The following is a 55,547-nucleotide window of genomic DNA, read 5'->3' on the forward strand; positions in this document are numbered from 1 at the left end:
ATGCTGGCGATACCCATGGCGAGCGCGCAGGCGTACAACCCGACGGGCGGGATCCTCTACCAGCTCGGCAGCGACCCGTGCCTCAAGGGGCGGGGCAACTGCGCGATCTACCCGAAGTCGGCGCAACTGCCGAGCGGGCGCATGGTCGCCTCGTTCGAGAAGTCCACCGTCGTGACCGCGACGGGCAGTGCCGACAGACAGACGCTCCCGGTGTACAAGAGCGACGACGACGGAACGTCGTGGCAGTCGCTGTCCGAGGTCAAGGCGCCCGCGTACATCTCCAGCGACCCGCAGTACGCGAAGTACACGAGCAACTGGACGAACCCGTACCTCTACGCGCTTCCCCAGGACGTCGGGAATCTGAAGCAGGGCACGCTGCTCCTCGCGAGTGTCGTGTCGGGCGACGACTACTACTACAAGGAGCACAAGGCCGCCGACCCGAACTGGACGCCCTCCAACGACGGTGACCGCAAGGACCTGGCGATCGCCCTGTACTCCAGCACCGACGACGGCGCGACCTGGAAGATCCTCAACGTCGTCGCGACCGGTGGCTGGCAGGGCGGCAGCGCGGGTGCGCTCGGCCAGAACATCGCCGCCGCGAACACGAACAGGCAGGTGGACCCCGTCTGGGAGCCGTACCTGATGGTCCACAAGGGTCAGCTCGTCTGCTACTACTCCGACGAGAACGACTACACCGGCTTCAACGCGACCACCGGCGTCCCGACCCTGGACCCCGCCAACGACACCGCCACGGACTCCCAGGGGCAGATCCTCGCCCACAAGACCTGGGACGGTCGCAGTGCGCAGTGGAGTGCCCCCGTCGTCGACGTCGCGGGACTGACCCAGAACATGGGTGGCGGCAAGACGGAGATCGGCGGCGGGCGGCCGGGCATGGCGAACGTCGTGCGGACGACGGACGGCAAGTGGATGCTCCCGTTCGAGTACTGGGGCGGTGGAGCCAACACCAGGTACGTGATCGCCGACAACCCGCTGGAGTTCTACAAGGGCTCCGCCACCGGCACGGACGTCGCCTCTCTGCCGGTCGACACCGGCTCCCGTCCCCTCACGAGGAACGGCAGCCCGGTCGTCATTAAGCTTCCTGGTGGGCGGCTGGTCTACAACGCGGCCGGCAGCGGCAGCGTCTGGGTCAACGAGAGCGGGCGCAGCGACGGCCGCTGGAAGGAGTACCAGACCACCTCAGCGGCCGGTTATAGCCGCAATCTGCAGTACGTGGAGGGCACCGGCCGTGTGGCGATCCTCAACAACCAGGGCACCTCGACACTGGCCTTCGCCGAAGTCGACCTGGGCCGGTCGGCCGGCGCCTACTACCAGTTGGTCAACCGGAAGACCGACCAGGTGATCGGCACGGGCAACCACACGAACGACGCGAACCTCGGCAACGGTGATGTACCCGACGTGGCACTGGAGGCGCCGGGGTCGGCGGCGAGCCCGGACACCCAGTACTGGCACGTGGTGACCGAACCGAACGGCGGCACGACCCTGCTGAACAAGTCCGGCGGCCGCGCGGCAGCGATCTGGACCGGCAACGCGACGGTCGGCCAGCGGATCGGCCAGTGGGTCGACAACAGCGCCACGGGCAGCTGGAACCTCGTGAAGACCAGCGACGGGTTCTACAAGCTGCAGTCGGTCAGGAACACGAGCCTGTACCTGACCGGTGCGTCCGCCGGAGCGCCGCTGACCTTGCAGAACGCGGCCACGGACGGCTCGCAGGACTGGGAACTCGTCGAGTAGGTTCCCCGCCGTCCCTGTCGGCGGCACCCCGTACGGGGGCTCTTGGGCGCGGCTCCTCGTACGGGGTGGTCTCAGGCGGCCGTGGTCGTGGCCGTGGCTGTGGGTCAGACCAGCGTCGAGGTGTCGATGACGAAGCGGTAGCGCACGTCGGAGGCCATGACCCGCTCGTACGCCTCGTTGATTTTGTCGGCCGGGATGACCTCGATCTCGGAGCCGATGCCGTGCTCGGCGCAGAAGTCGAGCATCTCCTGGGTCTCGCGGATGCCGCCGATCAGTGAACCGGCGAACGACCGGCCGCGCAGGATCAGCGAGAACACCTGGACCGACAGCGGCTCGGCGGGGGCGCCGACGTTGACCAGGGCGCCGCTCACGGCCAGCAGGCCAAGGTAGGCGTCGAGGTCGAGCTTCGCGCTGACCGTGTTGACGATCAGGTCGAAGGTGCCGGTGAGCTGTTCGAAGGTGGCCGGGTCGCTGGTGGCGAAGTAGTGGTCGGCGCCCAGGCGCAGGCCGTCGTTCATCTTCTTCAGTGACTGGGACAGGACGGTGACCTCGATGGAGGACGACGAGCACGAACACCTGCGCGGCCTGGCCGCCCGTGCCGCGCGCGGTACGCCCGAGGCTCCCCCGGAGGGGGGATCCCCGGCCGCGCCCAGCCGTACCGTCCGGCCCGGGGTGAAGCTGCTCCTGGAGAGTCTGCGCCCCCAGCCCGCGCACGTCGTCAGCCGCACCAACGACCTGCTCGCCGCCAACCCCGGCGGCCTGCGCCTCCTCCCCGGCATCCAGGACTGGCCCGCCAAGGACCGCAACATCGCCCAGTACCTCTTCCTCCACCCCGCCTCGCGTGACCTGTTCCACGACTGGAACACCCACCTCCGCGGTTGCGCACCCTGGCCGGCACCGACCCGGACGCCCCCGACCTCACCCGGCTCGCCGGTGAACTCCTCCTCAAGAGCCCAGAGTTCGCCCGCCTGTGGGAGCGCTACGACGTCAAGGGCCACTCCTACGGCCGTAAGACCTTCCACCACCCCGAGGTCGGCACCCTCACCCTCGGCTATCAGTCCATGGAGCTGGAAGGCACCCCCGGCCACCGCATGGTGACCTACTACGCCGAACCCGGCACCTCCGATCACGACGCGATGCTCCTGCTCGACCTGCTCGGGCAGGAGAAGCCCACGACGCGGACGCCGGCACGCGACGACCGATCGGCGGCCGTCAAGGACGATTCCGCCTCCCCTCTGGCCTGACCGTCTTGCGGCCTTCGGCCGAACGCGAGCGGTTCTGTTGCCGCAGGCTTCCCCTGCGGACAATCTGAAGACCGGCCCTCACGGGCATCACCGGCCTCAAAGCGAGCTCCACGACCACGCCGCCCGCCCCACGCTCCGAGGACACGCAGTTGGAAAGCGAGCAGCACGGACCGCCACCGAGCGGCCCGCCGACCGACGCGCGGAAGGCGCCGGCGAGCAGCCGGGTGACCACCTTCGAGCTGTTCTTCGACCTGGTGTACGTCTTCACGCTCACGCAGATCACCCAGTACATGGCCCACCACCACACCGGCACGGGCGTGCTCCACGGAGTGCTGCTGCTGGCGCTGGTCTGGTTCTCCTGGTCCGCGTACGCCTGGCTGGGCAACCAGGCCCGGGCCGACCGCGGCGTCGTACGCGCGGGCATGGCACTCGCGATGGCCGGGGTGTTCGTCCTCGCGTTGACCGTCCCGGAGGCGTGGGACGACCTGCCCGGCGGTCTGAGCGGTCCGCTGGTCCTGGCCTGCGCCTACCTGTTCGTACGTGTCGTACACCTGGTCCTCTACGGCGTGCTGGCGCGTGGCGACCGCGGGCTGCTACGGCAGGTTGCCGTCTCCTGGCCGCCGGTGCTGGCGGGCTGCGGGCTCCTGATCGTCGGCGCCGCGGTCGGTGGCCGGTGGCAGACGGCGCTGTTCGCGGCGGCGATCGCGGTGGACTGGGGCGGCGTGTACGCCACCTCCCGGCGGGGCAGCTGGCGCATCCACAGCGCCCGCTACTTCGCCGAGCGGCACGAGCTGTTCGTCATCATCGCGATCGGCGAATCCCTGCTGGCCATGGGCGCCGGGGCCACGGACCACCCGGTCGGCGCGGGGCTGCTCACCGCAGCCGTCCTGGGCGTGGCCGCCGCGACGGGCCTGTGGTGGCTGTACTTCGACCTCGCGACCCTGATCGGCGAGCATCAACTGGACAAGGCGCAAGGCCAGGCCCGCCTCCGCCTGGCGGTCAACGCCTACGGGTATGCCCACTTCCCCATCATGGCCGGTGTCGTCCTGACCGCCCTCGGCGTCGAGGGCGTCGTCGCCCACGCCGACGACGGCAAGGCGCTGGGCGGCTTCTACGCGTGGGCCCTGTGCGGCGGAGCCGCCCTCTACGTGCTCGGGCTGCTGCTGTTCGGCCGGATCATGCTGAACGTATGGGGCGGCTTCCGTCTGACAGCCCTGTGCCTGCTGCTCGCGGGCATCCCGGCGGGGGCCGTACTCCCGCCGGTGGCCGCGCTGGCGGGCGTAGTCGTCATCCTGGCAGCGGTGGCTGCGGCGGAGACCCGCTGGTACGCGGAGCTGCGCCGCCATGTGGGTCGGTGAGCCAGTCGTCCTTCGTCGGCGCGGGCTCACTACGTAATGCAGACAGGTGTCCAAGCGGGCTGGATGCAGCGGGGCACCATGGTGATCCGGGGGCAGGAAGTACACGGCAGGCGAAGTGGTGTGCCGCTACCGGGCAGGCAGCCGTGCATCGCTCGCAGGGTTCGGGGCGTCAGCGGGGAGGAGCAGCGGTCCTCCCCGGTCCGGGCTGCGGGACCTGGACCAGGGAGGATTCACGGCTGGGGTTCTCGGCTCGTTACGGTGTGGTCAGCTCGCCGGCGCGCAGGGCGGCGGTCACTCCGCCGTCCATCAGGAGGTCGGCGCCCGTGATGAATCCGGCCTCGCGGCCGAGGAGGAAGGCGGCGGCAGCGGCGACCTCCTCGGGGGTGCCGAAACGTTTGGCGGCCGACACCTCGCGTACCTTCTCGAACCACTCGCGGCGCGGGCCGGACAGCTCGTCGAGGGCCAGTGGGGTGATGATCACGCCGGGGCTGACGGCGTTGACCCGGGCTCCGCGCCTGCCCCACGCCGCGGCGGCCGTCTGCACACGCAGCGAGTTGGCTCGCTTCGAGAGGGCGTAGGCGTGGACGGAGGTGCCGATCCGGTCTGGCTGGAGGAACGGCAGCGCGAGCAGTTGAGAGGTTTCGGTGGTCGCGAGTGCGTGCTCGACCTCGCGCGGATAGGGACTCTCCCGGTGCCCGGCCATGCTGGCGACCACGATGCCCGCCCCGCCGGGCGCGATCACCCGGGCGAACACGTCGAGGACGTACGCCGTGCCGAGCAGGTCGACCTGGAGCAGCCGCTCGACGGTCGCCTGGGTGGGGGAGACACCGGCGGCCTGGATCACCTGGGTGACCGCGCCCATCCCGGCGGCATTGGCGGCCAGCGCCTCTACCTGGGCAAGGTCGGAGATGTCGGTGGCCTGGACGGCCACGTCGTAGCCCTCGCCCCGCAACTGTTCAGCAGCGGCCTGCGACGCCTTCTCGTCGTGGGCGGCCAGCAGCAGGGTGCGTCCGGCGCCGACGCGGCGGGCGATGGCCAGTCCGATGCTGCCGGGGCCGATGACGACGACGATTTCCTTGACGGCCTTGGCTTCGGTGCTCATGCTCAGGTTCCTTCGTTCCATGTTCTCGGGGTGGTCGGATGCCCGGGACGTGGCCTGACGGACCGGTCGGCTGCTTCTTGTCGGCACAGGTCTCGGCCTTGCCTCGCGGCGCTCAGGTCCAGGCTTGACGGCCTTCCCGGGATCCGGAGCGAGCTTGCCGCTGCGGATCCCGGGTGATCGGCTAGGACGCCGAGTCGGCGAACAGGGCCGTGAAGTTGATCTTCCCCTGCTGCAGTTTCGCGTCGCGGGACTGGGCGAACCCGCCGTCGGTGATGTACAGCCGCTGCCCGCGCACGACGGTGGCGGTCGGTGAGGCAAGCCCGTCCTCGCTGGTCAGTACGGTCCTCTTGGCGCCGTTGGGGTAGATCACCGCGACCTCGTCGATGCTGTTCAGCGCGGCGAACACCACGTCGGACCGGCCGCTCAGGAAGTTGAAGTCGTCGATGCCCACGACCCCGTCCGCTACGACATGGACCCGGCCCGCAGAGCCGGAGGCGGTGACCGGCACCTGCAGCAGCGTGCCCTTGCTGAAGTTGGAGACCCACACGGCACCCTTGTGGAACCGGAGCCCGTTCGCGCCCAGCGGCAACGGGGACTCGACCGGTGCGAGGTTGGCATCAGACAGCCAGCGGGTGGCCGTACCGCCCGTGACCGGAACGGTCCAGACGGCGCCCTGGAAGCTCTCGGCGAGATACAGGGTGCGTCCGGCCGGGTCGATGGCCAGGCCGTTGGGAAGCGCACCGGCGGGCAGGGCGGCGATACGGCGGGGGCTTTCGCCCCGAGGCAGCTTCCACACCCCGGACCGGGCGGCGTCGTTGGAGGACACGTTGTAGTAGACGGTGCCGTCTTGGCCGCGTGTGTTGCCGGTGATCATGTCTCCCGGCTGCCCGGCGACGAGCACCGCACGGTGGTGCCCGGACGCGTCGACCCGCACGAGCGCCGGCCGTCTGCCCGCCGAACCGCCCAGCATCGAGACGGTCAGCGAGCCGTCCGGGTTGAGGGTGACGTTCTCCGGCGCGTCACCGACGGCGAAGTCGAACGCGGACACTGTCCTCACCTGGGTGACGACCGGTTTCGACCGTGTGTGGTCCGGCGCGGCGGACGCGTACGGGGCTACCGCCGCCGAGACGAGCACGGCCGACGTTACGGCAACCGCCGCGAGTCCGGACCGCTTCTTCGGGGGGATTCGTCCGTGGTTCATCGCATTCTCTTCTTCTTGCGGCCGTGCCCTCGCCCAGCCCTGGGTAGTCCTCAGTGAGGGCCGGACAGAACTGGAGGAGGAGCAGCGGCTCCGGTATCGGCCACCCACGACGGTGAGCAGCTCGGCGGGATCGGTCAGTCGGCCCCGTTCAATGCGATGCCGCCGCGTCGGCGTCGCGCGAGCAAGCACGATGTGTTCCGGCGCCAACGGTTCGAGGCGTTGCGGGTGGCTAATTGGCCCGATGCCAAGCTAGGGGCCCGGGCGGGTGAGTGACAGGCCGGGCTGTGCCGGGGAGCGCTGTTCAGGGTTGTGGCACAGCCCCCCACGCGCCGAACGGACGGGATCGGACGGTCCTAGCCGAGTGTCGCGCGGGCGTCGCCCGCGGAGCGCCGGATGGCGTCGGCGGTCAGTTCCCGCACCTTGCCCGCGGGCACCGGGACGCCCGGGACCTCGAAGAACCAGCGCCCCGTCTCCTCGTCCGTCAGCCCCTCGGGCCGGGTCGGCAGGTACGGCTGGACGTACACGAGGGTGCCCGGCTCGCTGCGCCAGCTGTCGGCGAGCGTGCCGATGTCCACCGCGTCGTAGCCCAGGACGTCCAGCAGTTCGGTCACCTGGGTCTTGGCGGCCACGTCGTCACCGGCGACGGGCAGGGCGCTGCGGTCGGCGGCGCCGGAGGGGCGGGCGGAGCTGAACAGACGTACGAAGTCGATGTTGTTGAAGGCCTTGACCACCTGGGAGTCGGCAAGGTGGCGCTGGACCAGGGCGCTTGAGGTCTGCCCACCGGTGTCGAGGCCGGCGATCCGGCCGTCGCGCTCAGGGTAGTAGTTCATGGTGTCGATGACGGTCCTGCCGGCCAGGGCGGTGGCGGGCAGCTGCGCATAGCTGTTCAGCGGGACGGTCGCCACTACCAGGTCACCGGCCCGCGCCGCCTCGACGGGGGTGGCCGCGCGCGCCTGCGGGCCGAGTTCGGCGACGAGGTCGGCGAGGGTCTCGGGGCCGCGTGAGTTGCTCAGTACGACATCCAGGCCGGCGGCTACGGCGAGACGGGCGACCGCGCCGCCGATGTTGCCGGCGCCGATGAGGCCGAGGGTCTTGGTCACTGGTGGATCTCCTTGTGGGGTGAGCGAGTTGGCGTGGAGTGGCGGGGTGGTCAGCGGCCGGTGGTGAGTACGGCGGTGCGCCGGGACCATGAGCCGGTGACTGCGGCTTCCAGGAGGAAGGCGGCGACGTCGGCCCGGGAGATCCTGGGCAGGCCGGGCAGACGGTCGAGCGCGGTCAGGTCGATGGCGCGGACGTCGCCCGTGGCGGGCTTGTTGGTCAGGAGCACCGGGTAGGCAAGCGTCCAGTCCAGGGCGGAGGCGGTGAGGATCCGCTCCCCGGCGGCCTTGTCGGCGAACGTGGCCCTGCCGCCCGAGTTGTAGAGGAGCCGGGCGAACGCGGAGGCCTTGGCCAGGGAGTCGCCGACCCCGAACGCCGACATGATCAGTACGCGCTTGGTGCCGCTCTCCTCGGCGGCCCGGACCAGCGCGCGCGTGCTGTCCGCGATCAGGTCGCCCGGGTCCCTGGCCTTGCCGAGCCCGAGCGTGCCGACCACCGCGTCGGTGCCGCGCATCGCCTCGGCGAGCGCGCGGGCGTCGCGGACGTCCCCCTCGACCACGGTCAGCCGGTCGGCGGGGGTGGCCTTGGAGGTGTCGCGGACGAAGGCGACCACCTCGTGTCCGGCGACGGTGGCCCGCTCCGCGAACAGGGTGCCGGTGGCACCGGTGGCGCCAAGGAGGAGGAATTTCATCGGACGGCTTCTCTCATCGGGAGCCTCAGCGGCTCACTGTTGGTTCACTGCGGCATGTGCTTACGAAAGTATAGTACTTACTTGGAATAAGTACATGACCCGTTTAGCATGAGCACATGAGTCGAGGGACCGACCGGGTGGCCGGGATGAGCGTGTTCGATCCGCAGTGCACCTCCCGGGAGGTGCTGGAGCACGCGACGGGCCGCTGGGGTGCCCTGACTCTCGCCGCCCTGGTTGACGGCCCGCTGAGGTTCGCCGAGGTGCGTCGCAACGTGTCCGGGGTGTCCGACCGGATGCTGTGGCAGACCCTCCAGCGACTGGAGGACGACGGACTCGTCACCCGCACACCGCACCCCACGGTCGCCAGACGGGTCGACTACGAACTCACCGCTCTCGGCCGCCCGATCGCCGAGCGCGTCTGCGACCTGATCGACGCGATCTACGAGCAACTGCCCGGCATCGTCGCCCACCAGCGCGCGAACGCCACCGGCTCGGTGGCACCCGCGGAGGACACGGCCGACTGAGGGCGGGGCTTCTGCGGGCCGTTGTCCGCGCACACGCACACGCGTACCGCACACAGGTGCCACACTGGAAAAATGGATCACGAGCGGCAGACCGGCGGTCGAAGTGCCGACAGTGAGCTGGGCTGCTTCCTGCGGGCCCGCCGAACCCAGGTCCTGCCCGCGGACGTCGGCCTGCCCACTGGTCCGGGTCCGCGCCGTACGCCAGGCCTGCGCCGCGAGGAGATCGCCACGCTCGCCGGGGTGAGCATCGACTACTACACCCGCCTCGAACGAGGTAAGGAGACCCGGCCCAGTCCGTCCGTCGTCGAGGCGCTGGCCTCCGCCCTGCGTCTGGGCGAGACGGAGCGCGCATATCTGCGTGACCTGGCCGCTTGCACAGCCCGCGGCGGCGACGAGGCTGTGCGATCGGATCACGCCGTGCGGCGTCCGACCGTGGACCGGGGCGTCGAACTGCTCCTGCGGACACTCCGGCCCAACCCCGCCCACGTCGTCAGCCGTACCTACGAACTGCTCGCCGCCAACCCCAGCGGTCTGCGCCTGCTGCCCGGCATGGCCGACACCCCGTCCGAGGAGCGCAACGTCGTACGGTGGCTCGCCCTGCATCCGGGGGCCCGCGTCCTGTATCCGGACGACTGGGAGAACCAGATCCGCGGCTGCGTAGCCCGGCTGCGCGCACTCACCGGCACCGACCCCGAGACCCCCGGTCTCGGCCGCCTCGTCGCTGAACTACGTGAGAAGAGCCCGGACTTCGCCGAGTTGTGGGAGCACTACGACGTCCAGGGTCATACCGTCGGCACGAAGACCTTCCACCACCCGGAGTTCGGCGTCTTCACGCTCGGCTTCCAAGCGCTCGACCTGGACGGCACCGGCGGTCACCGCGTGATTTTCTACTACGCCGAGCCAGGCACTCCCACGTATGACGTGATGGTGCTCCTCGACATGGACCAGCCCCGGACCGGAACCGGATCGCCCGCCGGCACCTTCACGGCCAACCGGCACGACTGACGGCCACGGCCCCCCTCCCACGGCCCGCACCGGGTCGTGGGAGGGGGGCCGTGCACACTCAAGGTGCTGGAACTCGAGTGTGCAGTCACCGCTGGGGCCTGAGGTCAGCGCTCCATCATGCGCATGTTGGCTTCGTCGTTGGTGTCGCCGACGGCTGGGGGCAGGTTGTCGAGCTTCTCGATCTGTTCGGTGGTCAGTTCCACGGCGTCGGCGGCGGTGTTCTCCTCCACGCGAGAGACGCGCTTGGTGCCGGGGATCGGGGCGATGTTGTCGCCCCGGGTCAGCAGCCAGGCCAGTGCGATCTGCGCCGGGGTGGCACCCGCTTCCGCGGCGACGGCTTGGATCTCGTCAACGATGCGCAGGTTGTGCTGGAAGTTGTCGCCGGCGAAGCGCGGGATGTTCGTACGCAGGTCGGTGTCGTCGAAGTGGCCGGTGGAGCGGATCTTTCCCGTGAGGAAGCCGCGTCCCAGGGGCGAGAAGGGCACGAAGCCGATGTTCAACTCGCGCAGCAGTGGCAGTACCTGTGCCTCCGGGTCCCGGGTCCACAGGGAGTACTCCGACTCGACGGCCGCGATGGGGTGTACGGCGTGGGCTCGGCGGATCGTCTCCGGCCCGGCCTCGGACAGCCCGATGTGACGGACCTTGCCCTCGGTGACCAGTTCGGCCAGTGTCCCGACCGTGTCCTCGATGGGTGTGTCCGGGTCGACGCGGTGCTGGTAGTACAGGTCGATGTAGTCGGTGTCCAGACGCTTGAGCGAGCCCTCGACGGCGGTCCGGATGCTGGCCGGGCTGCTGTCGAGCTGCCCGGACGGGCGTCCGCTGTGGGAGACGATGCCGAACTTCGTCGCCACCACGGCCTGGTCACGGCGGCCCTTGAGCGCCCTGCCGAGGAGCTCCTCGTTGATGTACGGGCCGTAGACCTCGGCGGTGTCGAGGAATGTGACGCCCAGCTCCAGGGCCCGGTGAATGGTACGGATCGACTCGGCGTCGTCCGTGCCCGCTCCCGTGTAGGCGCCGGACATCGATACCAGGCCCAGACCGATACGGGAGACCTCCAGGTCTCCCAGCTTGATGTGCTTCATGGCAGTTCTCTGTTTCTCTGGCATTTGTCGGACTTATTGCGTATTGTGCTCCGCCTGCGGTAGCAGGCGGTGAGGGGCATAGCCGGGGGACACGGCAGTGAAGGGGCCCGTCAGAACCAGGTGGGCAGGCGGGGCACGTAGGGCTCCTCCAGCGAGCGGATCTCCTCGTCGGTGAGCCGGAGGTCGAGTGCGGCGGTGGCGTCGGCCAGGTGGTGGGGTTTGGTGGCGCCCACGATCGGTGCCGAGACGACGGGGTTCTTCAGGACCCAGGCCATCGCGACCTGCGCCATCGGCACGCCGCGGGCCTCCGCGATCTTCTGCACGGTGTCGACGATGGCCTGGTCGCTGTCGAGGAACAGCGGCCGGCCCTTGGGATCGGCGACGGGATAGTCCTTCCCACGGCGTGTGGAGGACTGGGCACCCCAAGGACGCGCCACCCATCCCGCGGCCAGCGGGCTCCAGGGGATGCTGCCCACGCCCTGGGCGGCGAGCAGGCCGAACATCTCCCGCTCCTCCTCGCGGTGGATCAGGTTGTACTGGTCCTGCATGGACACGAACCGGGTCCAGCCGTGGGTCTGCGCGGTGTGCTGCATCGTGGCGAACTGCCACGCCCACATCGACGAGGCCCCGATGTAGCGGGCCTTACCGGCCTTGACCACGTCGTGCAAGGCCTCCATCGTCTCCTCGACCGGAGTCTCGGGGTCGAAGCGGTGGATCTGGTACAGGTCGATGTAGTCGGTGCCCAGGCGGCGCAGTGAGGCGTCGACCTGCTCCATGACGGCCTTGCGAGATAGCCCCGCGCCGCCCGGGCCCTGGTGCATCGGCTGGAACAGCTTGGTGGCCAGGACGATGTCGTCGCGCTGGGTGTACTTCTTCAGCGCCCGCCCGACGATCTCTTCGGACGTGCCCAGGCCGTAGATGTTCGCGGTGTCCCAGAAGGTGACGCCCAGCTCGACGGCCTGGCGGAAGATGGGTTCGGCCTCGTGGTCGTCGAGCACCCACGGCATCCGTTTCGCCGGGTCACCGAAGCTCATGCAGCCCAGCGCGATACGGCTGACCTTCAGTCCGGACGTTCCCAGACGGGTGTATTCCACGGTTGTGCCCTTTCTCGGAGTGTGGGCCCTTCAGGGCCGTGGTGTGGCGTTGCGGCCTGGTCAGCATTCAAGGAGGCGCATGCCGGCCTCGGCGTGGCTGTCGCCGGTCGCGGGGGCGAGGTTCGTTGGGCTGCTCGGTCTGCTACGCGCCTGCCACCGGGGATCACGAAGCGACCTGGATTCTGTGATCCCGCGCTTCCGCATGCTTGGCGCGGAAATCGGCCGTCTTCGGTGTCCATCGCCGGGTGGCCGTCCGGGCAACGCGCCTCAAGGGCGCCTGCCTGCGGGCCGCAAGATCTTCCCCCCGTCCTGGCGGGATCACCCTCGGCCACCGGTCCAGAGGGCTGGAAGGTGTGTCGGTCAGGATCGTGGACGTCGTGGCTGTTCGGCCGTCGCCTCCGTACGCGCGGCCGGCTGCTGCGGTGCTGTCAGGTCGAGCAGGAGCATGGCGTCGTGGTCGGGGGTGCCGGGTTCGGCGGTGTAGACGCCGAGGCGTTGGCCGGGGGTGTCTTCGAGGTGCATGCTCTGGCCGCTGAGGGTGAGGACGCCGACCTGGGGGTGGTGGAACGTCTTCTGGGTCTTCTTGCGGCCGACGACGTCGTAGCGGTCCCACAGCTTGGCGAAGTCGGGGCTCTTGAGGAGGAGTTCGCCCACCAGGTGGGTGAGGTCGGGGGCGTCGGGGTCGATGCCCGACTGGGTGCGCAGCCGGGCGACGCAGCCGCGGACCTGGTGGTCCCAGTCGGGGAAGAGGGTGCGTGCGGTGGGGTGGAGGAAGAGATAGCGGGCGACGTTGCGCTGGGTGGCGGGCCAGTCGGCGATGCCCGCGAACAGGGCGAGGCCGCCGGGGTTCCAGGCGAGCAGGTCCATGCTGCGGCCGATGACGTAGGCGGGGCTCGGCCGCAGTGTCTCCAGGACCAGTTTGAGGTGGGGGCGCACGGTACGGCTGGGCGGCGGCGGAGGCTCCGGGGCGTACCGCGCGGCTCTGGTGGCGAGGTCGCGCAGGTGCTGGTGCTCGGCCTCGTCCAGTTGCAGGGCGCGGGCGAGGGCGTCGAGCACGGCGGGGCTGGGGCGGGTCTCCTTGCCGCGCTCCAGACGGACGTAGTAGTCGATGCTGATCCCGGAGAGCGTGGCCAGCTCCTCGCGGCGCAGACCGGGCGTACGGCGCAGCCCGGTGCCGACGGTGAGCCCGACCTGACCAGGGCTGGTCTGGGTGCGACGCGCACGCAGGAACCGGCCCAGCTCTCCGCCGCTGCCCCTGTCCGTGCTCTCCTCGGATGCCATAGCGCCAGTGTCACACCGCGCTGACCTGGGTGGCAGGCGCGTGGGGGGCCCTGTCATTACCCCGAATGCTGCTCCCCGGCACAGCTCGACCTGCCACCCGGGCCGGAGAGGCGGGATGCTCGAAGAACCCGCGACAGGCAAGGAACACCCCCATGCAGACCGTCACCCTCAACAACGGCGTCGAGATGCCGATCCTCGGTTTCGGCGTCTTCCAGATCCCGGCGGAGCAGACCGAGCGGGCCGTCACCGACGCCCTGGCCGCCGGTTACCGGCTGCTGGACACGGCCGCCGCGTACGGCAACGAGGAAGCCGTCGGTCACGCCATCAAGAACAGCGGCATCCCGCGCGAGGAACTGTTCGTCACGACCAAGCTGTGGGTCCAGGACGCGCCCGCGCAGGAGAACACGAAGCGCGCCTTCGAGAGCTCCCTGACCAAGCTCGGCCTCGACCACATCGACCTCTACCTGATGCACCAGCCCTACGGTGACGTGTACGGCCAGTGGCGTGCCATGGAGGACCTGAACCGTCAGGGCCTCACCAGGGCGATCGGCGTCGCCAACTTCTACCCCGACCGCCTCCTCGACCTCACCCTCAACAACGAGATCACCCCCGCGGTCAACCAGATCGAGACCCACCCCTTCTTCCAGCGCACCGCCGATCAGGAGCTGATGCGCGAGCACGGGGTGCAGATCCAGTCGTGGGGCGGGTTCGCCGAGGGCAAGAACGACCTCTTCACCAACCCGGTCCTGAGCGAGATCGGCGAGAAGCACGGCAAGTCCGTGGCCCAGGTCGTGCTGCGCTGGCTGACCCAGCGCGGCGTCGTCGCGATCCCCAAGTCGGTCCGCGCCGACCGGATGGCGGAGAACATCGACATCTTCGACTTCGAACTCACCGAAGACCAGATGACGGCCGTCGCCGCCCTGGACACCGGCGGCTCACTGTTCTTCGACCACCACGACCCGGCGATGGTCGCCTGGCTCAGCGCCCGCCGCCTGGACACCTGAGCCGACAGCCAGCAGCGCCACCGCACAAGAACAAAGCCTCGCGCGAGTACTCCTCCCGTACAGCCCCAAGCACCCGCCCGGGAGGGCCAGCTCCTTGACGTCCTCGGACGGCACCCACCTCACGGACCAGGACCTCACCATGTCCCAGAAGCAGCACATCACCGACGTACTCATGGTCGGCGCGACCGGCAGCATCGGACGGCTCGCGGTGGAGGCCGTACAACGGCACGGTCTGCGTCCGCGGGCGTTGGTGCGTGACGTGCGACGGGCCCAGGAATTGCTCCCCGGCGTCGAACTGGTGCGGGGCGACCTGGAGGATCCCGCCTCCCTGCGGAACGCGGTCGGCGGAGCCGACGCCCTCGTCCTCACCCACGGCTCCGGCGGGGACTCCCGCGCGGACGCCCGTGCACACGTCGACTACGGCGGCGTACTGAACATCCTGCAGGCACTGGACGGCGCCAGGCCGCGCGTGGCGCTGATGACCTCCATCTACGCGACCCGCAGCGACATCCCCGGCGCCACCCCCTGGAAGCGGCGCTCCGAGCGCCTCCTGCGGGCCAGCGGCCTGCCGTACACGATTGTCCGGCCCGGCTGGTTCGACCACGCGGGCCCGACGCAGCGGCGCCTCGTCCTGGAGCAGGGCGGCACGGCCGACGGCGGGGTCGCACGCGATCAGATCGCCGAGACGCTCGTCCGAAGCCTGCTGACGACCACCGCGTTGGGCAAGACGTTCGAGCTCATCGCCACCGAGGGGGAGGAGCCGTCCGACTGGGCGGAGCTCTTCGGTGGCCTGAAGACCGACGAATCCAGCTCCGTGGACGGCGTATTGGACCCGTCCGACCTTCTCGTCGAGGCCGAACCGCAGGCAGTGCGCGCGGATCTCGCTGCCGTCCGTTCCCTTCGTGGAACCGGCGGATGACAGTTGGCGGATTCGACAGTGGGAGGGACGAACCTGCCGTGCGAGGGCGACGCACGCTCCTCCGCGGTGTACTTCTGGGAGGAGCCACCATCATGACCGGTGTCCAGGTCACAAGCTGTTCCACGTCGCAGTCGGGCGAGGCGGCGCCGGAGGCCGGCGAGCGTTCCCCCGCGACGCCCTCGTCCGGGAAGCGGGTCCTGCTGGCCTACTTCTCCCGGCCGGGCGAGAACTACTTCAACGGCGGGCGCACCGACCTCAAGACCGGAAACACGGAAGTCCTCGCCCGCATGATCGGTGAGCACATCGAGTGCGACGTGCACCGCATCGAAGCCGCCGACCCCTACTCCGACGACTACGACGAGACGGTCGCCCGCAACGTCCGCGAGCAGAACGCCGATGCGCGGCCGGTCATCGCCAACCCCCTGTCAGGGATCGACCGTTACGACGTGGTGCTCCTCGCCAGCCCCATCTGGAACGTCCGCGCCCCCATGATCATGTCGGCCTTCGCCGAGAGGTACGACTTCCGTGGCAAGACGGTCCACCCGGTCACGACGCACGCGATGAGCGGCCTGGGCACGACCGAACGTGACTACGAGAAGATCTGCCAGGGCGCGACCATCGGGGAAGGACTCGCGGTACGCGGCGAGGAAGTACGGAATGCCGATGCTGAGGTCCAGTCGTGGCTGCGGCGCATCGGTGCTCTCCGGGGCTGACCCGTTCGAGCCAAGCGGCGACCGGTGGCTGGCCCACACCATCGGTCGCTGTCGCCCGGACCTCACCTTCGGCGGGCAGCAGAATCGTCGACACTGCTGTCTGCTGGGAGATGGCCGTGCTGTTGATCGGGCATATCGTCCGGGCGCCGCTCCAGTCGTATACGCCGCCAGGCCGTGTCGAATGAGAGGTTGCCCCGACTGGCCCGCGCCCGCCGCCATGCACGCCAACTCGTCCACGGCGAGAGCAGCCACCGCCACACTGACGCTCTCATCGGACCATCACATCCGCGAGGTCGAGTCCGATATCGGCTGCCTTCTTCACGACGCGCCTGCCGGATCCATCGCGGCGTGCCCGTTGAGCAGGGCCTGTGCCTTCGCGGCGTGGTGTGGTCGCCGGGCGCTGTCCATGCCGTCGGCCAGGAGGGTGTACACCATGCGTTTCTGCGACGGGTCCGGGAAGCTGGAGAGGAACTCGCGGAGATCTTCGACGGCCTCGTGCTCAACGGTCCGCTCGGCTTCGGGGCGGTGCTGCGCGAACACCCCCGACCGTGGTCACATTGTCGGTAAAGGGCGGGGCGTTGGGACCAGTTGGCGTTATCCCTGCACGATCCACCGCACCAACAAGGCGGCAGGGTAGGCCAGTTCGGTGGCGAGAGCGTCGGCCTACTGCCGTCGCGGAATGTCGGTCATAGGCGCGCCGCGTTCCCGCTTCACTGTGTTCTTCGAGATGCCCCGATGCCGGGCGATAGGCGGATCGCCATTTGCTTGGCGCAGACCAGGAAGGCTCTTGGAACGGACACGTTCGGAGTGGGCCGCGGCGATGCTGTGGGACGTGCCGTCTCAGTTGTCGGGCGCTGAGGCTGATGCCGTGGCGGCGAGGCTGCCGAGAATCTGGATCCGTTGCTCGGTCGGGGATCCGGCGGCGCTTGTGTAGGCGAACATCGTCCATCCAGGGTAGTCGGGCAGGTTGACGGCCTCGTAGATGAATTCGAGGTCGCCGACGTCGGGATGGCGGATGCGCTTGGTGCCGCTGTTGTGGAGACGGACATCATGGGCCGACCAGCGGCTGCTGAAGGCGTCACTGCGGGTCACGAGCTCACCGATGAGGTCGGTCAGGTGCGTGTCGCGCGGGTTGCGGCCTGCCGCTGTGCGCAGGGCCGCGGCGGTGGTGTCCGCCGCGTGCTCCCACCGCGGGTAGAAGGTGCGCGCGGCGGGGCTGAGGAAGATGAACCGTGCGTTGTTGTTCTGGGCGTCCGGGTCGTCGAGCAGCGGGGCGAGCAGGGCTCGGCCCAGGGGGTTCAGGGCGATGATGTCGGCCCGCTGGTTGACGACCCATGCCGGTGCCCCGGTGAGCGCGTCGAGGAATCGCTGGAGCGAGGGGCGGATGGTCGAGGGTGTGGGGCGGGAGCGGCGGCGGTTCGGGGAGGGGTTCGCGGCCTGGGCGAGGTCGTGCAGGTGCTCGGTTTCCGTGTCGTCGAGGCGGAGCGCCCGGGCCAGGGCGTTGAGCACTTCAGGAGAGACCCCCGCGAGGTTGCCGCGTTCCATCTTCGCGTAGTAGTCGCTGCTCATCCCTGCCAGCATGGCGACTTCCTCGCGGCGCAGGCCCGGCAGGCGGCGACGGCCGCCCCCGACGATCCCCGCCTGCTCGGGGGTGATCCGGTCACGTCGTGTGCGCAGGAAGTCACGCACCTCGGCCTGATTGTCCATGGCATCCACGCTACGACCCGGTCGGCATTTGTAGGAGTGACTGCCAGTACACGTATAAGCCGTCCCTCGCGCCCCTGCTGGGCCGGTGCTGCAATGGCTACATCGAGGTGATCCGGACCATTCGGATCGCCGCACGTCGGCCACCCGAGGTGGCCGACCACACAACGTCACCACGAAGGACTGAACACGATGAGCCAGAACCGCCAGCAGGGACGCGTCGCCGTCATCACGGGAGCTTCTTCCGGCATCGGTGCCGCGACCGCCCGGTCCCTCCACGCCGCGGGCTACCGGGTCGCGCTTCTCGCCCGCCGCACCGACCGCATCAAGGCCCTCGCCGACGAGCTCGGCGACGGTGCGATCGCGATCTCCGCCGACGTCACCGACCGCGACGCGCTCGTCGCGGCGGCGGACCGGGTCAAGCAGGAGTTCGGCGGCACGGACGTGCTGGTGAACAACGTCGGCGTCATGCTGCTCGGCCCGTTCTCCGCCGAGCAGAGTGACGACTACCGCAAGATGATCGAGGTCAACCTGCTCGGCGCGATCACGGCCACCGAGGTGTTCCTTGACCAGATCAAGGACGGCGGCGGAGACCTGATCAACATCTCTTCCGTCGCGGGCCGCGTCGCGGGGCCGGGCAGCGGTGTCTACTCGGCCTCCAAGTGGGGTGTCAACGGCTGGTCGGAGTCGCTGCGTCAGGAACTGCTGCCCGATGTCCGCGTCACCCTGATCGAGCCCGGCGTAGTCGACACCGAACTGCCCGGCCACATCACTCATGAGGCAACCCGGCAGGGCGTTCAGCAGGCCTATGACGTCGCCACGGTCAGCGCCGAGGACATCGCCGAGGTCATCACCTTCGCTCTCCAGCGTCCCCGGCACCTGGCCATCAACGAGATCCTGCTCCGCCCCGCAGACCAGGCCCTCTGACCACCCAGCCGCGCCGGAGGCGGCCGACACTTGCCCGCAGGCATCAAGCACACCCTTGTGGAACTGGCCCCAGGCGCCAGGTTCCCGGCCACCAACAGTGGCAGCACAGCCGAGCAGGCCATCATCTCGGCGGCCATACGGTCTCATTCAATCCTCGGGAGCAGCAATGCGCGTGGTCGTCTTCGGAGCAACGGGCATGGTGGGGCAGGGGGTGGTTCACGCGTGCGTCGCGGACCGCGACATCGAGGAGATTCTGCTCGTCGGACGAACGGCGTCGGCTGAACACCATGCCAAGGTCCGGCAGGTCATCCACGGGGACTTCACCGACTTCACGGCCATCGAGGGGGAGCTGGAGGGTTTCGACGCCTGCTTCTTCTGCCTCGGCGTCTCGGCGGCCGGCCTGAGTGAGGAGGAGTACACGCGGATCACGCACGACTACACCCTCGCCGCCGCCCGTGCTGTCGGCGCTCACAACCCCGGCCTGACCTTCACCTACGTCTCCGGCGAGGGGACCGACAGCACGGAGGCGGGCCGTTCCACGTGGGCCAGGGTCAAGGGCCGCACGGAGAACGAGCTTCTGGCGATGCCGTTCCACGCCTACATGTTCCGGCCCGGGTACATCCAGCCGCGGGGCGGCATCGTGTCCAAGACGCCTGCTTACCGTCGGCTCTATCGCCTCACCTCGTGGCTCTCTCCGCTGCTGCGCAGGCTGGCACCCGGGTATGTGACGACGACCGAGCACTTGGGGCGCGCGATGATCGCCGTCGTGGCACTTCAGGGCGACGGTTGCAAGGTGCTCTCCAGCCGAGACATCAACCGGCTCGGTGCCCCTGCTGAGGCCGGTACGGTGCCGGGGCAGTGACGAATGGCCACGCGTGGGGGCGCATCTCGGAGGAAGCGCACTGACAGGGTCACGACCTGCCTGCCCACGAATCTGCGCGACATGCCAAGGGAAGCGGCAGCATCACGTCCCGCAGCAGCATCGCGATGTCGACCGAGGTGTCGGACTTGCAGCGTGAGCCGGAAGGCCGGCAGCCCGTGCGTGTAGTGGTCGAGCGCGAGGGTCAGGGTCGCTGTGACCGCGTCGCCGAACACGGTCTCGCGCAGCTTCACCGGAATCGGGGCCGAGTCCAGCACCAGGACCTGGCCCGGGCGGTGGACCACCATCCGGCCCGAGACACCGGCCTCCGCGGCGGCCTGCGCCGTCCGTCCGTAGCGTGGCCGGGCGCCTCCGGGGCCGAACCACTCCTTCCGGACGTCCGCGAACGTCCAACGGGAAGGCATCTTCTCGGCCGGAAACGCCGGAAAACGCTCGCGCATGTACTGGTTCATCAACCGGTGCCTGGCGGCCAGACTCAGGCGGGCGCGTTCCCCGCACTCAGCCTTGACCGCGAAGATCGCCTCACGGACCTCCTCGGTGACGCTGCGATGGCCACTGCGTCGCCGGGTCCAGCGTCCGTCCGCGCAGGCCAGCAGAAGACTGTCGCCCGCGAGTCCCGACAGACGCTCCACGTCCGGAAACTGAGGTGCTGCAGACCGAGCCGGACTGCCTCTGGACGGGGCATCGCCTTCATCTCCGCCGCCTTCGCGTGCCGCCGCTGGGTCAGCGTCGTGCGGTCCGGGTCGTAAGCCGGCGAGGCTCTCCGGGCAGGGCCCGAGCCGGGTGCCCCTCCCGGAACCCCGTCTCGGCCTCCAGCACATGCGCAGCCCGCAGCCGGGCCCGCTCCAGCTGGTCCTCGGTCAGGTCGGCCAGTGTCCTCGGCTGCCGTGAGACCGGTGCCGGCAGCCCAGGCACTTCGGCAGCCGGAAGGAGCCGCAGGTCGGGGTGGTTGATGAGCCAGAGAAGGAGCGGGTCTCAGGAACTCACCTCCTGGCCCGATCATGAACCCGTGGGCCATGGAGACGGACAGCCGCTGGCCGGGAACCGCCATCCGTTCGCGGCCGAGCCCTCGGGGGCATCGGCTTCCAGAACGCGCGGGCCGCCCTCATATTCGGGGGCCGGGGGCAGGGCGAGACCGCCCCAGAGCTTTTGAAAGGCGACAGCCCGGTCGATCTCGGCATCCGGAATCCCGTGCTTGAGCCATGCCTCCCGACAGGGCTTGAGATCGCGGTGTGGAACACGCATCCCGTGTCCCTCGACGAAGACCGAGCTCGCCGACTCAAGCCTTCAGGCGCCCGAGGAATCACTGGCACTCGGGGGTCTGCCGTCACGGTTGCTGCCTCTCGTACGGAGAGGTTGGTACGGCCGGGTGCGGCGGTACCAACGGGTGCGGAGAGCTGGACCAACGGACGGGGTCGCCGCCGGGGCCGCCGGTGAGCCAGGAACCGTCGCTCAGGGGCACCAGCTCGTACGGGTTGCTCGCCTCGACGGTGAACACACCGCTGAGGGTGCCCGTGCGTACGTCGACCAGGTGGTAGCGGAACCACTCCTCCTCGTCCTGACTCTCACCGCCCAGGGCGACGATGGCCGTGTTCCTCGGTCAGGTAGCCGCCGCTCCATTCCACGAAGGACTCCTCCGGGTCGTACCCGAAGGCTTCGACGGGGAGGGTGAAGAGCGCGTCCCCGTTGGGATGGTCGTGAAAGGCGACGTCCGCCTGCCCGTGGTCCACGGTCATGAACTGGTGCCCGGACGGAGCCAGGTCGATCAGGCAGCGGTCCTGCCACCCGGGTACGTCACGAACTCCGGCTCGCTGTCCGCCCCACCCGTGTCCCTAAGTGCGATACCGTCGCCGCCTTGATCGTCTGGCTCCGCGTACGACGGGCCTGGGCAGGTCCTAGGCGATGTCCTCCGCCGCCAGGACAACACGGCGTCCTTCGGGGTCGATGGCGACGATCCGCACCGATGCGTCCTGGCCCTCGCGGACCCTTTTGGCAAGGTCCGCGACCGGCTCGGTGAGCGGAACGAGCCCTTCGACGCAGTCGGCGATGCGCACGAAGTATCCGATCGGTGCGATCTTCGTGACACGTCCGGCGACGACTTGACCGATACGCTCCACGAAACGAGGGAGCAGGTCCTCGTGCTCCCTCCACTCCCGCAGGCCGATACCCACCTGGTGATTGTGCTCGGCATGCCAGACCACCTCGCCGACGATGTGCTGTCCCACGGTCGGCAGTTCCATGCACCTGGGCATCCTGTCGACTCTGGCCAGGCCAACCGCCTCAGGGTGGCCGTCAATGGTGAGGAAGACGCCGAAGGGCTGTCTACCGACGACCTCACCGGCGATCGAGGTACCGACAGGCAGAGAGCGAACCGTCTCGGGCCAGGCCGTCGCGGCACCGGCCGCCGTGCACCTGCCGTTCTCAGAAGGCCAGGAGTACTCGCTCATGTGCCGATCATGGCAAGGGACGGCGGCTCCTGGACGTGCGCCGAATCGCGGGGCGCGACGGCCGGGCCCCCGCCGCTCCGCGCGCCCAGCGCATCGGGAGTCGTCCTGTCAGTCCGCGGGCTGATCGCTTCGGGCATAGGACTCGACCCGTGCCACGACGACGGGCTGCCCAGCGCCCGGCCGACATGCTCCTGCGACGGATCGAGGGAGCGTCGGGCCGCGTTGACGAACTTCAGATGCGCCTCGTACAGACCTCGGTGAATCGGCCGCAGTAGCGGTCTCGGGACTGGCCACCAAGGACAGCGAGTGCAGCGCCGCGTTGAACGGCTCCCAGACGACCGCCGGTTCTCGCTTGTCGAGGAAGGCATGGCGCAGCTCCATCTCCACGGCTCCGAACGCCTGCAGAAACTTCTCGTACGCCACAGTCCGGGATTCCTACAACCACTGCCGGTTCTGGCTGAGCCGCCCGACGACACCGCCCGCGATGACGCCGACTACGGTAGCCGCCACGCCGCCCGCAGTGGACATCAACAGCGCCCATGGGACAGACACGTCACGTCCCCCTCCCAGTGAGAATCCACCCTTCTGATCATCAGGATCTCAGGCGGTCGGCAGTCATCCAGCGGGTCCAGCTTTTCGACCCCGCGCACTCGGCACGGAGTGGGGCCCTCTATGTGTCACGCGGCGGGCGCGGACCCGTTCGTCGGGCCACCGGTCAACTGGCTCATGGCGCGCTGCGCCAGTGTCTGCTCGTGGAGGCGGCGGGCGGATTCGAGCAGGCGGATGCTGTCCGGCCCCCACATGCGGCGCAGGATGTAGCGCTCGTAGGGGCCCTGCTGCATCAGCCAGGCGATCGGCAGGAAAAGCTTCGCCGCGCGGGCGGCGCGCTTGCTCCTGCGCGGGCTGAGGCCCATCGAGTGGCGCGTCCTGGCCGGCAGCGCGCCCATGATGGGGAGTTCGATCGCCGTGGTCTGCAAGACGTACGGGATGGCCGCGCGCAGGTGTGAGATGTGGAAGTTCTGCTTCACCGTCTGCATCACGAGTTCGAACCAGTCCTCGCCCGTTCCGGGAGCGAGGTTGACCGTCCGGCTGGGTTCGAAGAGTTCCGCGTACTTCTCGTAGAGGGCTCCCAGTTCGGCCATCGAGGTGGGGATGTCCTCCTCGGGCGCGCCGACGAGCCGCAGGTAAGCCGCCGTCTCGGCGATGAACTGGTCGCGCTGCTCCGGGGAGAGGCGGTGCGGCTTCCTCCCGTCGCGGAAGGCGAACGCCTCGTAGACGCGAAGCATGGGGTGCATCTCCGTCAGCGCGGCCCACATGGCGTCGCGCGGCTCGCTCGCCGCATAGCCGCCGAGCTCGGGACGCGCGATGTCGATGACATCACCGGCCACCTTCTTGTGGATGGCGTGGAGGTGCTTGGCCATCAGCTTGGCGGTCTTCGTGTCGCCGAGCCACATGGGCGCGTGCATGCCCGAGTTGCGCGACAGCCGGTCGAACACGTCCAGCATGGTGAGCGTGCCCTCCCGCGCCTTGCGGGCCATCGGGTCGCGGTCGCGCAGGCCCGCGTTGATCGGGTTGTAGCCCTTCGTCTGCACCGCGCTCTGGGCGGCGTTCAGGAAGACGACGGTGGCCGGGTGGAGGAGGACCTCCCAGGCGACGCTTCCGGGACCGAAGAGACCGTAGTCGGGGGTGCCGTCCTCGTGGAGCGACCCGCCTGCCGGGGTCGGCTCGCCGAAGCGCCGCCAGCGCTGCTCCGTGCCGAGGAGATCTTCCCTGGTGATCTTGATTTTGGCCGGCTTGGTGCCGTGACCTGCGGCGACATTGCTCATTACGAACTCCTTCGTTCGGCTCCCACTTTAATTCCCGCCCGGGAATTGAAGCTGCCAGCAAGCTATGCTCGGGTGTGCGCCGCGTCAACCCCCATGAGGCATGAGAGGCAGAAGCCGTGAACGTCACAGAACGGACACCGGCGACCGGCGGCCGGAGGGGACGCGGACGACGGGCGGGCATCGACCTGGAGCGCATCATCGAGGCGGCCCGTTCCCTGGACACCCGCACACTGACCATGCAGGCCGTGGCCGACAAGCTCGGAGTCGACCGCAAGGCGGTCAACCACCACGTCAGCGACCGGGAATCCCTGCTGAAGCTCCTGGCGCTCGACACCTTCTCCAAGGGCTCACCAGGCGTCGAGATCCCCCTGGACGCCTCCTGGCAGCAGGCGTGCCGCATCTACGCGGCCGCCTTCACCGACCGCCTGATCGCCGCGGACGCCCTCGCCGAACACCTCATGCCGGACGACTCGCTCTACATCCAGTTCATTGAACCGGCCGAAGCCGTCGCGAAACGGATGACCGAAGCAGGCTTCGACGACGAGGGCACGGTGCGCTGCCTCGCCCTGCTGACCAACCTCTGCTGGGCCTACGCCCGCGACGCCCTCTACGTCGCACACAGCGGCGAACGCCTCCGACCACGACTGACCCGCGAAACCGTCGAAGGACGCGACCGCGGGGCATTCGAGCACCTCGCCCGGATCGTCGACCGCGGCATCGACACCTACGACCGCAGCCAGTTCGACCTGAGCGTCGAGATCTTCCTGCGCGGCGTCGAGGCAGTCCTCCCGCACGGCGAAGCCGCCGACCCTACGCACGGTTCAGAGGCAACCGTAAGGCCCTCTCAGGCCTGACCGCGCCCTATTCGCCTTCGTCGACGACCATCGACACCCGGGTTCCCAGCCCGACGCTCTACGTCGTCGCGCGGGTCGCTGTCGCCGCGGTCTGGGGACACGCCCCGGCGTGCCATCGTTTCCACCGTGACCTGGTGTTGAGCCCAAGAGGCCCTGACAAAGGCGTTGGACGTGTCGGTGGGTGATCAGGCAGGTGACGAGGCCGAGGAAGGCTTCGTAGATGTCGTCGCGTCGTTCCCAGCGGATCCGCAAGCGGCGGAAGCCGTGCAGCCAGGCGATGGTGCGTTCGACCACGTACCGGAAAACGCCCAGGCCGAAGCCGTGGGGTTGGCCTCGTTCGGCGATGACTCGGGCGAATGCCACGGGCCCAGAGCAGGCGGCGGTACTTGTCGTGGTCGTAGCCCCGGTCGGCGAGCAACACGTCGGGGCGACGTCTGGGCCGGCCGACGACGCGGGACATCGCCGGGACCTTGTCCAGCAGGGGCAACAACTGCGTGACGTCGTTGCGGTTTCCGCCCGTCAGCGACACCGCGAGCGGAACGCCCTGGACGTCGGTGAGGACGTGGTGCTTGCTGCCCGGACGTGCGCGGTCGACCGGACTGGACCCGCTCTTGGGCCCCGCCGGGCCGCCCGCACATGGGAGGGAGGAGTCGATCACCGCCCGCGACCAGTCCAGCTTCTTCGCCGCCCGCAGCTTCTTCAGCAGCACCAGGTGCAGTGCGTCCCAGACCCCGGCCTCGTTCCACGCGGCCAGACGCCGCCAGCAGGTCATGCCGGAACCGAAGCCCAGCTCCTGGGGCAGGTATCCCACTGGATGCCGGTGTGCAGCACGAAGAGGATCCGGCACAAGGCCTGCCGGTCGGGAAGCCGAGGCCGCCCCTCCACCAGCTTCGGACCTGGCTGGGGCAGCAACGGCTCGATGAGCGACCACAGTTTGCCTCGACCCCCAAAAAGGAGGCAGGTCGACTCTCCCCTAAGGGGGAAATCCCTGGTCACCGTTGGCGACCGCCTTGATAACGATCGTTCACAGACCTACATTCGGGTCATCGGCGGTCGCCAGGGTGCCGCCCTCGCGCTGTTCTTCCGATGACGAAAGGACCACTGAGTCAATGGACGAGTTCACCGACGTGACGTACAAGGTCGACAACGGCCTGGCGTGGATCACGATCAACCGGCCCGAGCGGTACAACTCCTTCCGGGCGCGGACCGTGGACGAGCTCGTCAAGGCGTTCAAGAAGGCCTGGGGGAGCAGCGAGGTCGGCGTCATCTGCCTCACCGGCGCCGGCGAGAAGGCGTTCTGCACCGGTGGTGACCAGAAGCAGCGGGCAGAGACCGGCGACTACGGCCCGTCCGACTCCGGGCTGTTCGAGATCGACACGCTGCACCATGTCATCCGCGACGTGCCCAAGCCGGTGATCGCCGCGGTGAACGGGTTCGCCATCGGCGGCGGACACGTGCTGCACGTGCTCTGCGACCTCACGATCGCCTCGGAGACCGCGGTCTTCGGACAGAACGGGCCACGGGTCGGTTCCTACGACGCAGGGTTCGGCACCGGTTACCTCGCGCGGGTAGTCGGCGAGAAGCGAGCCCGGGAGATCTGGTTCCTGTGCCGCCGTTACAGCGCCGCGCAGTGCGAGAGCTGGGGCCTGGTCAACAAGGTCGTCCCGGCCGCCGAACTGCACGCCGAGGTGCGGACCTGGGCTGACGAGATCCTGGCGCTCTCACCCACCGCGCTGAAGATGCTCAAGCAGTCGTTCAACACCGACACCGAGCAGTTCGCCAGTGTCGGGCAGATGGCCTACTCACACCTGAAGCTGTTCGGCGAGTCCGCCGAGGCCCAGGAGGGCATCACGGCCTTCGCCGAGAAGCGCAAGCCCGACTTCGCCGCCTACCGCGGCAACTGACCGCGCGAACGATCGTTCATGGAGGCGAAATGCGTTTCACCGATGAGCAGCAGGCTTTCGCCACCGCAGTGCGCGAGTTCTGCGCCCGGGAGTGCGGGACGCCCGCCCAGCGAGACGAACTCACCGACGGCGGCAAGCTGGACACCAGCCGGAAGCTCCTGGAACGGCTGGCCGGGCACGGCTGGCTCGGCGTGTCCGTGCCCGAGGCATACGGCGGGGCGGGCGCCGGAATGGTCGAGGAGTGCCTCTTCCTCGAGGAGACGGCCCGAGGCCTCGCCCCGATCCACGCCTACGGCACCGGCCTGACCGCCGCGCAGACCTACCTGCGCCACGCCACCGAGGAACAGAAGAAGGAGGTCGTCGGCGGGCTGTGCCAGGGCCGGATCGAAGCGATCGCGCTGTCCGAACCGGGCGCGGGCTCCGATCTGGGCTCGGCACGGCTGAAGGCGGTCGCCGACGGCGGCCACTACGTCCTGACCGGCCAGAAGACCTGGACCACAGCGGCACACCTGGCCGACCACGTCCTGGTGCTCACCCGCACTGCCACCGGCGCCAAGAAGCACGACGGTCTGACCCTGCTGGTGGTGCCCCTGGACGCGGCGGGCGTGCAGGTGCGCCCGATCGAGACCATGGCGGCGCACACCGTCAATGACCTGTACTTCACCGACGTCCGCGTGCCGGCAGCGAACGTCGTCGGCGAGGTCGGCCAGGCGTGGCGGCACCTCATGCGTGGGCTGAGCGTCGAGCGACTGATCATCGCTGCCATGTCGCTGGGCGCGGCCGAGCGGGCGCTCGACGACGTCGTCGCCTACGTCAGGCAGCGGGAGCAGTTCGGCCGCACGATCGGCAGCTTCCAGGCCGTCCGGCACCGGATCGCGGACCTCGCGACGGAGATCGCCTGCAGCCGCGCGTTCGTCTACGAGGTCGCTGAACGCATCGACGCCGGTGAGGAGGCTCTGCTGGCCCGCGAAGGGGCGATGGCGAAGCTCAAGTGCACCGAGGTCGCCAAGCTCGCCACACTCGAAGCCATGCAGCTGATGGGCGGCGCGGGGTACGCACGCGAGTACGGCATGGAAAGCCAGGTGCGGAAGGCGTTGGCCCCGCCGATCTACGGCGGAGCCAATGAGATCCAGCGCGAGATCATCGGCAAGAGCTTCGGGCTCTGACCGTGAAGGGCGGCAGATGAAGGCGATCTTCGCCCCGGACGTGCTGTCCGGCCGGCGGATCCTCATCACCGGTAGCGGCACCGGACTCGGCCGCGGCGTCACGCGACACCTGGACGCCACTGGCGCCTAGGTTCACCTGCGGGGCAGACGGCGCGGGGCGGTGCTGGCTGAAGCGGCAGCAGAAGCAGGAGCACACGTCCAGGCGGTCGACGTCTGCAGGGCGGATCAATGTGGACGCGGCGATGGCGGAGGCCTGGGAGTGCCACAGCCCGCTCACCGGCGTGCTGCACAACGCTGCGTCCAACTTCACCGCATCGACCGCCGGGTTGGGTGCACCACCGACGCAGCCGGTACGAGGTGGATCTCCCAGGGTTTGTCGGGCGTGGTGTTGTCTACGCTGACGACGTGGGCGTGGTCCGGGCCACGCTCGTGGTGCTCTTGGCGATGGCCACGGCCGAGGTGCACTTGATGACGATGTCCCTGGTGGTGGGGTGGGGCCGCTCGTCCGGGACAGCAGCCCATCGCCCGCAACAGCGCCGTTGAGGGCGGCGATCAGCGGGACGCGCAGGGCGCGCAGCGCGGAGAGACCGCGGGCGGCGCGTTCCTGGCGGTCGAGCATGCGCAGTGCGGTGAGGCCGGCCGGCCCGTCGGCGTCGTCGAGGTCGTAGCCCACGCAAGCACGCCTTCCCGGCGCCGGTCAGCACGATCGGGCGGATCGCCGGGGGCAAGGCCAGCTCCTCGAGTTCGGCGAACATCGTGACCGTCATACGTTGTACCGGTCCGGCCGGTTGAGCGTCGCTACTTCCGCCATCAGTCCGTACGTACACGACTCTTGTTCAGGCGAACTTCGGCGGGCGCTTCTCCAGGAACGCCGTGAGACCTTCCTGGGCTTCGCCGGCTTCGAAGAGTTCCTGTTCCTGCTCGACCTCGTAACGGAAGCCCTGCTCCAGCGGCAGGTCGAAGGCCGCGTCGACGGTGCGGATCACCGCGACCAAGGCGGGTCGCGACAGTGTGACGAGCTTTTCGGCCAGCTCCAGCGCGGCCGCCTCGGCCTTGCCCGCGTCGGTGAGCCGGTCGGCCAGGCCGATCGCGTGAGCCTCGGCCGCGGGTACCTGCCGCCCGGTCAGCATGATGTCCAGCGCCCGGCCGCGGCCGACCAGGCGCGGCAGCCGTTGGGTGCCTCCCGCGCCGGGGATGAGGCCCAGCTTCACCTCGGGCAGGCCGAACCGGGCGTCGGCGCCGGCCACACGCAGCGTGCAGGCCATGGCCAGCTCCAGCCCGCCGCCCAGGGCGAGTCCATCGACCGCGGCGATGGTGACGCGCTCGGGCGAGGCCAACCGGTCGAGCACGCCACGCAGTCGGTCGCCGTAGGCCATGAACGCCGCGGCGTCCACACCGGACATGTGCTTGATGTCGGCACCAGCCGCGAAGAAGCCCGGCACTTCGGAGGCGAGCACGACGACCTTGGCGTCCCCGGCGGCGTCTAGGGCCGCGTTCAGCCCGTCGATGATCGGCAGACCCAGCGCGTTCGCCGGGGGCCGGGCCAGGGTGAGTACGTGGATGCCGGGCCCGGCTTCACGGGCGCTGACGGCGTCGTCGGTCATTGTCTTCCTCCACACTGGACTGGTTCAGGGACGGCGCGGGAACCGCGCGAAGTCGGGGGCACGTTTCTCCTTGAAACCTCACAGTCCTCCTCGGCCTCTTCCGAGCCGTAAAAGAGCCGGTTCGCGTCGTGGGCGACTTGCTGGATCCCGGCGAGCCCGTCCTCGGCGGTGTGAAAGCTGGCTTTAAGCAGCCGCAGCGCGAACGGCGACAGCTCCAGCAGGCCTTGCGCGCCCCAGCAAGCTGAGTGAAGAGCCCGGCGCAGAACCCGCCCTTGACCGAGCCGACGCGGGGGCCGGTCCGGGCGAAGCGGCCGGTGTCGGCGGCGATCGCCAGGTCGCACACCAGCTGCGGCACCTGTTCCCCGCCCACCTCGTGGCCGGTGACCAGGAGATCCACGGGCTTGGGCAGCCACCGGGATCTGGACGTGCAGGTCGGTGACGTGGAACCGTCCCGGTCGGCCGGGTTCCGACACATATCCGGTGTCGCCGCAGACACGCTGGTCGCCGCCCGAGCAGAACGCCGGCTCACCTGCACCGGTCAGGATGATCACGCCGACAGACCTGTCCGCGCGGGCGGCCGCCCGCGCGTCAGAGATCTCGACCAACGTCTGCGGAGGAACGCGTTGTACACCTCCGGGCGGCAGACGGCGATTTTGGCGATCCCGTCGCCGCTGTGCTCCAGCCGGATGTCCGTGTGGTCGCCGACCTGCTTCCAGCCCACACACCGTCATGCCATGGTCAATCCACCGCTGACCGACAGGGTCTGTCCCGTGATGTACCCGGCCGCGTCGGAGGCGAAGAACGCGACGGCAGCGGCGATGTCTTCCGGCTGGGCCAGGCGCTTCATCGGGACGGCGCGGACCATGCCGCCGAGCACCTTGTCGGCGTCCTGGCCGGAGCTGTCGGCGAACTTGCGCAGCGCCGGCGTGTCGGTCGGGCCGGGGCAGACGGTGTTGGCGGTGACGCCCTTGGTGGCGACTTCGCGGGCGAGGGTCTTGGTGAAGGCGATGATGCCGCCCTTGGCGCCCGAGTAGACGGCTTCCAGCGACGAGCCGACGCGCCCGGCGTCGGAGCCGATGTTGATCACCCGGCCGAAGCCGCCTTCGATCATGCCCGGGACGACGGTCCGGATCACCCGGAGCGCGCCCTTGAAGTTGATGTCGAGGATGCGGTCCCAGAAGTCCTCGTCGGTGTCGACGAACTTCATGAAGTCGTCCCAGCCGGCGTTGTTGACGACGATCTCGACCGGGCCCAGCTCACCGGTCACGGTCTTCACCGCGGCCTGCACGGACACGGTGCTGGTGATGTCGGCCTGCACGGCAAGCGCACTGCCACCGGCCGCGGCGATCTGCTCGGCGGTCGCCTGCGCGGCCTCGACGTTGAGGTCGGCGATGGCGACGCGGTGCCCGTGTTCGCCGAGGGCCAGTGCGATGCCCTGCCCGATGCCCTGCGCACCACCGGTGACGAGGGCGACGCGGTTGCTCATGTTCACTCCGTTTCTACGCGTGAGCCCACTCGACGGGGCCGGCGACGATCGAATGGCTGGTCAGCTTGCGACCGAGGAAGTCCTGGACGTCACGTGCCGCGTCGATGAGGGCGGGCAGGGAGATCCCGGTGGCGACGCCCATCTCGTGGAACATGCTCACCAGGTCCTCGGTGGCGATGTTGCCGGTGGACCCGGGCGGGACCGGGCAGCCGCCCAGCTCTCCGAAGCTCGCCTCGAAGCTCGTGCACCCTGCTTCGAGCGCGGCGAAGGCGTTGGCCAGACCCTGCCCGCGGGTGTTGTGGAAGTGCGCGGTGACCTCGACGCCCGGTAGCCGCTCCAGGGCGGCGGTGAAGAATTCCGAGACGTACGCGGGGTTGGCCATCCCGGTCGTGTCGCCGAAGCCGATCTCCGTCGCACCGGCCTCGGCGAAGCGCTCGGCCAGGTCGAGAACCCTGTCCAGGGGCACCTTGCCCTCGTAAGGGCAGCCGAACGACGTCGCGACGACCGCGGCGCAGCCGAGCCCGGCTTCGGTGATCCGGCGGGCCATGACGTCGTTGTCCGCCATGGTCTCGGTGATCGCGCGGTTGACGTTCTTCTTGTTGTGGGTCTCCGACGCGCTGACGAAGATGGTGGCCTCGTGGAACTTCTCGCGGGCCTTCAGCGCGTTGTCGAGGCCCTTGCTGTTCGGGACGAGCACCATCAGCCGGACGTCTTCCGGGGTGTCGATCCGGTCGAGCACCTCGGCGCCGTCGGACAGCTGCGGGATGACGTCCGCGCGCACGAAACTCGCCACCTCGATGCGCTGGAGACCGGTTCGGCTCAACGCGTTGATCAGCCGCACCTTCTCGTCGGTCGGGATGCGCTCGGGCTCGTTCTGGAACCCGTCGCGGGGCCCGACCTCACGGACGTGCACGCGGTCCGGTCGCCGGCTCATTTCGCTCCTTCCAGCAGATCTTCGCGGAACTCGGGCGCCGCGATCGCGGCCAGCCGCCGTGTCCGTTCGGTCAGGTCGCAGCCGCGCAGGTGCGCGACGCCGTACTCGGTGACCACGTGGTCCACGTCGGACCGGCCGGTGGTGACCGGCCCGTGCAGCCGCGGGACGATCGTGGAGTGCTCGCCCGAGCGGGCCCGCACGGTGATGACCGAGCGCGCACCGGTCAGGGCTGCCGCCCGGGAGAAGTCGACCTGTCCGCCGACTGCTCCGATGTGAACACCCCGGCGCGACTCGGCGCCCACCTGCCCCGTCAGGTCGACCTCGATCGCCGAATTCACCGAGACGAGCGTGCGCAGCCGGGACAGGACATGCGGGGCGTGGGTGTAGCTCGCGGGCCGGAACTCGACCGGCAGCTCGGGTAGCCGCTCGTACAGCTCGGTGCTGCCGAGTGCGGCACCGGTGACGATCACGCCGCGGTCGATCTCCTTGCGGGCACCGGTGAGGACGCCCTTTTCGACGAGCCGGAGCACGCCGTCGGAGATCATCCCGGCGTGGAACCCGAGATCCCGATGCCCGGCCAGCGCGTCGAGTACGGCCGTCGGCAGTGAACCGACGCCCAGTTGCAGGGTGCCGCCGTCCTCGACCAGTTCGGCCACGTGCCGCGCGATGGCCAGCTCGACGTCGTCGGCCGCGCGGACCGGCGCCTGGGCCAAGGGCCGGTCGGTCTCGACGATGGCGGCGAACCGGCTCAGCGGGATCCGCGCTGTCCCGGTGGTCGTCGGCATGCGCCGGTTGACCTCGGCGATCAGCACCGGGGTGTGGGCGAGGGCGTCGGCAATGTAGTCGACGCCCACGCCGAGCGAGCAGGTGCCGTCGGCGTCCGGGGGCGACACCTGCACGAATCCGACGTCGGAGGGCAGGACACCTTCGGCGAACAGGCGTGGCAGCGCCGAGTAGTGGCACGGCACGATGTCGAGCCGTCCTGCCCGGCTCAGGAGTCGCAGTTCGCCGAGGGCGCCGTAGGACGACAGCGTGACGCTCTCCGGCAGGTGCCGCGCCAGGCGATCGTCCCAGCTGAGCCCGGAGAACGCGCGCACCGGGCCAAGAGCGTCCGCCTGGTCGAGCAGCGCGTGTACGAGCGGCGTCGGCTCAGCGCTCGCCTGGCTCCACCAGATGCCCGAACCGGGCCGGACGAACGGGCTGAGGTCGATCATGGGACCAGCCGCTGGATCAACGTCGCGGTACCCAGCCCGCCGCCGCAGCACATGGTGACAAGGCCGAACTCGGCGTCCCGGCGTTCCAGCTCCGCGAGTACGGTCGCCATCAGCCGGGCGCCGGTCGCACCTACGGGGTGGCCGAGCGCGATGGCGCCGCCGTTGACGTTGACGCGGTCCATGTCCGGCTTGAGTTCGCGCTCCCAGGCCAGGACCACGGAACTGAACGCTTCGTTGACCTCGAAGAGGTCGATGTCCCCGACGGTCATCCCGTTGCGGTGCAGCAGCTTGCGGGTCGCCGGGATCGGCCCGGTCAGCATGATGACCGGATCCACACCGACGGTGAGCTGGTCGACGATCCGGGCTCGCACACGAAGTCCGTGTTCCTCTGCGGCTACGCGGGATGCGAGCAGAACCGCGGCAGCCCCGTCCGAGATCGGAGAGGAGCTGCCCGCGGTGATCCGGCCGTTCTCCTTGCGGAACGCGGGTTTCAGTCCGACGAGGGTCTCGACGGTGGTGCCGGGGCGGACGCTCTGGTCGCCGCGGCGGGTCTCTCCCACCAGTTCCAGCGGGATCATCTCCGCGTCGAAGCGGCCCGCTTCCAGGGCTTCGGCTGCCAACCGGTGGGACCGGGCGGCGAATTCGTCCATCTCGGACCGGCCGATGTCCCAGCGGTCCGCGATCAGCTCGGCGCTTTCGCCCTGGTGCACGAAGGAGTACTGCTCGCGCAGCTGCGTCGGCCACGGGTCGCCGTACAGTTCCTGGAGCTTCACCGGCGAATCGATGGGCACGTGGCCCATGTGCTCGACGCCTCCCGCGATGACGACGTCGTGGGTGCCTGTGCCGACGAGCCCTGCCGCCATCTCTATCGCGGTCTGGGCCGAGCCGCAGCGCCGGTCGAGTGTCACGGCCGGGACCTCGGGCGGGTACCCGGCCTGCAGCCAGGCGTTGCGGCCGATGTTGCGCGACTGCTCGCCGAACGGCGCCGTGCAGCCGATCACGAGGTCCTCGACGACATCCGGCGCGATCCCGCCCCGGGCCAGCAGTTCGGTGTAGCAGGCCGCCAGGATCGCGTTCGGGTGCGTGTCGCGGTACCAGCCGCGTTCCGAGTGGGACTTTCCGATCGGCGTCCGCACCGCCTCGGCGATCAGCACTTCGCGTCCGTGGCGCATCAGATCACCGTCCCGCCGTCGACGGGCAGCACCTGGCCGGTGATGTACCCGGCAGCGTCCGAGGCGAAGAACACGAAGCTGCCGGCGATCTCGTCGGGCTCCGCCCAGCGGCCGAGCGGGATTCGGGCGAGCGTCTTCGCCGCGAGCTTCTCGCTGCCGCGGATGTTCTCGGTCATCGCGGTCGCCGCCAGCGGGGCGAGCGCGTTCACGGTCACCTTCCGGCGGGCCAGTTCCCTGGCGAGCGACTTGGTCAAGCCGATGATCCCGGCCTTCGCGGCACCGTAGTTGGCCTGGCCGATCGTGCCGGTCAGGCCTGCGGCCGAGGTGACGTTGATGACCCGGCCCGTCCCGTCGTCCGGCAGGTACGGCAGGACGGCCTTGCTGCAGACAAAACTGCCGACGACGTGGATGTCGAGGATCCGGCGGAACGCCTCTTCGGTGAGGTCGGGGAACATCGCCGGGGCGATCGCGCCCGCGTTGTTGACGAGCACGTGCAGCACGCCGCCGGCGAGGGTGGCCGCCTGGCGCGCCGCTTCCGCCGCGGCCTTGGCGTCGCGGACGTCGAGCACGCGGTACTCCGCCCGCGCGCCGATGGCTTCGGCGGTCGTCTTGGCCGCCTGCTCGTCGATGTCGGTGACGAGGACCTTCGCGCCGGCGTCGGCGAACGCTTTCGCGACCGCCGCGCCGATCCCGCCGCCGGCCCCGGTGACCAGGGCGGCGCGGCCGTCGAGTCGGAACATCAGTAACTCCTGGGGAGGCCGAGGACGTGCGAGCCGAGGTAGTTGAGGACCATCTCCTGGCTCAGCGGGGCGATCTTGAGCAGCCGGGCCTCGCGGAAATACCGTGCGACGTGGTACTCCTCCGAGTAGCCCATGCCGCCGTGGGTCTGCAGGGCACGGTCGGCGGCCTGGAACCCGGCGTCGGCGCAGAGGTACTTGGCGGTGTTCGCCTCCCGGCCGCACGGTTTGCCGTTGTCGTAGAGCCAGGTCGCCTTGCGCAGTGCCAGTTCCGCGGCGTCGAGCCGGGCGAGCGAGTCCGCCAGCGGGAACTGCAGGCCCTGGTTCATCCCGATCGGCCGGCCGAACACCTCGCGTTCGTTGCCGTAGCGGACGGCCCGCTTCAGCGCGACCCGGCCGAGGCCGAGGGCTTCGGCGGCGACGAGCATCCGTTCGGGGTTGAGGCCGTCGAGGATGTACCTGAAGCCTTCGCCCTCCTCGCCGACGCGGTCCTCCACGGGCACGCGCAGGTCGTCGATGAACAGCTCGTTCGACGTCACGGCGTTGCGGCCCATCTTGCGGATCGGCCGGATGTCGACGTGCACGCGGTCGAGGTCGGTGAGGAACAGCGTCAGACCGTCGGTCTTCTTCTTGACGTCCTCGAGTTTCGTGGTCCGGGTCAGCAGTAGGATCTTCTCGGACTCCATGGCCTTGGAGATCCAGACCTTGCGGCCGTTGACGACGTAGTGGTCGCCGTCACGGCGGGCGAACGTCGTGATCCGCGTGGTGTCCAGGCCGGCGCCGGGTTCCGTGACGCCGAAGCAGACGTGCAGGTCGCCTGTCACGATCCTCGGCAGCGTCCGGCGCTTCAGCTCCTCCGAGCCGTGCACGATCACCGGGTGCATGCCGAAGATCGACAGGTGCATCGAGCTCGCGGCGTTCATCCCGCCGCCCGACGCGGAGACCTCTTCCAGCAACAGTGCCGCTTCGGTGATGCCGAAGCCGTGACCGCCGTACTCCTCCGGTGTCGTGATCCCGAGCCAGCCGCCCCGTGCGAACGCGTCGTAGAACTCGGTCGGGAACTCGTGCGCTTCGTCCTTGGCGAGCCAGTAGTCGTCGTCGAACTTGCCCGCCAGCTCGGCCACGGCCGCGCGGATCGTGGTTTGGTCCTCGGTCAGCTCAAAGTCCACAGCAGGTCTCCCGCCATTCCCTGTATGGACCAACCATACAAAAGGACTGACCAAAAAACTAGGCCGCAGGAACCAGCGGGAGCAAGGCGGCGAGGCGCTCGTTCCAGACGTCGGGGCCGCCGAACAGGCGGTTGTTCAGCTTGGCGCGCTTGTAGAAGAGCTGCAGATCGTGCTCCCAGGTGTAGCCGATCGCGCCGTGGACGGTGAGTGCGCTGTCGGCTATCCGCTCTGCTGCCGCGCCGACCTGCGCCTTGGCGGCGGCCGCGTGCAGAGCGGCGTCCTCGTGCCCCGCCTCGACCGACGCGGCCGCGTAGTAGACGAGCGAGCGCGCCGCTTCGACCTCCACCAGCATGGTCGCGGCCGCGTGTTTGACGGCCTGGAACGAGCCGATTGCAGCCCCGAATTGATGCCGCTGCTTGCTGTACTCGACGGCGAGGTCGAGCATCCGTTCCGCAGCGCCGAGACTGTCGGCCGCGACGAGCACCGCGGCCCGCAACGCCGCCCGTCGCAGCAGGTTCCGAGCGCCGTGTTCGAGAAGGACGGTCGTCGTGGACTCCGGTGTGACGTCGGCGACCGAACGACTGCGGTCCAGCAGCTTGCGGGGCACGCAGGTGGCGTCGGCCAGCAGAACGCGGTCACCGTCGAGCACGAGAAACCGCTGGGCCCGGTCGCCGGCCAGCACGTACGGCACGGTCGCCCCCTCTGGGCCCCCGGCGTCCAGTGGGTGGTCGGCGCTCACGGCAAGCACAGTGAATTCGCCGCCCTCCAGGGAAGTGGCCGCCAGATCCGGCACTTCGGAAAGGAACGGGGCCGCCAGGACCGAAGCGAGCCACGCGGCCGACGGCGCCGCCGAGCGGCCGAGCTCTTCGGCGGCCAGGGCAAGTTCGACCAGACCGCCACCCTGGCCTCCGTTCTCCTCGGCCGTACCGACGGCGAACCAGCCCTCTTCGACGAAGCGGCGTTCGAACGGCGTGGGATCGCCGGCCTCCAGCCAGCCCCGCACCTGGTCCGCCGCAGCGAATCGCTCCAGCCAGCCCCTGAAGGCTTCCTGGAACAGTTCCTGATCCTCGGTCAGGGTCCAACGCATGCCGACGCCTCCCGGAGTCCGGTGCCGAATACTGCTTCAGTGCATCGCGCACGGTATCGCGAAAATGGTAGCTTAGGTCAGACCATTAGACTGTCTGTTGGGAGAACCACATGACCGGCGCTCGCGCGCAGGAGCCGAAGGCTGTTCGATCGTCGGTCCGGCTCGCTCCGATGGACGTGCCGAAGGCCTCCGACGTGCTCGCGAACGAACTTCGCGAGCGCATCCTCACCGGCGAGTTCGCGGAGGGCACCGTGCTGCCGCCGGAACGCGAGCTGGTCACCCAGACCCAGATGAGCCGCACGACGGTGCGCGAGGCGCTGCGCATCCTCGAGGTCCAGGGCCTGGTGCGGATCAAGACCGGCCGGGCAGGCGGCGCCTTCGTGCAGCGCCCGGGCAAGGATTCGGTGGCCTCGTCGGTCAGCCTGCTCATCCGCGGTCAGCAGATCCGGCTGGCCGACCTGCTGGAGACCCGCGAAGCGATCGAACCCTTCTGCGCCCGTCTCGCGGCCCGCAACCGTACGGACGGTGACCTGACCCGGCTGGAGGCGGCGAACAAGGCGATCGCCGACACCGAGGGCACGCTGGCGCAGTTCCTCCAGGCCAACGTGGACTGGCACGTCGGCGTGGCGACGGCGAGTCACAACGAACTGCTGACCGGCATGATGACGGCACTGTCCCGCGCGATCTACGCGGCGACCGAGAACGAGGAGTTCATCGACGCGGAGGTGCGCCGTACCACGGCCCGCGCCCATCGCTCGATCACCGACGCGATCCGCGCCCAGGACCCCGACGCGGCCGTGCGCCGCATGAGCCGTCACGTCCACGCGTATGCCGAGGCCGTGCTGCAGGTGGACAAGCGCACCGACATCGTCGTCGAAGACTCGTAAGAGGACTCTCAAAGGGCGTCACGCGTCGGCCACCGCCGCGCGGATGTCGTCGAGCGCCTCGGGGTTCTCCGCGCCGGAGAGGTCTCCTAGATCCTGGCCGAGCGCTGCCGCCCGCACCGCACGGCGCAGGATCTTCGCCGACCGCGTCCTGGGCAGTCGCGCCACCCGGCGGACGACACTCGGCGCGAACGGCTTGCCCACCTCGGCCGCGACCAGGTCCCGCAGCTCCGCGGAGACGTCTTCGTCGGCGCCCGCGCGCGGTACCCAGAACGCCCACACGGTTTCGCCCTTCTTGGGATCCGGGACGCCGACCGCGGCAGCCTCGGCGACCGACGGGTGCGCCGTCAGCACCGCCTCGATCTCGGCCGGGGCCAGGCGTTTGCCCGCGATGTTCATGACGTCGTCGGAGCGGCCACGGAGGAACCACTGGCCGTCGGCGTCGACCAGGGCGTGGTCGCCGTGGCGCCACATCCCGGGGAACGTCGACCAGTACGCCTCGCGGTAGCGCTCGTCGTCCTTCCAGATCCCACGCGTCATCGCCGGCCACGGCTGACGGCACACCAGCTCGCCGACTTCGCCGCGCACTGGGCGCCCGGCATCGTCGACGACATCGACGTCCATGCCCAGCGAAGGCCCGCCGAGCGAACAACTGCGGATCCGCTCGACCGGGTACGGCGCGAGGAACGACCCGCCGACCTCGGTGCCACCGGAGAAGTTGATGATCGGAACCCGGCCGCCGAAGACGTCCTTCGCCAGCCACTCGTACGAGTCCGGGTCCCACGGCTCACCGGTCGAGCCGAGGACGTGCACCGCGGACAGGTCGTAGTCCCCGGGCGCGAACCGCTCACTCGTGCGCAGCGTCCGGATCAATGTCGGCGACACCCCGAGCATCGTCACCCGGTGCCGCTCCGCCAGGCGCCACAACCGGTCGAGCCCCGGCACGTCCGGGGAACCCTCGTACAGCAGGAGGGCCGCGCCGTTGGCATGCGTGCCGAAAATGGACAGCGGACCCATGATCCAGCCCATGTCCGTCACCCAGCAGAAGACGCCGTCCGCGCCGATGTCGAAGGAGTACGCCACCTCGCTGGCCGTCTTCACGAGGAAGCCCGCGTGGGTGTGCACCGCGCCCTTGGGCCGCCCGGTGGTCCCGGAGGTGTAGGCGAGCAGCAGCGTGTCCGTGGCCGCCATCGGTTCCGGGGCGACCGGCTCTCCGGCGGGCAGGTCGGTCCACCCGACATCCTGCGCCGACGTCGGGCCCAGATTGCCGACGACGACCACGTGCCGCACGGACGGGCACGACGGCAGGGCCTGGTCCAGCAACGGTTTCATCGCGACCTCGCGGCGCCGTCGCACGGTCCCGTCGGCGACGATCACCGCCTTCGCGTCGGCGTCCTGCAGTCTGGCGGCGACGGCGCCGGGCGCGAAGCCGGAGAACAGCGGAACGAGCACCGCACCGAGCCGTGCCACGGCGTAGCAGGCGACGACGGCTTCCGGGATCATCGGCAGGAACAACCCGACGGCGTCGCCGCGACCGATACCGAGAGCTCTCAAGCCCGCTGCCACGCGCGCGACTTCCGCGCCGAGTTCACCGAAGGTCAGTGACCGGACGGTGCCGTCCTCCGTCTCGTGCACCACGGCGATCCGATCGGGGCAAGAGGCCACCCAGCGGTCCAGGCAGGCTTCGGCGATGTTCAGCTCGCCACCGACGAACCAGTCCGGGTACTCGATCCCTCGCGAGAGGTCCACAACCCGGTCGTACGGCTTGCTGAACGGCAGTCCCAGATCCTTCACGACCGCGTCCCAGTACCAGCCGATGTCAGCCACCGACGCCTTGCGCAGCTCGGCGATCGAGCCCAGGCCGTGCGCCCGCGCGAGCCGGGTGACGTTGGCGTGCTCGACGTAGTCCTCGGTCGGCGTCCAGATGTACACGTCAGCTCCTCGGCAGGCCGAGCATCCGCTCGGCGACGATGTTGCGCTGGATGAAGGTCGAACCGCCGGCGATCGCCGTGCCGCGGGCCTGGTAGGCCAGCCGCAGCCACCGCGCGTCCGGTTCTTCGTCGAGGCCGAGCTGGCCGCCCAGCGGGTCGAGCGACAGCCGGAAGTCGGCCAGGTCCTCGACCAGTGGGCAGAAGTACAGCTTCCCGATCGACGTCACCGGTCCCGGCGGCCCGCCCTCGCCGGCCTGCGTGACGACCCGCTGGCCGATCAGGTAGTGGGTGAGCGCGCGTCCGTACAGGTCCGCGACGCGTCGGCGGATCGTCGGGTCCGTGCCGAGTGGACGGCCGTCCGGGCCGGTCCGGCCGGCGATGTCGGCGATGATGTCGTCGACCGCGCGTTTGGTGTTGACGCGGCCGGTCGCGATGGCGACTCGCTCGTAGCCGAGGGTGCCCATCGCGACGCGCCAGCCGCCGTCCACCTCTCCCACCACGAGGTCGTCCGGCACGAACACGTCGTCCAGGAAAACCTCGTTGAACTCGGCCTCGCCGAGCATGTGGGCGAGCGGCCGGACCGTGACGCCGGGGCTGTCCATCGGGAGCAGGAAATACGTGATGCCCTTGTGGCGCGGGCCGCCGCCGGTGCGGGCCAGCAGGATCGCGTGGGCGGCGAGCTGGGCGCGGCTCGTCCAGATCTTCTGCCCCTGGATCTTCCACCCGCCGTCGACCTTCGTGGCCTTCGCGCGCAGGGACGCGAGATCCGACCCGGCTTCGGGCTCGGAGAACAGCTGGCACCAGATCTCTGCGCCGGTGAGGATCGGACGCAGGAACCGCTCCTTCTGCGCCTCGGTGCCGAAGCCCGCGATCGTCGGGCCTGCGAAGTCCTCCCCGATGATGTTGAGCCGCTCCGGAGCGCCCGCGCGGTCGGTCTCTTCGGTGAAGATCGCGCGCAGCTTCTCGTCGACGCCCTGGCCGCCGTATTCCTTCGGCCACGACAGCCCCGCATATCCGGCGTCGAAAAGCAGGCTCTGCCATTGCCGCCAGAACGGCAGCTTTCCTTCGAGGTCCGGTGGCTCCGGCCAGGGCAGGCTGGGCAGCGCGCCCGCGAGCCACTCCCTGATCTCGGCCCGGAACCGGGCCTCCTCCGGTGAGTCCGCGAGATCCATCAGCATCCCTTCGTATCCTTAGGGTCCGACATTAATATAGGTCAGACCAAAAAGGCAGTGCCTGTGACACCGGACTTCGCGACCAGTGCGGCTTCGTCGAGAAGCTGGGCCGAACCGACCATTGGTGAGCTGTGTGCGCTCAGGGTTGCCGTGACAGTCGGCGCTCGCGCCTCGGTCGGGTGGCGTCCGTCGGTTCTGGGTGAATGTCCACCGTGGCCCCCTCTTGCATGTTCTATGCCATACCCCATAAGTTACCGACAGGTAGCTCGCTGGTGGGCCGCATCGTCGTCGGAAGGGTGGTGGGCGGGTGAGTCCGCGCAGGAGTGACAGTCGTGACCGGATGATCCTCAGTGCCGCCGTCCTGCTGCGTGAGTACGGGGCGAGCGCGACCAGCGTCGACCGGGTGCTCGCCCACAGCGGGGCCCCTCGTGGTTCGGTGTACCACCACTTTCCCGGCGGGCGGACGCAGCTCATCGACGAGGCGGTGGCGCTGGCGGGGGACTTCATCGCGGGTCTGATCGACGCCGCACTGCAGGCCGAGGATCCGGTGGAGGCCATCGACGCGTTCTTCGTGCTGTGGCGCGACGGGCTCGCGGAGAGCGGTTTTCGGGCCGGCTGCCCGATTGTGGCGGTGGCCGTGGAGACCAACGACGACGCACCCCAGCTTGCCCGCTCCGCCGCCGCGGTCTTCGCCCGCTGGCAGGAGGCCCTCGCGGCCCTGTTCGTCCGGCACGGCCTGACCGAGGAACGCAGCCGTCGGCTGGGCGCCTTCATCATCGCCGCAGTCGAAGGCGCGGTGATCATGTGCCGGGCAGAGCAGAGCACCGCCCCGATCGAGGCAGCCGCCGCCGAGATCCACGACCTGCTTCTGTACGCCCTGCGCGACCGCCCCGGTGCCGAACCCGGGCCCCGGCCGTAACCCGCAGCCACTGCACCCCGTCAACTCAGCTCGAAGGAATCGCCATGCCCTCACTCGACCGTCAGGACAACGTCTTCGTCCTCGACCTCGGAGACGGAGAGAACCGTTTCCACCCCGACTGGCTCACCGCTGTCAGCGCCGCGCTCGACGAGGTGGAGAAGGCCGAAGGCCCCTGTGCCCTGGTCACCGCCGCCACCGGCAAGTTCTACTCCAACGGCCTCGACCTGGACTGGCTGTTCGCCCACGCCGACGAGTACCACGACTACGTCGTCTCCGTTCATGAGCTGTTCGCGCGGATGCTGTCGCTGCCGGTCATCACGGTGGCCGCGCTGCAGGGGCACACCTTCGCCGCCGGCGCGATGTTCTCCCTCGCCCACGACTTCCGTGTGATGCGCGCCGACCGTGGCTACTGGTGCCTGCCCGAAGCGGACATCAACATCCCCTTCACCCCCGGTATGGCTGCCCTCATCCAGTCCCGGCTGGCCCCGCAGACCGCCCATGAGGCCATGGTCACCGCCCGCCGCTACGGCGGCTCCGACGCCGCGGCGGCCGACATCGTCGACCAGTCGGTCACCGAGGACGCCGTGCGCTCCACCGCCATCGAGATCGCCCAGGCACAGGTGAACAAGGCCGGCGACACGCTCGGCACCATCAAGTCCCGCATGTACGCCCCGGCCCTGGCCACCCTGCGCGACACCACCAACCCCCTCGGCTGACCAGCACCACACCGACAGCCCCACCCCGCGCCCCAAGCGCTTTCGCCCTGGGACGCGGCCTGCCCCAGCCGCCCACCGCATGAGGAGACAGGGCCGATGACAGCCGACACCGCCTGGCACAAGAGCGCGTGCATCCTGTGCGAGAACAACTGCGGCATCCAGATCCAGACCGACGGCCGCCGCTTCGCCAAGATCCGCGGCGACAAGGAGCACGTCGCCACCGTCGGCTACACCTGCAACAAGGCCCTGCGTCTGGACCACTACCAAAACGGCGGAGCCCGGCTGACGACGCCCCTGCGTCGGGAGGCGGACGGCACCTTCACCCCGATCGACTGGGACACCGCCATCCGCGAGATCGCCGCCCGGCTGACGGGCGTGCGCGACACCCACGGCGGCAAATCGATCTTCTTCTACGGGGGCGGCGGACAGGGCAACCACCTTGGCGGCGCATACAGCGGCGCCCTGATGCGCGCCCTCGGTGCCCGCTACCGCTCCAACCCCCTCGCCCAGGAGAAGACCGGTGAGGGCTTCGTCGACGCCCACCTCACCGGCTCACACACCACCGGAGACTTCCAGAACGCCGAAGTCTCCCTCTTCCTGGGCAAGAACCCCTGGCAGTCCCACGGCGTCCCGCGCGCCCGCACCGTGCTCAAGGACTTCGCCAAGGACCCCGCCCGCACCATGATCGTCATCGACCCGGTCCGTACGGAGACCGCCGACCTCGCCGACATCCACCTCCAAGTACGGCCCGGCACCGACGCCTGGTGCCTGGCCGGCCTCCTCGGCGTCCTGGTCCAGGAAGACCTCCTCGACCACGCCTTCCTCACCGCCCGCACCACCGGCGCCGATACGGTGGTCGAGCAGCTCAGGACGGTGGACGTTGCCCACTGCGCGCATACCTGCGGCGTGGACGAGGACCTGCTGCGCCAGACGGCCCGCAGGATCGGCACCGCCTCCAGCGTCGCGACGTACGAGGACCTGGGCGTGCAGCAGGGTCCCAACAGCACGCTGGTGTCCTACCTCAACAAGCTGACCTGGCTGGTGACGGGGAACTTTGCCAAGCCCGGCGCCATGCAGCCGCACTCGTGGATCGCCCCGCTGGCCCGCTACTCGACAAGCCCGCACCGCACCCCCGTCACCGGCGCACGGATGCCCGGCGGCCTGGTGCCCTGCAACGTCATCGCCGAAGAGATCCTCACCGACCATCCCGACCGGTTCCGGGCGATGATCATCGAGTCGTCCAACCCGGCGCACTCCCTGGCCGACTCCGCCGCCTTTGCCAAGGCGCTTGCCGCCCTCGACCTGGTCGTCGTCATCGACATCGCCCTGACCGAGACCGGCCGTCAGGCCGACTACGTGCTGCCGGCCGCCTCCCAGTTCGAGAAGTGGGAAGCCACTTTCTTCACCTTCGAATTCCCCCACAACACCTTCCACCTGCGCGCCCCGGTCCTCGACCCGCTGCCCGGCACCCTGCCCGAACCCGAGATCTACGCCCGCCTCGTCCGCGAACTGAACGCCGTACCAAGCAGCAGGCTGACACTGCTGCGCGCCGCGGCCCGCCTGGGCCGTACCCCGTACAAGCTCGCCTTCGCCGCCCTTGCCGCCGTCGACAAGAGCACCCTCGCCATGGCCCCTTACCTGCTGTACGAGACTCTCGGCCCCACCCTTCCCGGCGGGGCCCGTTCCGCAGCCGTGCTGTGGGGGCTGGCGCAGCGCATCGCCAAGGAGTACCCCGCCGCCATGCGCCGGGCCGGACACCGCAGCGCCGACGCCCTGTTCGACGCCATGCTGAACGGCCGCTCCGGCATCACGTTCACCGAGGACGAGTACGACGACGCCTGGAACTACGTGTCCCACCCCGGCCACCGCATCCCGCTGCCCATCCCCGAACTCCTCGGCCTCCTCGCCGGCCTGGAAAGCACCCCCGCCGTCCACACCACCGACGACTTCCCCATCGTCCTGGCCGCCGGCCAGCGCCGGGCCTTCACCGCGAACACCATCTTCCGCGACGACAACTGGCGCAAGCGCGACCAGGAGGGCGCCCTGCGCATCAGCCCTCACGACGCCGAACAGCTCGGCCTGTCCGACGGCGCCCTCGCACAGATCACCACCGCACGCGGCACCGCCCAGGCGATCGTCGAGATCGACGACCGCCTGCAAGCAGGGCACGCGGCCCTGCCCAACGGCTTCGGCCTCGACCTGCCCACCGACGACGGCGGAACCCGGCGCACCGGCGTCGCCCTGAACACCCTCACCGACCTCACCTGGCGCGACCCCATCGCCGGCACCCCCTGGCACAAACACGTCCCCGCCCGCATCCAGCCCCTCCCCGCCTGACGAACATCCCGCCGCTCACAACGCGGCAACAGCACGACGCGACGAGAACGACCCGTCCGTGTACTCCAGCACCCGCCGCAGCTCACGCACATGGTCCGGAAGGGTGTTCTCCCGCTCTCCGTACGCCTTCGACACGGAGGCGTACTCGATGCCGAGTTGCCCGGCGAGGCAGTCGACGACCTCGCCCGGCACATCGGTCGGGTCGTCCAGGAACACCCCGAGATACCGCGCGTCAACGGCGTCGCCACACCGGGTCACGCTTCTCCCGAAAGGCCTGTACCCCCTCGACCAGGTCTTCGGTGGTGAACGCGAGCGCCAGCTGCGCCTGGAGGACGTCGAGCGCCTTGCCGAGGTCGAGGTCCCGGGTGGCTTCGAGTGCGTCTTTGCCCAGCTTCATCAGCAACGGCGACTTCCCGGCCACACGGTGAGCCCATGCCCGCACGGTTTCATCGAACTCCGCGTCCGGCACGACCTTGTTGACGACCCCGAGGTCGGCGGCCTCGGCGGCGGAGACAGTGTCCCCCAGCATCATCAGCTCGTTCGCTTTCATCCGGCCGACGTTGCGATAGATGAGAGCGGAGATCATGAACGGGAAGGCCCCGACGTTGATCTCCGGGCAGCCGAACCGCGCGGATTCCTTGGCCACCACCAGATCGCAGGCGAGCGCGAGGCCGAACGCCCCGGCAAGCACGTCGCCGCCCGCCGCGCAGAGCACCGGCTTACCGAGCGCGGCGATCAGCTTGAACAGCCGCGGGAAGCGGTCGAGCCCGGCGTACTTGACGATCGGCGGCCGGTCGTCGGCGAACGCCTTCAGGTTGCCACCCGAGGAGAAGATCCGCTCGTGCGACGATTCGAGCACGACGACCCGCACGTCGTCGTCGGCCCGCGCGGTCTCCAGCGCGGCCAGCAGCTCGTCCAGGAGTTCGTCGCTCAGCGCGTTGCGGGTCTCGGGGTCGTCGAGGGTCACCCAGGCGGCGCCCTGTTCGTCGATCCGGTAGCGCACCAGTTCCGGCACACCAACCTCCTCGTTAAGGTCGTACCATTAGACCTTAAGGTGGAGGGGCACTCAAGAGGGACCGGCCATGGTCAGGCGGAAGTACTGCGAGATCGCCTCGGCCCGGTTCTCCGCGCCCAGCTTGCGGAGGATGCGCTTGACGTGGGACTTGACGGTGCCGCTGGTGATGACGAGTTCGTCGGCGATGCGGTTGTTGGTAGCCCCGGTCGCCATGAGCGCGAGAACCTCGTGCTCGCGTGCGGTGAGCAGCCCCTCGAGTGCCGCTGACGAGCGCGGCCGTGTCCGGGCCGGCCGCAGTTCGGCGACGGCGGCGTGCCGGGTCAACTCGATCTCGGCGGACGCCAGTTCGTCCAGGACGGCTTCGACCGTGCGCATCGCGACCCGCACCTGCTCGCGTTGCTCCCGCAGCCGCGTCAGGAGCACAGCGCGCTCGAAGAGCCGGCCGAAGCCGAGCGCGAAGGCCCACAGGAGATCTCGGTCGAAGGCGGTCACCGGGGCGTCGACGTGGTCGGCGTGGAGGAACCCGATGACCCGGCCGGTCGGCAGCAGCGGTGCGGCGACGTACGAGGTGAGGGCCGACGCCCGCAGCAGCGGCCGGTACACCCGCGGGTCGTGCGCCGGGTCGGTGACCAGCGCCGGCTGCCGTTTGCGGACCATCTCGGTCTCCAGCAGCATGTTGTCGAGCCGGATCTCCGGGATCGCGGTGATCCACTCGCGGAACGGCCGGTCCGCCTCCCGATCACCGGCCGCATAGGACTTCCACGGCCGCCACAGCGAGCCGTCGACCCGCGAGAGCATCACCCGGCCGAAGCCGCAGCCCTCGACGACCGCCTCGCACGCGCAGTCCAGCAGTTCGTCGGAGTCGATCGCCGCGCCGAGCCGGACCAGGCTCGCATCGAGCGCCGCCCGCCGCTGCGCCTGTTCGCCTTCGCGGAGCTCGCTCAGCTCGTGACGCAGGGCGTAGACCTTCGCGAGCAACGCGCCGGCCTGGCCTGGATCCGTCGTTCCTGCCGCCAGCCGCTCGCCGAGCTCCCCTGCGGCGACGGCCAGGGCGACCTCGGCGGACTCCGGGTCGCCCACCCCGGCCGCCGGCGTCCCGGCCAGCTCCAGGGCCTTCCGCACCCTCGTGAGCAGCTTGGACATTCGGCCGTCGGCGGTCACGGCCGCAGGCCTGGCAGGTGTGCGCGCACGTCGTTGTGCCCCTTTCGTCGCTATCGGGAATCATGTCGATGGTAGCCCGGCGATAACGATCGTTCACAGGCTTGTGTTAGGTTCGGCGGGTGGACAGGGACCGCAAGATCTTGGATACGGCCGCTGCCGTCTTCTTCGAGAAGGGTTTCCACGGGGTCGGGGTCGACGAGCTCGGCAAGCGGGCAGGGCTGAGCGGCCCGGCGCTCTACCGGCACTTCTCCGGCAAGGACGAGATCCTCGCCTCGCTGTTCAACGAGGCGCTCGACGAGCTCCTCAGCGCCACCGCGCCGGTGCACGAGGACCCGACCGAGGACCTGGACCGGCTGATCCGTCACCACGTCGGCTTCACCCTCTCCCACCGGCACCTGGTGAACGTCTACCAGCGCGAGGACCGGTCACTCGTCGAACCGTGGAAGCGCCAGTTCGACCGTCGTCGCCGCCAGTACGTCGCCCGCTGGGAGGCCGTGGTGGCCCGCCGTTTCCCGCGGGCGAGCGCCGCCGATGTCGCCGCCGGCACGCAGGCCTGTCTCGGGGTCATCTTCTCGGTCGCCTACTGGCCCACCGCACTGGCAAGCACGCCATCACTGGCCGACCTCATCACCGGGTACGCCGCGACCGGACTGTCCACATTGGCCTCGGACTGACCGGTCAGGCCGGCTTGTGCCGGATGCCGTCGACAGTACGTGCTTGCGTGCCGGACCGGTCGCCGTTCACTGACCGGTCGCGCGTCGTCGAGCGTGCACATGGTGGTGAGGAAGTTCTCCGAACGCCGTACGGGCAGGACCGGCTGGCGGCGAACTGCCCACCCGCGGCCGACGGCAGAGCCCGGGATCGGCGAGCCCGCGCAGACCCACAGGCGCAGGCTGCCCGCGTCGTGCCGGTCCGGGGCGTAGGCGCCCATCAGCATCTGTTCCAATCCGCCATCAGATGTGAGGCCGCACGGGTCGGCAGCGGCGCGGGAAGCTGCTGCCGTGTCGACTTCCCTCGAACGGGGTCCAACAGGGGATCGCACTAGCTGCTGGTCGCATTAGTCGGCCGGACGACGTCGAAGGTGAGCGATCCCTTCTCGGCCTCTTGGCGGAGGACGAACTTCTGGATCTTGCCGCTGGGCGTGGCAGGCATCCGGTCGACGAACGACCAGAAGACCGGCGTCTTGTGCGGAGCGAGCTGGGACCGCAGGAATTCGGTCAGCTCCTCCACCGACGGACGGTCGAACCCGGCACGGAGCTGGAGCACCGCACCGATCTGCTCACCCCACTTCTCGTCTGGGACCGCGATCACGGCGGCGTACTCGATCGCCGGATGCTCCTGGAGCGTGCCCTCGATCTCGGCGGGGTAGATGTTCATACCGCCCCGGATGATCATGTCCTTGATCCGGCCGCGGATCCTGATGAAACCCCGCTCGTCCATGGTGCCGATGTCACCCATGTGCAGCCAGCCGTCCGGGTCGACGGCCTCCTCGGTTTCGGCCGCCATGCCGTAGTACCCGAGCATGTTCTGGTAGCCGCGGCAGCAGATCTCGCCCCTCTCGTGCAGCCCCACCGGTTCACCCGTCACCGGGTTCGCGATCTTGACTTCGAGTTGCGGCAGCGGCTGCCCCACTGTGTCCGCCTGATCCTCCGGGGAATCCGTGACCCGGGTCTGACTGATGACGCCGTGCGCCTCCGTCTGCCCGAAGAGAATGCTGAACTGGCAGGCGAGCACCGTCTGCGTCCTGCGCACGAGTGCCGAGGGAACGGCCGCCGCGCCGCTCAGGATCGTCTGCAGGCTGCTCAGATCGCGTGTGGCGAGGTCGGGGTGGTCCAGCAACGCGATCAGCATGGTCGGCACGACCAGCGTGTGCGTGCCGCGGTAGGTCTCGAACGCCTCCAGCAGCAGGCCGGGATCGAAACCGGGCAGGATAACGAAGGTGCCGCGCTTGGCCCAGGCCCCGAAGGAGGTCACCGCACCGCCGCCGATGTGGTACATCGGCATCGCGTTGACGTACACGCCACCGTCGGCCATCCCCGCACGCTCCGCCACGTACCGGGCCGCGTTCACAAGTCCTTTGTGATGCAACATGGCCCCCTTGGGGAACCCCGTGGTCCCCGAGGTGTACTGGATCTGGAGCATGTCTTCCGGATGCACCGACGGGAGTTCGCGCGACGGATCGCCGCTCGCGATGAACGTGTCCCACTCGTCGAAAGTCACGATGTCCCGGAGCTCCGGCGTCTGACCGCAGATGTCGTCGAGCATGCCGCGCATGTCGAAACCTCGGTGCCCGGCGGGGCAGAACAGGCCGACGGCGCCGGACTGCCGGAGCACGAAGCCCAACTCCTTGGCCCGGTACGCCGGATTGAGCGCCACCAGCACCATGCCCGCCAGTGCGACACCCTGCTGCAGTACGACCCAAACCGCACTGTTCGGCGCCCAGACGGCGATCCGGTCACCACGCGAGAAACGCCCGAGCAGCGCCCGCGCGACGCCCTCGGCGTCAGTGAGGAACTCCGCGTAGGTCCACGTCCTTCGCTCGGCGGGGTCAGTCACGCAGTCGACCAGCGCCAGCCGGTCCGGCACCGTCGCCGCAGCGTGACGCAGGGTGCCGCACACCGTGACGTCGTGCACCTCGCCCGGCTCAGCCGGCCAATAGGACGTTTTGAGAACCGGCATGCCGACCATCGCCTACTCCCTTGTACGTGATGTGATCCGGGCCACCGGAGCGTACCTCGCAGGTCCGACCAAATAAATGGTCAGACCCAAACTAATATGACAGACTTAGTGAAGTGATCGCAGTTTCCGTCGGCAATCCGGAGGTCTCCATGCCCCTCGTCCGCGACTATCCGGAGTCGGCCGTGGTCATCGCCGGCGGGACCTCGGGCGTGGGTCTCGCCACCGCGCTCGCCTTCGCGGACGCCGGAGTGCGGCGCATCGCTCTCCTCGCCCGGAACGTCGAACGCGGCAAGCTCGCCCGCGAACGCGTCCTGGACCGGCACCCTGCGGCCGAGGTCGTGTTCATCCCCACCGATGCCGAGGACTTCGAGCAGGTGAACGCGTCCGTGGCCGAGGCCCACCGCGCCCTGGCGGGCATCGACGTGCTCGTGAACTCGACAACCGCGACCTACCGGCCGGAACTGCTGCACCGGACCCCGCAGGCCGACGTCGAAGGGATCCTGACCCGACAGGCGCTGCCGCCCATGCACATGACCCGCGCGGTGCTGCCGCTCATGCGAGAGCAGGGCGGGGGCAGCATCGTGAACATCGCGTCCGACGCTGCGAAAGTGGCCACCCCGGGCGAGGCGGTGCTCGGCGCCGCGATGGCGGCCATCGTGATGTTCTCGCGGGTTGCCGCCATCGAGGCCAAGCGCGACGGGGTGCGCGTCAACGTCGTGACGCCGTCCCTGATCTCGGGTACGCCGACCGCCGACAACGTCCTGCGCGACGGATTCAGCAAGAAGCTGTTCGAGAAGGCCGCGAGCCAGGCGCACCTGGGTGTCGCCGAGCCTGCGGACCTCGCCTCGCTGATCGTCTTCCTGGGCGGCCCCGGATCCGCCAAGCTCACCGGCCAGGCCATCAGCGTGAACGGCGGCATCTCTGCCGCGTGACCGGTTCGACATACATGACTGCGGATCTGGTTGCAGAATCTGTAGAGTCTTGTTCATGTTGACTCCAGGGGACCTCAAGACACCGTCGCCCGATGCGGCGTTGACGCACGGAAGCGCGCGGTCGTTGCTGATGACGGTCCTCGGTGAGCTGGTGTGGCCCACCGGAAAGCCCGTGTGGACCGCGACGCTGGTGCACATCCTCAAGGGACTGGGCTTCGAGGAGCAGACCGCCCGGCAGGCGATCGCCCGGGCGTCCGCCTCCGAGTGGATCGTTCCGGAGCGCCACGGCCGCGAAGTCCGGTGGACGTTGGGCGACAAGCTGATCCACATCTTCGAGACGGGTTCCGGCCGCGTCTACTCGTTGAGCGACCCGTTCAGCAACTGGGACGGTACCTGGCTGGCGTTGTGGACCAGCGTGCCGCAGTCGCTGCGCGGTGCCCGGCGCCCGCTGTACGCCGGGCTCACCTGGGCCGGTTTCGGGAACCCCGTGCCCGGGCTGTGGCTGACACCGCACGTCGAACGGGCCGGCGAGGTCGGCCGTCTCCTCGACGAACTGGACCTCCGACAGCACACCGTCGCCTTCACCGGCAACGTCGATCCGGTCGGGCTCCCCCGCGAGGAGATCGTGGCGCGGGGGTGGGACCTCGACGGACTGCGGTCCCGGTACGACGAAGTCTGGGCGGCCATGAACGACCTGCGCCCAGTCGGCGCCGACGAAATCCTGTTCACCCACATCCGGCTGGTCAGCGAGTGGCAGGAGTTCCCGCGGGTGGATCCGCAGCTGCCGGAGGCGCTCCTGCCCGACTGGGTCGGCAGGCGTGTCGCCCGGCGGATCGAAGCGTTCCGAGCGGAGTGGACGCCGATCGTGCGGCGCCGCTTCGGCGAACTGAACGCCGTCTGAACCCCGCCCCTTCGCGACGATCACCTCGGGACCCCATTTGAACCCCACAGTCTCACCGCGACCGTCCGTCGTCACGGGCTGCGGCCCGGAAAGGATGTTCGCAGTCACGGTCTTCGACGACAGGCACAGGGCGGAGATGGCCACGGGGCCGTGGTCGAGCAGCGCCGGATCGCTCGGCGTCCTCGCGGACAGCGTCCTCGGATACGCCCTGATCGCGGACGCGCCCGCGGGGCTGTGGTCGGTGAGCGCGGAGATATCCCTGGACTTCTTCCGGCTTCCACCGGGCGACGGGACGAAGTTGCGCGGCGAAGGGCGAACGGTCCATGCGACCGCGGCGACGGGCCTCGCCGAGGGGTCGATCGTCGACCAGGACGGTGGGCTGGTGGCCCGCTGCCGCCAATGGGGCCGCTACGTTCGGCTCGCCGGCCAGGTCCCCGATGGCCGGCCCGCAGTTGTGTCACCGGCCGAAGGGCTCGTCGACGAGATCCGCGAGCGGGTGTCTGCCGGAGAGGGGCATGCCGAGCTGCGCGTCGACGTCGGAGACGACCTGGTCAACCCGATCGGCACGCTCCACGGCGGGATCTCGTTGTGGCTGGCCGAACTGACGGCAGGCGCCGCGGTCTCCCGGCCCGACCTCGTCCCGGCGTCGTTGACGGCCACCTATCCGCGTCCGTTCCCGCACGGGGACGTCGCCACATTCCGGGCCGAGGTCGTCAGCTGCGGCCGGCGCATGGCCGTCACCCGGGTCACGGGCTCCGACCGGGCGGGCAAACCGTGCGTCGTCGCCACCGTCCACCACCAAAACCCGCACTGACACCCGGCTACGACCGGATCCTCCACGCGCGACGCCAAGGACCGCAGGATGGCGTCGGCTTCCTCGGCCATGCGGGGAACGAACTCGGCCCGCAGCCGCCGCGCGACCTCGCGACCGGCCTCGTGCGCTTCGAGCGCGGTGCGGATACATCTGTCAGTGAACGGGAGTAAGTCACCGTTGCTGTCGACTCAGACCGGGGTATTCACCGCGAACGGCCGCTCGGTGCGGGACGCACATTTCAGGATGCGCTCGCTGCACGTCCGGGCGCCGGAGGCGATGTTCTCAGGCGTGCCAGGCATCGAAACCGCGCCCAGTCTGCCCGCTTCCGATACCGCGGCGGCCGGCCTCGGCGTGCGGAGCAGCCCGAGCCCCTCCTGGGCGATCGGCCCGTGCAACACCCTTCCAATAACCTACATCAATTGTGATTAGGTTCCTCTGGAAGTAGAGTATTTCTCAACGCCCACGAGAGGAACCACACTCATGACCGACGCGTCTTCCGTGGCAGCCATGACCCGTCTGGTGGCGGCGTCACGGAATCCGCGTGCTTACATCGCGCAGTGGCGGGCCGAGCATCCGGGCGCGAAGGTTCTGGGCATCCTCCCGATGAACTTCCCCCGCGAGCTCGGGCACGCCACTGGGGCGCTTCCGGTGATCGTCCCGGACGACCAGCAGCCCGTCACCGAAGGCCGCGCTCTGCTCGCGGAGTTCTACTGCGGCTACACCCGCAACCTCGCCGACCAGGCGGCGACCGGCCGGCTCGACTCCTACGACGGGATCTTCACGGCGGACCACTGCATCCAACTGCTTGGTGCCGCCGACATCGTGCGCGCTCTCCAGCCGGACACGACCGTGTTCCTGGGCATGCTCAACTCGTCCATGAACGACCGGTGGGCGTCCGAGAAGGTCGCCGAAACAATGCGGCGGATCCGCACGGAGATCGAGACCTTCACCGGAAGGCGGGTCGAACCCGAAGCGCTCCGGGCAAGCATCGGGGCCTACAACCGCGACCGCCGGCTCATTCGCCGGCTGCTCGACGACCGAAGCGCGGGAAACGCCGCCTTCAGCCCGGTCGAACTCCAGGACATCATCGCCTCGAGCATGGTCATGGACCCCGGCGAACACCACGCTCTCCTGGCCGAGGTGCTGGCGGAACCCCGTGGCGGCGAGCGGGACGACCGGGTGCGGGTGCACCTGTCGGGGCACCTCTGCCACGCGCCGAGACGTGAACTGCTCGAGGTCATCGAGGACAGTGGCGCGATCGTCGTGGACGACGACCTCTACTACGGCAGGCGGTACGTCTCCACGGACGTGGCCGAGGACGGCGATCCCTTGCAGGCCCTGGGGGAGTGGTACGCACGGCGCAACGTCACCATCCCCTGCCCGACCCGGGTCCAGCAGGACGCCGACTGGGACGTCTACCTCGTCGACGCGGTCCGGCACAGCGGGGCCGAGGCTGTCATCCACCTCATGCCGAAGTTCTGCGAACCGCACATGCTCTATTACCCCGAGCTCCGGAAAGGCCTTGAGGCCGCTGGCATTCCCCAGCTGCTGCTGGAGACCGAGCACGAAGGCATGCCGTTGGAGACGTTCCGGACCCGGATCGAAGCCGTGGTCGAGCGTGCCCGGCGGCGCAGGCCGGTCCGGATCTGAGACCACCCGACCCCAGAAGGACGAGGGCGACATGTTGGGAACCAGCGAAAAGCCTGTCGAGGACAAGAGCAACCGGCTGGCCGTCACCCGCAGGGGCGGTCAGATGATCACCGACTACTGGGAGGATCTCTTCACCGCGCGGGAGCGGGGCAAGCAGATCGTCTGGTACAACGGCGGCGCGCTCAACCCGATCTTCCAGGCCGCGGGCCTGGCGTGGTGCCACGGCGAGGCATTCGCCGCCCGGCTGGCCGCGCAGCGACTGGAGGGGCCCGCTCAGCTGGCCGGGGCGGAGTACGGCTACAACGCCGAGCTCTGCTCGTACTCGCGGACCCACCTCGGTTGCTCCGTGCTCACCCTGCAGGGCACCGATGGCGACCAGACCGGCGTAGTCGGCGCTCACGATCAGGAAGTGCTCGCCGCCAAGCTCCCGGCACCGGACTTCTTCGTCAACAACTACGCCGGCTGCAGCACCGGACAGCAGTGGGACGGCATCTCCTACCGGGTGTTCGGCAAGGAGCTGCCCATTTTCAACGTCTCCCTTCCCTACCTCTGGGGGAACCAGCGCGACGCCGGCTACCTCCGGGGCGAAGAGTGGGAGAACGCGTCGACGTTCGTCACCGATCAGCTCCGTGAGCTCATCGGCTTCCTCGAACACCGAACCGGTCGGCCCTTCGACTATGACGCTCTGTGCGAGAGCATGACCCACATCAAGCGCGCGGCCGAGCTGCGCCGGGAAGGGTTGGACCTGTGCAAGGCCACACCCGCACCGGCGACGTTCTGGGACTGGATCGCCAGCGTCGCACCCATCAACTTCCTCCCCGGCAACCAGGATCTGGTGGACTATTTCGCGGCCGTGCGCGACGAGATCCAGGGCCGGATCGACAACGGCGTCTCCGCGGTGAAGGACGAGAAGTACCGTTTGTACTTCGACGGCATCATGAACTGGAACAAACTCGGCTTCCTGTCGCGGAAGTTCGCCGAGTACGGTGCCTCCGTGCTGGCCGGGCGCTACATCCAGAACGCCTTCTGGCAGGAGCCCCACCTCATCGACACCGAGGACCCGCTTCGCGGTATGGCGCAGCACTACCTGTTGTGCCCGACGAACCACGGGGCGAAGACCCTGGACTACCTGACCCTGCGCGACTGCCAGGACTACGGCCTCGACGGGATCGTGTTCCACTCGACCCGCACCTGCCGCGCTTTCACCGGGCCGCAACGGCTCCTGGCGAAGTCCGCGCGGGACAAACTGGGTATCCC

General features: G+C 69.3%; 50 protein-coding genes and 5 pseudogenes (2 of these 55 only partly in view). 24 read left to right on the top strand and 31 right to left on the bottom strand.

All coding sequences use genetic code 11. The features are described 5' to 3' along the window. Positions 1-1,752: the 3' portion of an RICIN domain-containing protein gene (locus tag ACFYXF_RS46515; protein WP_389359430.1), read on the top strand. The gene continues 54 nt to the left of window position 1, outside the view; only the last 1,752 of its 1,806 coding nucleotides appear in the window; the start codon falls outside the window, past its left edge; it ends in the stop codon at positions 1,750-1,752. Positions 1,753-1,856: 104 nt separating this feature from the next. Here ACFYXF_RS46515 and ACFYXF_RS46520 read toward each other — a convergent pair. Next, positions 1,857-2,303, bottom strand: a pseudogene (locus ACFYXF_RS46520) (zinc-binding dehydrogenase); the annotation flags it as partial. 1 nt (position 2,304) lies between these two features. Here ACFYXF_RS46520 and ACFYXF_RS46525 point away from each other — a divergent pair. Both ACFYXF_RS46525 and ACFYXF_RS46530 read left to right on the top strand, forming a co-directional pair. Beyond that, positions 2,305-2,996: pseudogene (locus tag ACFYXF_RS46525) on the top strand (transcriptional regulator); the annotation flags it as partial. A 149-nt stretch (positions 2,997-3,145) separates the two neighbouring features. Then, positions 3,146-4,354 (top strand): low temperature requirement protein A, encoded by a 1,209-nt coding sequence (locus ACFYXF_RS46530; RefSeq protein WP_389359432.1) that lies wholly within the window; start codon positions 3,146-3,148, stop codon positions 4,352-4,354. A 253-nt stretch (positions 4,355-4,607) separates the two neighbouring features. On the opposite strand, the gene ACFYXF_RS46535 is transcribed toward ACFYXF_RS46530, so the two are convergent. The 4 genes from ACFYXF_RS46535 to ACFYXF_RS46550 form a co-directional block, all read right to left on the bottom strand. Continuing rightward, positions 4,608-5,456: an SDR family oxidoreductase gene (locus ACFYXF_RS46535; RefSeq protein ID WP_389359434.1), complete on the bottom strand. Its 849-nt coding sequence runs from the start codon at positions 5,454-5,456 to the stop codon at positions 4,608-4,610. A 181-nt stretch (positions 5,457-5,637) separates the two neighbouring features. Next, positions 5,638-6,657, bottom strand: a complete 1,020-nt coding sequence (locus tag ACFYXF_RS46540) for a hypothetical protein (protein ID WP_389359436.1) — start codon at positions 6,655-6,657, stop codon at positions 5,638-5,640. Between the two features lie 353 nt (positions 6,658-7,010). Continuing rightward, the gene (locus tag ACFYXF_RS46545; protein ID WP_389359438.1) at positions 7,011-7,757 is read right to left on the bottom strand and encodes an NADPH-dependent F420 reductase; all 747 of its coding nucleotides are present in this window, start codon (positions 7,755-7,757) and stop codon (positions 7,011-7,013) included. Positions 7,758-7,807: 50 nt separating this feature from the next. Next, positions 7,808-8,446: an NAD(P)-dependent oxidoreductase gene (locus tag ACFYXF_RS46550; protein ID WP_389359440.1), complete on the bottom strand. Its 639-nt coding sequence runs from the start codon at positions 8,444-8,446 to the stop codon at positions 7,808-7,810. Between the two features lie 116 nt (positions 8,447-8,562). Between ACFYXF_RS46550 and ACFYXF_RS46555 the strand changes: the two genes are divergently transcribed. Both ACFYXF_RS46555 and ACFYXF_RS46560 read left to right on the top strand, forming a co-directional pair. Beyond that, entirely contained in the window at positions 8,563-8,970 is a 408-nt protein-coding gene (locus ACFYXF_RS46555) for a winged helix-turn-helix transcriptional regulator (protein ID WP_389359442.1), read from the top strand. A gap of 72 nt (positions 8,971-9,042) precedes the next feature. Continuing rightward, on the top strand, positions 9,043-9,975 hold the full coding sequence (locus tag ACFYXF_RS46560; RefSeq protein ID WP_389359444.1) for a helix-turn-helix transcriptional regulator: 933 nt from the start codon (positions 9,043-9,045) through the stop codon (positions 9,973-9,975). Positions 9,976-10,079: 104 nt separating this feature from the next. Here the strand turns inward: ACFYXF_RS46560 and ACFYXF_RS46565 are convergent, their stop codons facing one another. The 3 genes from ACFYXF_RS46565 to ACFYXF_RS46575 all read right to left on the bottom strand — a co-directional run bounded on the left by ACFYXF_RS46565 (position 10,080) and on the right by ACFYXF_RS46575 (position 13,432). Next, positions 10,080-11,057 (bottom strand): aldo/keto reductase, encoded by a 978-nt coding sequence (locus ACFYXF_RS46565; protein ID WP_389359446.1) that lies wholly within the window; start codon positions 11,055-11,057, stop codon positions 10,080-10,082. 110 nt (positions 11,058-11,167) lie between these two features. Further along, entirely contained in the window at positions 11,168-12,151 is a 984-nt protein-coding gene (locus ACFYXF_RS46570; RefSeq protein ID WP_389359448.1) for an aldo/keto reductase, read from the bottom strand. A gap of 360 nt (positions 12,152-12,511) precedes the next feature. Then, positions 12,512-13,432 (bottom strand): helix-turn-helix transcriptional regulator, encoded by a 921-nt coding sequence (locus ACFYXF_RS46575; protein ID WP_389359450.1) that lies wholly within the window; start codon positions 13,430-13,432, stop codon positions 12,512-12,514. A 152-nt stretch (positions 13,433-13,584) separates the two neighbouring features. On the opposite strand from ACFYXF_RS46575, the gene ACFYXF_RS46580 reads away from it, so the two are divergent. The 3 genes from ACFYXF_RS46580 (at position 13,585) to ACFYXF_RS46590 (ending at position 16,068) form a co-directional block, all read left to right on the top strand. Next, the gene (locus tag ACFYXF_RS46580; RefSeq protein WP_389359452.1) at positions 13,585-14,436 is read left to right on the top strand and encodes an aldo/keto reductase; all 852 of its coding nucleotides are present in this window, start codon (positions 13,585-13,587) and stop codon (positions 14,434-14,436) included. 94 nt (positions 14,437-14,530) lie between these two features. After that, a complete protein-coding gene (locus ACFYXF_RS46585; protein ID WP_389359454.1) occupies positions 14,531-15,355 on the top strand; it encodes an SDR family oxidoreductase in 825 nt (274 codons plus the stop codon). Positions 15,356-15,447: 92 nt separating this feature from the next. Further along, on the top strand, positions 15,448-16,068 hold the full coding sequence (locus tag ACFYXF_RS46590) for a flavodoxin (protein WP_389359456.1): 621 nt from the start codon (positions 15,448-15,450) through the stop codon (positions 16,066-16,068). Positions 16,069-16,386: 318 nt separating this feature from the next. Here ACFYXF_RS46590 and ACFYXF_RS46595 read toward each other — a convergent pair whose 3' ends face one another. After that, positions 16,387-16,608, bottom strand: a complete 222-nt coding sequence (locus tag ACFYXF_RS46595; RefSeq protein ID WP_389359458.1) for a hypothetical protein — start codon at positions 16,606-16,608, stop codon at positions 16,387-16,389. Positions 16,609-16,908: 300 nt separating this feature from the next. Next, complete coding sequence (locus ACFYXF_RS46600) at positions 16,909-17,775, bottom strand: helix-turn-helix transcriptional regulator (protein ID WP_389359460.1); 867 nt, start codon at positions 17,773-17,775, stop codon at positions 16,909-16,911. A 189-nt stretch (positions 17,776-17,964) separates the two neighbouring features. Here ACFYXF_RS46600 and ACFYXF_RS46605 point away from each other — a divergent pair, with 189 nt between their 5' ends. Both ACFYXF_RS46605 and ACFYXF_RS46610 read left to right on the top strand, forming a co-directional pair. Then, on the top strand, positions 17,965-18,699 hold the full coding sequence (locus tag ACFYXF_RS46605) for an SDR family oxidoreductase (protein WP_389359462.1): 735 nt from the start codon (positions 17,965-17,967) through the stop codon (positions 18,697-18,699). Between the two features lie 166 nt (positions 18,700-18,865). Beyond that, a complete protein-coding gene (locus ACFYXF_RS46610; RefSeq protein WP_389359464.1) occupies positions 18,866-19,561 on the top strand; it encodes an NAD(P)H-binding protein in 696 nt (231 codons plus the stop codon). Here the strand turns inward: ACFYXF_RS46610 and ACFYXF_RS46615 are convergent. The 4 genes and pseudogenes from ACFYXF_RS46615 to ACFYXF_RS46630 all read right to left on the bottom strand — a co-directional run bounded on the left by ACFYXF_RS46615 (position 19,474) and on the right by ACFYXF_RS46630 (position 23,852). Continuing rightward, positions 19,474-20,211 carry a hypothetical protein gene (locus ACFYXF_RS46615; RefSeq protein ID WP_389359466.1) on the bottom strand — a complete coding sequence of 246 codons (738 nt, stop codon included), beginning with the start codon at positions 20,209-20,211 and terminating at the stop codon, positions 19,474-19,476. The two genes, ACFYXF_RS46610 and ACFYXF_RS46615, sit on opposite strands and share 88 nt — an antisense overlap. Before the next feature lie 695 nt (positions 20,212-20,906). Then, positions 20,907-21,437 (bottom strand): annotated as a pseudogene (locus ACFYXF_RS46620) (hypothetical protein); the annotation flags it as partial. 37 nt (positions 21,438-21,474) lie between these two features. Then, entirely contained in the window at positions 21,475-22,026 is a 552-nt protein-coding gene (locus tag ACFYXF_RS46625) for a S1 RNA-binding domain-containing protein (protein ID WP_389359468.1), read from the bottom strand. Between the two features lie 677 nt (positions 22,027-22,703). Beyond that, positions 22,704-23,852, bottom strand: a complete 1,149-nt coding sequence (locus tag ACFYXF_RS46630; RefSeq protein ID WP_389359470.1) for an oxygenase MpaB family protein — start codon at positions 23,850-23,852, stop codon at positions 22,704-22,706. 116 nt (positions 23,853-23,968) lie between these two features. Between ACFYXF_RS46630 and ACFYXF_RS46635 the strand changes: the two genes are divergently transcribed. Then, the gene (locus tag ACFYXF_RS46635) at positions 23,969-24,706 is read left to right on the top strand and encodes a hypothetical protein (RefSeq protein ID WP_389359472.1); all 738 of its coding nucleotides are present in this window, start codon (positions 23,969-23,971) and stop codon (positions 24,704-24,706) included. Positions 24,707-24,868: 162 nt separating this feature from the next. Here the strand turns inward: ACFYXF_RS46635 and ACFYXF_RS46640 are convergent. Next, positions 24,869-25,639: pseudogene (locus tag ACFYXF_RS46640) on the bottom strand (IS5 family transposase); the annotation flags it as partial. A gap of 176 nt (positions 25,640-25,815) precedes the next feature. Between ACFYXF_RS46640 and ACFYXF_RS46645 the strand changes: the two are divergent. The 3 genes from ACFYXF_RS46645 to ACFYXF_RS46655 all read left to right on the top strand — a co-directional run bounded on the left by ACFYXF_RS46645 (position 25,816) and on the right by ACFYXF_RS46655 (position 28,319). After that, positions 25,816-26,610, top strand: coding sequence for an enoyl-CoA hydratase-related protein (locus ACFYXF_RS46645; RefSeq protein WP_389359474.1), 795 nt, complete (start codon positions 25,816-25,818; stop codon positions 26,608-26,610). Positions 26,611-26,639: 29 nt separating this feature from the next. Then, positions 26,640-27,776 carry an acyl-CoA dehydrogenase family protein gene (locus tag ACFYXF_RS46650; RefSeq protein WP_389359476.1) on the top strand — a complete coding sequence of 379 codons (1,137 nt, stop codon included), beginning with the start codon at positions 26,640-26,642 and terminating at the stop codon, positions 27,774-27,776. A gap of 405 nt (positions 27,777-28,181) precedes the next feature. Further along, positions 28,182-28,319 carry a hypothetical protein gene (locus ACFYXF_RS46655; protein ID WP_389359478.1) on the top strand — a complete coding sequence of 46 codons (138 nt, stop codon included), beginning with the start codon at positions 28,182-28,184 and terminating at the stop codon, positions 28,317-28,319. A 293-nt stretch (positions 28,320-28,612) separates the two neighbouring features. Here the strand turns inward: ACFYXF_RS46655 and ACFYXF_RS46660 are convergent, their stop codons facing one another. The 10 genes from ACFYXF_RS46660 to ACFYXF_RS46705 are packed head-to-tail and all read right to left on the bottom strand — an operon-like array spanning position 28,613 to position 37,179. Further along, on the bottom strand, positions 28,613-29,380 hold the full coding sequence (locus ACFYXF_RS46660; protein ID WP_389359480.1) for an enoyl-CoA hydratase/isomerase family protein: 768 nt from the start codon (positions 29,378-29,380) through the stop codon (positions 28,613-28,615). Continuing rightward, a complete protein-coding gene (locus ACFYXF_RS46665; RefSeq protein WP_389359482.1) occupies positions 29,377-29,931 on the bottom strand; it encodes a hypothetical protein in 555 nt (184 codons plus the stop codon). The genes ACFYXF_RS46660 and ACFYXF_RS46665 overlap by 4 nt, the downstream gene beginning before the upstream one ends. Beyond that, positions 29,928-30,101, bottom strand: coding sequence for a hypothetical protein (locus tag ACFYXF_RS46670; protein ID WP_389359484.1), 174 nt, complete (start codon positions 30,099-30,101; stop codon positions 29,928-29,930). The genes ACFYXF_RS46665 and ACFYXF_RS46670 overlap by 4 nt, the downstream gene beginning before the upstream one ends. Before the next feature lie 6 nt (positions 30,102-30,107). Next, positions 30,108-30,866 (bottom strand): SDR family NAD(P)-dependent oxidoreductase, encoded by a 759-nt coding sequence (locus tag ACFYXF_RS46675; protein ID WP_389359486.1) that lies wholly within the window; start codon positions 30,864-30,866, stop codon positions 30,108-30,110. 13 nt (positions 30,867-30,879) lie between these two features. Beyond that, entirely contained in the window at positions 30,880-31,800 is a 921-nt protein-coding gene (locus ACFYXF_RS46680; RefSeq protein ID WP_389359488.1) for a hydroxymethylglutaryl-CoA lyase, read from the bottom strand. After that, a complete protein-coding gene (locus tag ACFYXF_RS46685) occupies positions 31,797-33,014 on the bottom strand; it encodes an acetyl-CoA hydrolase/transferase family protein (RefSeq protein WP_389359490.1) in 1,218 nt (405 codons plus the stop codon). The genes ACFYXF_RS46680 and ACFYXF_RS46685 overlap by 4 nt, the downstream gene beginning before the upstream one ends. Further along, a complete protein-coding gene (locus tag ACFYXF_RS46690) occupies positions 33,011-34,186 on the bottom strand; it encodes a thiolase family protein (RefSeq protein WP_389359492.1) in 1,176 nt (391 codons plus the stop codon). The genes ACFYXF_RS46685 and ACFYXF_RS46690 overlap by 4 nt, the downstream gene beginning before the upstream one ends. Continuing rightward, positions 34,186-34,926: an SDR family NAD(P)-dependent oxidoreductase gene (locus ACFYXF_RS46695; RefSeq protein WP_389359494.1), complete on the bottom strand. Its 741-nt coding sequence runs from the start codon at positions 34,924-34,926 to the stop codon at positions 34,186-34,188. The genes ACFYXF_RS46690 and ACFYXF_RS46695 overlap by 1 nt, the downstream gene beginning before the upstream one ends. Continuing rightward, complete coding sequence (locus tag ACFYXF_RS46700; RefSeq protein WP_389359496.1) at positions 34,926-36,092, bottom strand: acyl-CoA dehydrogenase family protein; 1,167 nt, start codon at positions 36,090-36,092, stop codon at positions 34,926-34,928. Before ACFYXF_RS46700 ends, ACFYXF_RS46695 begins: the two co-directional genes overlap by 1 nt. Before the next feature lie 58 nt (positions 36,093-36,150). Next, on the bottom strand, positions 36,151-37,179 hold the full coding sequence (locus ACFYXF_RS46705) for an acyl-CoA dehydrogenase family protein (RefSeq protein ID WP_389359498.1): 1,029 nt from the start codon (positions 37,177-37,179) through the stop codon (positions 36,151-36,153). 110 nt (positions 37,180-37,289) lie between these two features. On the opposite strand from ACFYXF_RS46705, the gene ACFYXF_RS46710 reads away from it, so the two are divergent. Next, positions 37,290-38,066 (top strand): FadR/GntR family transcriptional regulator, encoded by a 777-nt coding sequence (locus ACFYXF_RS46710; protein WP_389359500.1) that lies wholly within the window; start codon positions 37,290-37,292, stop codon positions 38,064-38,066. Positions 38,067-38,084: 18 nt separating this feature from the next. Here the strand turns inward: ACFYXF_RS46710 and ACFYXF_RS46715 are convergent, their stop codons facing one another. Both ACFYXF_RS46715 and ACFYXF_RS46720 read right to left on the bottom strand, forming a co-directional pair. Beyond that, a complete protein-coding gene (locus ACFYXF_RS46715; RefSeq protein ID WP_389359503.1) occupies positions 38,085-39,995 on the bottom strand; it encodes an AMP-binding protein in 1,911 nt (636 codons plus the stop codon). 1 nt (position 39,996) lies between these two features. Next, positions 39,997-41,172 carry an acyl-CoA dehydrogenase family protein gene (locus tag ACFYXF_RS46720; protein ID WP_389359505.1) on the bottom strand — a complete coding sequence of 392 codons (1,176 nt, stop codon included), beginning with the start codon at positions 41,170-41,172 and terminating at the stop codon, positions 39,997-39,999. A gap of 334 nt (positions 41,173-41,506) precedes the next feature. Here ACFYXF_RS46720 and ACFYXF_RS46725 point away from each other — a divergent pair, with 334 nt between their 5' ends. From ACFYXF_RS46725 to ACFYXF_RS46735, 3 genes are all read left to right on the top strand, one after another. Next, positions 41,507-42,085 (top strand): TetR/AcrR family transcriptional regulator, encoded by a 579-nt coding sequence (locus ACFYXF_RS46725; RefSeq protein ID WP_389359507.1) that lies wholly within the window; start codon positions 41,507-41,509, stop codon positions 42,083-42,085. Between the two features lie 44 nt (positions 42,086-42,129). Then, the gene (locus ACFYXF_RS46730) at positions 42,130-42,801 is read left to right on the top strand and encodes an enoyl-CoA hydratase-related protein (RefSeq protein ID WP_389359509.1); all 672 of its coding nucleotides are present in this window, start codon (positions 42,130-42,132) and stop codon (positions 42,799-42,801) included. A gap of 96 nt (positions 42,802-42,897) precedes the next feature. Further along, complete coding sequence (locus ACFYXF_RS46735; protein WP_389359511.1) at positions 42,898-45,138, top strand: molybdopterin-dependent oxidoreductase; 2,241 nt, start codon at positions 42,898-42,900, stop codon at positions 45,136-45,138. A gap of 15 nt (positions 45,139-45,153) precedes the next feature. Here the strand turns inward: ACFYXF_RS46735 and ACFYXF_RS46740 are convergent. The 3 genes and pseudogenes from ACFYXF_RS46740 to ACFYXF_RS46750 all read right to left on the bottom strand — a co-directional run. Then, positions 45,154-45,369, bottom strand: a pseudogene (locus ACFYXF_RS46740) (DUF4158 domain-containing protein); the annotation flags it as partial. A 1-nt stretch (position 45,370) separates the two neighbouring features. Beyond that, entirely contained in the window at positions 45,371-46,153 is a 783-nt protein-coding gene (locus ACFYXF_RS46745) for an enoyl-CoA hydratase/isomerase family protein (protein WP_389359513.1), read from the bottom strand. Positions 46,154-46,204: 51 nt separating this feature from the next. Then, positions 46,205-47,314: a LuxR C-terminal-related transcriptional regulator gene (locus ACFYXF_RS46750; RefSeq protein WP_389359515.1), complete on the bottom strand. Its 1,110-nt coding sequence runs from the start codon at positions 47,312-47,314 to the stop codon at positions 46,205-46,207. Positions 47,315-47,433: 119 nt separating this feature from the next. Between ACFYXF_RS46750 and ACFYXF_RS46755 the strand changes: the two genes are divergently transcribed. After that, positions 47,434-47,988 carry a TetR/AcrR family transcriptional regulator gene (locus ACFYXF_RS46755; RefSeq protein ID WP_389359517.1) on the top strand — a complete coding sequence of 185 codons (555 nt, stop codon included), beginning with the start codon at positions 47,434-47,436 and terminating at the stop codon, positions 47,986-47,988. Between the two features lie 367 nt (positions 47,989-48,355). Here ACFYXF_RS46755 and ACFYXF_RS46760 read toward each other — a convergent pair whose 3' ends face one another. Beyond that, positions 48,356-50,002: an AMP-binding protein gene (locus ACFYXF_RS46760; protein ID WP_389359519.1), complete on the bottom strand. Its 1,647-nt coding sequence runs from the start codon at positions 50,000-50,002 to the stop codon at positions 48,356-48,358. Positions 50,003-50,106: 104 nt separating this feature from the next. Here ACFYXF_RS46760 and ACFYXF_RS46765 point away from each other — a divergent pair, with 104 nt between their 5' ends. The 5 genes from ACFYXF_RS46765 to ACFYXF_RS46785 form a co-directional block, all read left to right on the top strand. Further along, a complete protein-coding gene (locus ACFYXF_RS46765; RefSeq protein ID WP_389359521.1) occupies positions 50,107-50,925 on the top strand; it encodes an SDR family NAD(P)-dependent oxidoreductase in 819 nt (272 codons plus the stop codon). A 55-nt stretch (positions 50,926-50,980) separates the two neighbouring features. Next, the gene (locus ACFYXF_RS46770) at positions 50,981-51,826 is read left to right on the top strand and encodes a PaaX family transcriptional regulator C-terminal domain-containing protein (RefSeq protein ID WP_389359523.1); all 846 of its coding nucleotides are present in this window, start codon (positions 50,981-50,983) and stop codon (positions 51,824-51,826) included. Positions 51,827-51,920: 94 nt separating this feature from the next. Then, positions 51,921-52,640, top strand: a complete 720-nt coding sequence (locus ACFYXF_RS46775) for a PaaI family thioesterase (RefSeq protein ID WP_389359525.1) — start codon at positions 51,921-51,923, stop codon at positions 52,638-52,640. Positions 52,641-53,120: 480 nt separating this feature from the next. Then, the gene (locus ACFYXF_RS46780) at positions 53,121-54,290 is read left to right on the top strand and encodes a 2-hydroxyacyl-CoA dehydratase subunit D (protein ID WP_389359527.1); all 1,170 of its coding nucleotides are present in this window, start codon (positions 53,121-53,123) and stop codon (positions 54,288-54,290) included. A gap of 31 nt (positions 54,291-54,321) precedes the next feature. After that, on the top strand, positions 54,322-55,547 hold the 5' portion of the coding sequence (locus ACFYXF_RS46785) for a 2-hydroxyacyl-CoA dehydratase subunit D (protein WP_389359529.1). 148 nt of this gene lie beyond the right edge of the window; the window shows 1,226 of its 1,374 coding nt (coding positions 1-1,226); it begins with the start codon at positions 54,322-54,324; its stop codon lies beyond the right edge, outside the window.

Source organism: Streptomyces sp. NPDC002680, assembly GCF_042889145.1.
In the GTDB taxonomy this organism is placed as follows: Bacteria; Actinomycetota; Actinomycetes; order Streptomycetales; family Streptomycetaceae; genus Streptomyces; species Streptomyces adonidis.

Excerpts from the sequence above, each read along its gene's own strand:
- ACFYXF_RS46580 (WP_389359452.1), top strand. The coding sequence starts at position 13,585 with ATGCAGACCGTCACCCTCAACAACGGCGTCGAGATGCCGATCCTCGGT.
- ACFYXF_RS46540 (WP_389359436.1), bottom strand. The coding sequence starts at position 6,657 with ATGAACCACGGACGAATCCCCCCGAAGAAGCGGTCCGGACTCGCGGCG.
- ACFYXF_RS46555 (WP_389359442.1), top strand. The coding sequence starts at position 8,563 with ATGAGTCGAGGGACCGACCGGGTGGCCGGGATGAGCGTGTTCGATCCG.
- ACFYXF_RS46775 (WP_389359525.1), top strand. The coding sequence starts at position 51,921 with ATGTTCGCAGTCACGGTCTTCGACGACAGGCACAGGGCGGAGATGGCC.
- ACFYXF_RS46650 (WP_389359476.1), top strand. The coding sequence starts at position 26,640 with ATGCGTTTCACCGATGAGCAGCAGGCTTTCGCCACCGCAGTGCGCGAG.
- ACFYXF_RS46550 (WP_389359440.1), bottom strand. The coding sequence starts at position 8,446 with ATGAAATTCCTCCTCCTTGGCGCCACCGGTGCCACCGGCACCCTGTTC.
- ACFYXF_RS46590 (WP_389359456.1), top strand. The coding sequence starts at position 15,448 with ATGACCGGTGTCCAGGTCACAAGCTGTTCCACGTCGCAGTCGGGCGAG.
- ACFYXF_RS46780 (WP_389359527.1), top strand. The coding sequence starts at position 53,121 with ATGACCGACGCGTCTTCCGTGGCAGCCATGACCCGTCTGGTGGCGGCG.
- ACFYXF_RS46710 (WP_389359500.1), top strand. The coding sequence starts at position 37,290 with ATGACCGGCGCTCGCGCGCAGGAGCCGAAGGCTGTTCGATCGTCGGTC.
- ACFYXF_RS46565 (WP_389359446.1), bottom strand. The coding sequence starts at position 11,057 with ATGAAGCACATCAAGCTGGGAGACCTGGAGGTCTCCCGTATCGGTCTG.
- ACFYXF_RS46770 (WP_389359523.1), top strand. The coding sequence starts at position 50,981 with ATGTTGACTCCAGGGGACCTCAAGACACCGTCGCCCGATGCGGCGTTG.
- ACFYXF_RS46685 (WP_389359490.1), bottom strand. The coding sequence starts at position 33,014 with ATGATCGACCTCAGCCCGTTCGTCCGGCCCGGTTCGGGCATCTGGTGG.
- ACFYXF_RS46735 (WP_389359511.1), top strand. The coding sequence starts at position 42,898 with ATGACAGCCGACACCGCCTGGCACAAGAGCGCGTGCATCCTGTGCGAG.
- ACFYXF_RS46730 (WP_389359509.1), top strand. The coding sequence starts at position 42,130 with ATGCCCTCACTCGACCGTCAGGACAACGTCTTCGTCCTCGACCTCGGA.
- ACFYXF_RS46660 (WP_389359480.1), bottom strand. The coding sequence starts at position 29,380 with ATGACCGACGACGCCGTCAGCGCCCGTGAAGCCGGGCCCGGCATCCAC.
- ACFYXF_RS46695 (WP_389359494.1), bottom strand. The coding sequence starts at position 34,926 with ATGTTCCGACTCGACGGCCGCGCCGCCCTGGTCACCGGGGCCGGCGGC.
- ACFYXF_RS46725 (WP_389359507.1), top strand. The coding sequence starts at position 41,507 with ATGATCCTCAGTGCCGCCGTCCTGCTGCGTGAGTACGGGGCGAGCGCG.
- ACFYXF_RS46760 (WP_389359519.1), bottom strand. The coding sequence starts at position 50,002 with ATGGTCGGCATGCCGGTTCTCAAAACGTCCTATTGGCCGGCTGAGCCG.
- ACFYXF_RS46690 (WP_389359492.1), bottom strand. The coding sequence starts at position 34,186 with ATGCGCCACGGACGCGAAGTGCTGATCGCCGAGGCGGTGCGGACGCCG.
- ACFYXF_RS46535 (WP_389359434.1), bottom strand. The coding sequence starts at position 5,456 with ATGAGCACCGAAGCCAAGGCCGTCAAGGAAATCGTCGTCGTCATCGGC.
- ACFYXF_RS46600 (WP_389359460.1), bottom strand. The coding sequence starts at position 17,775 with ATGGACAATCAGGCCGAGGTGCGTGACTTCCTGCGCACACGACGTGAC.
- ACFYXF_RS46680 (WP_389359488.1), bottom strand. The coding sequence starts at position 31,800 with ATGAGCCGGCGACCGGACCGCGTGCACGTCCGTGAGGTCGGGCCCCGC.
- ACFYXF_RS46720 (WP_389359505.1), bottom strand. The coding sequence starts at position 41,172 with ATGCTGATGGATCTCGCGGACTCACCGGAGGAGGCCCGGTTCCGGGCC.
- ACFYXF_RS46705 (WP_389359498.1), bottom strand. The coding sequence starts at position 37,179 with ATGCGTTGGACCCTGACCGAGGATCAGGAACTGTTCCAGGAAGCCTTC.
- ACFYXF_RS46625 (WP_389359468.1), bottom strand. The coding sequence starts at position 22,026 with ATGAGCGAGTACTCCTGGCCTTCTGAGAACGGCAGGTGCACGGCGGCC.
- ACFYXF_RS46575 (WP_389359450.1), bottom strand. The coding sequence starts at position 13,432 with ATGGCATCCGAGGAGAGCACGGACAGGGGCAGCGGCGGAGAGCTGGGC.
- ACFYXF_RS46605 (WP_389359462.1), top strand. The coding sequence starts at position 17,965 with ATGAGCCAGAACCGCCAGCAGGGACGCGTCGCCGTCATCACGGGAGCT.
- ACFYXF_RS46630 (WP_389359470.1), bottom strand. The coding sequence starts at position 23,852 with ATGAGCAATGTCGCCGCAGGTCACGGCACCAAGCCGGCCAAAATCAAG.
- ACFYXF_RS46610 (WP_389359464.1), top strand. The coding sequence starts at position 18,866 with ATGCGCGTGGTCGTCTTCGGAGCAACGGGCATGGTGGGGCAGGGGGTG.
- ACFYXF_RS46675 (WP_389359486.1), bottom strand. The coding sequence starts at position 30,866 with ATGAGCAACCGCGTCGCCCTCGTCACCGGTGGTGCGCAGGGCATCGGG.
- ACFYXF_RS46560 (WP_389359444.1), top strand. The coding sequence starts at position 9,043 with ATGGATCACGAGCGGCAGACCGGCGGTCGAAGTGCCGACAGTGAGCTG.
- ACFYXF_RS46645 (WP_389359474.1), top strand. The coding sequence starts at position 25,816 with ATGGACGAGTTCACCGACGTGACGTACAAGGTCGACAACGGCCTGGCG.